Origin of the sequence: Nodosilinea sp. FACHB-131, from assembly GCF_014695395.1 — a bacterium.
GTDB lineage: Bacteria > Cyanobacteriota > Cyanobacteriia > Phormidesmidales > Phormidesmidaceae > Nodosilinea.
In genome coordinates this window covers 57,482-113,567 of sequence record NZ_JACJOF010000033.1, presented here as the reverse complement: position 1 = coordinate 113,567, position 56,086 = coordinate 57,482, and the positions used below count along the sequence as shown (strand labels likewise).

Below are 56,086 nucleotides of genomic sequence, written 5' to 3'. Positions count from 1 at the left end.
ACTGGCGGCCAGCTGCCAATCAGCCTTAGACTGGGCCGACTGACCAATGGCGACAGCGCTAGTAGCCCGATTCACCGCCTCTCGAAAAGAATCTGGGGTCGGGGAGGGTGGCACCGGAGCCGACTCGGCAGCGATCGGTAAAACGACTGGCTCAGGGGCGATCGCCGCCTGAGAGGTTCCCATGGCCTCCTCGTGGGGAATGCCTGGCACTATCGTACTTGCCAACAGGTCGCAGCCCGCTAAACTCAGGGCTATCGTTGCCAGCACAAACCGATTAGCGATCGCCCAGGCTCTTTCCATAGCTGCTCCAGTCGCTCAAGTGCTTAGTCTCAAAACATAAGATGCCCCATTCACATCCTGTGACCGTCACGGTTGATCTGTGTTTGCACCAAAGCGGATCGAGAACCGCACCAGATTGGGCAGCTGGAGAACGATTTAGTCAGTGATGTAATAGCTGAAAGTTGGCCTTTGGCCTTAGGATAATAGCGATTCTTAGCGCTGAACAAATCGCCATGGTTTTCCCTGATGCCCCTCCCGCAGTGCTTGTATTGGCCGATGGCTCGGTGTTTCGAGGCTGGTCGTTTGGGGCACCGGGCACCGTGATGGGAGAGGTGGTCTTCAACACCGGCATGACGGGATATCAAGAAGTCATGACCGACCCCAGCTACTGTGGCCAGATTGTCACGTTTACCTACCCCGAGCTGGGCAATACCGGCGTTAACCCCGACGATGAGGAGTCGAGTCGGCCCCACATTAGGGGTGCGATCGCCCGCAACATCTGCGAAATTCCCAGCAATTGGCGCTCCACCCAGTCGCTGCCCAACTATCTCAAGACCCACAAGATTCCCGGCATTTTTGGCATCGATACCCGCGCCCTCACCCGCAAACTGCGCACGGCAGGGGCCATGAATGGGGCCATTTCTACCGCTGTGCTCGACCCCCAGGAGCTACTGCGCCAGCTGCAAGACGCGCCTTCGATGGCCGGCCTTAATCTGGTCGATCAGGTCACCACCGAGCAAATCTATGAGTGGACTGAGGTTACCGACGATGCCTGGGCCTTTGGCCCCACTGCTCCGACCCCAGGCGAAGGCGCTCCGCTAACCGTAGTTGCCGTTGATTTTGGCGTAAAGCGCAACATTCTGCGCCGCCTAGCTAGCTATGGCTGTCGGGTAATTGTGGTGCCTGCCAGCGCTACTCCAGAGCAAATTATGAGCTATCAGCCCGACGGTATCTTCCTGTCCAATGGCCCCGGCGACCCGGCGGCAGTGACCAAGGCCCCAGAGCTGGTGCAGGCGCTTTTGAACCACTCGCTGCCCACCTTCGGCATCTGCATGGGCCACCAGATCCTGGGGCTCTCGCTGGGGGCATCCACGTTTAAGCTGCGGTTTGGCCATCGCGGGTTAAACCAACCCTGCGGCTTAGAACGTCAGGTGGAGATCACCAGTCAAAATCACGGCTTTGCCCTCGACGCGGCCTCAATTCCTGAAGACACAGTTACAGTGACCCACCTCAACCTCAACGATCAGACCGTAGCCGGGCTCGCCCACAAAACTCTGCCCCTATTCTCAGTGCAATATCACCCTGAGGCCAGCCCTGGTCCCCACGATGCCGACTACCTCTTCGCCAAGTTTGTTGATTCCATGCGCACCCATCGCCAGCAACAGTTAGCCGTCTGATGGTAATGGGTGCCCACTTGAGGGGGTTCCCAATCAGGCTGGCAAAGTTTAGCCAAACCGCTATATGCTATCTGTCTACAGTGGGGCAGTAACCCTGACTCAAGTCAGACTCAGGTTATGAGCTTTGCGGTCCGTCGGTTGGGGTACGGTTTCACCCCTTGCGGTCAGCAGTATCCTGGCCTATATTTAACGTCGAATTGGAGCACGAGGAGGTTTCCCATCGCTGAATCTCTAACCCTGACTGTAAGCTTACGAGGCACCCGCGATGTCAGGGGAACCTATCAACTTTTTCGCCTCACGGGCTTGTTAGACGCTTTCTCAGAACCTGCTTTTCGCAAGGTAATGACCAAGTACGTCGAAGCGGGACCGAACAATATCATTTTGGATTTGGCAACTATCGACTTTGTCGATAGCTCTGGTCTTGGTGCCCTGGTGCAGCTGGTTAAAAAGGCGACCACCGAAGGTGGCACTGTGCAGGTGGTAACAAACCCTCGCGTTACCCAAACTGTGAAGCTGGTGCGGCTAGAGAAGTTTCTGTCGCTACAGCCCTCAGTGGAAGATGCGATCGCCCATCTCGAAAACCCGCCCAGTGAATAGCTCTAGGTCTCTATTGGCCTAGTCAGAGGTAGCTGTGGCAGACCTATCCCCCGAGCCTTCGGCCAGCCTGCTGTGGCTGCTGCAGTTTAGTGACCACAGTCCTGCTGGGTCCCTTACCCTAGAGCAGGTCAATGCCCTATCCCCCGTAGCCCTTGCCTACATTGGCGATGCGGTCTATGAACTATTTGTGCGGGGGAGTTTTTTGCTGCCCCCCAAACGTATTCAGGCCTTTCATCAGCAGGTCGTCAACCAGGTTCGAGCTGAGCAGCAGGCCCATCAGGTACAGCAGCTCTTGCCGCTGCTCACGGCGGCTGAACAAGACCTATTGCGCCGAGGACGCAATGCCTCATCTCGTGGTCCCCGACGGGTTGATAGCCAGATTTATCAGCAGTCCACCGCGTTTGAGGCTCTGATTGGTTATCTGTATTTAACCGATCAGAGCCGTCTCGCAGAGCTGCTCAGCACCCTAGAGCTGTCAGTTGCCCCCTCTAGCTCCCAGGCTTCCTCAGAGAACCCGCTTGTTTGAGAGTGGTTTGATCTATGGCTGTTGCTCCATCTGCCAGGCGGCGCGTACCAGGCGAATATCTTCGTAGCTAAAGGTGGGGCCAAGGCGATCGCGCATTTCCGTCAGCGACCCATGCTCCATTTCTGCCAGCACATCAACAATAGCCCGCTGGCGATCGGCGCTGACCAACTGATCGACATCCACCGTCTCACCCTGGCGAATCAGCTGTTCTAGATGACTGGCGACGGTGGTGGCTTTAAGACCACGCCGGGCGGCAACCTCCTCGACAGATAGTCCCTGGCGGTGAAGCTCCAGCGTTTGGCGGTGAGTATCGCCCACGGTTTGACGGCGTTCTCGGGCCGGCCGCAAGCGGCCCCGCGCGGCTCCGGGGTCGGACTCTAGCCCGTAGTCGGCGCAAAACTGACGAATGGCATCGGTAAACACCTCACCATATTGGACCAGTTTGCGGCTACCCACCCCCGAGACCTGGCCAAAGGCCTCCATGGTCTGAGGCCGAGTCTGGGCCATTTGCCGCAGGGCTGACTCTGGAAAGACGACGTAGGGGGGCACACTCTGCTGATCGGCTAGCTTTTTGCGCAGGGCTTTGAGCACCGTTAAAAGCTGGCCCACCTCAGGGGTATCCTCAAGCGTGGACGCTTCGGCAGGGCCAGGGGTAAAGTCCTTCGGTACTGCTACCTCTACAGAAATTTGCTTGCGCAAGACCTGCCAACTGGCAGCATTGAGTTTGAGCACCGGGTAGCCGTCGGTGGTTTCATCGACTAAGCGCTGGTGGAGGAGCGATCGCCCCAGCAACCGCCACTCCTCTACCGATCGATCCTTGCCAATACCGTGGGTTGAGAGCTGATCGTGGCGCAGATCCAGAATTTTCTGCTTCTTTGAACCGCGCAGCACGTCAATGATGTGGGCCATGCCAAACCGCTCCTGGCAGCGGGCCACACAGGAGAGAAACTTTTGCGCTTCAACAGTCCAGTCCTCTACTGGCGGCGGGTTAGTACAGTTATCGCACTGATGACACAGTCCATCTAAGTGTTCGCTTAGGGTTTCACCAAAATAGCTGAGCTGCACCCGGCGGCGACATACCGTGGTTTCGGCATAGTCCACCATTTGTCTAAGCTGTTGGCGAGCAATGCGCTGCTCGGCTTCATCGGGCTTTTGGCTAATCAAATAGTCCGCCGTGGCTACATCACCGTAGGCCAGGTACAGCGTGCAGTGAGCCGGTTCGCCGTCGCGCCCCGCCCGTCCGCTCTCTTGGTAATAGCCCTCAATGTTGCGGGGAATATCGTAGTGAATAACAAACCGCACGTCGGGCTTGTTAATACCCATACCGAAGGCCACCGTGGCCACCATCAGGCGCACATCGTCGCGAATAAACCGAGTCTGGTTCTCCCGTCGCACCTCGTCTGCTAGGCCGGCATGGTAGGGCAGCACCGACTCCCCATCCTCCCTGAGTCGCTGGGCCAGCTCATCGACCCGCTTGCGGCTAAGGCAGTAAATGATTCCAGACCCTTGGTGCTGTTTGACCTGCTGCCTCAGCTCCTGATAGCCGTCGCGGTTTTTGGGGCGCACCTCGTAAAACAGGTTGGGTCGGTTAAAGCTTGATACCTGCACCAGCGGGTCGCGCAGCCGCAGCTGCTGGGCAATATCGACCCGCACCCGCTCAGTTGCCGTGGCGGTCAGCCCCATCACGCCAATTTGGGGAAACTTCTCCCGCAGCACCGACATCTGCCGGTACTCGGGGCGAAAGTCATGCCCCCACTCCGACACGCAGTGGGCTTCATCGATGGCAAAGCCGCTCACCCCCACGGTCTGGATCAACTGCCCCAGCAGCCCAAAAAAGCCCGGACTCATCAACCGCTCGGGCGACACGTACAACAGCTTAATTTTGCCTGCCAGCAAGTCGGCTTCTCGCTGGCGAATGGTGGCGAAGTCGAGGGAACTGTTCAGGCAGGTGGCAGCCACGCCGTTATCGGTCAGGCTATCGACCTGGTCCTGCATCAGGGCAATCAGCGGCGAGATTACCACCATCACCCCTATCTTGAGCAGGGCAGGTAGCTGGTAGCACAACGACTTTCCGCCCCCAGTGGGCATGATTACCAGAGCATCCTGGTTCTTGAGCACCGCCTCAATTACCGATCGCTGCCCTGGGCGAAACTGGTCGTAGCCAAAATGATGTTTTAGGGCCGTTTCCAACGAAGGAAACGCCGCTGTGGGTGATGCAACCCCAACCATAGCCAACGCTCAGAGAATGATCTTCGTGCGTTCAAGTGTACTCTTTTGAGAGAATGAGATGGTCCTGGTAGGCCAAAATTAATCGGCTGCCTTAACTTGGGCATAGCTGGCGTAGGCCTCTTTGTAACGGCCCAGTCGATGCAAGGCGACACCTTGGTATAGCCACCCCTGGGGATGATCCGGGGCGATCGCCAAAATGCGCTCAGCTACGCCCAAAGCCTGCTGAGTCTGCCCCAAATGAATCAAGCACACCGCTTGATAAACCAGAGCCGCTACCTGGTCAGGAGCAAGAATGGCAGCCTCTTCAAAGCATCGCAGGGCGCGATCGTAGGCCCCAGCATCGGCTAGCCTTTCTCCCTCCCCGTACCACTGCTGAAAGACGCCATCCTGAGACGAGAATGGTGTTGCTACTTGGGAGCTTAGGATAGAAGGTATACCCTGGGCGGCAGTAGATTTCATAGTCAGTGGAGACACAGATACAGAACAACCACAGCATTCCCTACTCTCAGCGGCATAGCCCACTGTGAGAACCGATTTCCAGCCATAACCATAGCGACAACTGCGGGAACCTTTAACCCTGCAAATCGCCTCTGCCTGGTCACTCTAACGAGCATATCGGCCTGCCCAAGGAGAATTCTCTGGCTGTCGTATAAGTTTACGTCCCTGCTCAAAGGGCGATTCTCTCGCTAGGGTAATCGTAACTGCCCTAGCCAAAACCCTATCTCTACTCAGGTTTAGAACCACGGGCACACCGAGTTGGTTGGGCAACAGAGGTTAAGGAACATTGTTGCATGTAAAGCAATGTTACAAAAATGACGTCATAACAGTATGCTGGCTTGACAGCCTAGGGCAGCCCGCTTAAGGTGACTACATACCCGGGTCACACCTATTTAGAAAAGCGCTATGGAAGAGCAGAAAGCTACTAAGGTCACGCTGTATTTACCCCCCGACCTGCACCGTCAGTTAAAGATTCGCTCTGCTGTCGAGGGCGAAGCGATGTCTTCCATTGCTAAGCGCGCCATTGATTTTTACCTGGCCCACGGTGACATAGTTGCTGAGAGCCTAGAGTCTTCCTTCGGTCAGACCCATCGTATTCACAGCTGTCCGAGCTGTGCATCCCCTGTGGTGCTGCGTGAAGGTGAGCTGGTTGAGATTGCTAGCGTTGGCGCGGCTCAGGGTGGTTCTCTAGGTGATGCCATTGTGCCTGAGGTTGTTGCCAATCCCGGTTCCCGCGAGGAAGGAGAGCTGGTTGTTTGCTAGGTACAGATTTGGCTGCTCTGGTTGTAGTTAGCTAGACAGCAGTTTCACTGCCCCACACACCTGAGAAGGGATATGGTCATGCGAGAGGATTTGAATGTACTGGTACAAGCCCAATATCCTCTGATCTATTTGGTCACCTTCGAGGAAGAACGGGCTGAGCAAACCATCGCCGCCGTGGCGCGTCATCTTGCTAGGGATCCTGAGATTAAGGCTCCTATGCGAGTCTTTACCTGGACGATGACCCGAGGCATGGTTGAGGTTGGCTCCCAAGGAACTGGTACCCAAAACAACAACACGGTTTCCCCTGAGGCGGCGGTGGAATGGGTTATTCGGCAGCGAGAACCCGGCATTTTCATCTTCAAAGACCTACACCCCTTCAAAGATTCCCCAGCGGTAACTCGCTGTCTGCGTGACTCCATCGTTGCGCTCAAGGGCACTCGCAAAACTATCGTGCTCATGTCGCCGGTACAGGAAATCCCCATTGAGCTTGAGAAAGAGGTTGTTCTGCTCGACTTCCCGCTGCCCGATATGGCAGAACTCGACGAAGTGCTCTCCACGGAGATGAACCGTGCTCGCGGCAACAGCATCTCTACCGAAGAGCGGGAGAAGCTGCTGAAGGCCGCCTTAGGCCTTACCCGCGATGAGGCTGAGAAAGTCTACCGCAAGGCGCGGGTGATGGCTAAGCGTCTCACCGCCGAAGAGGTTGACATCGTTCTCTCTGAGAAGAAGCAGCTGATTCGTCGCAACGGCATTCTCGAGTTTATGGATGTGGATGAGACCCTAGACTCCGTAGGCGGTCTCGAAGAACTCAAGCACTGGCTTCAGCAGCGCTCTGATGCCTTTACCGAGCGGGCGCGGGAGTACGGCCTGCCCCAACCCAAGGGCATGCTGATCTTGGGGGTGCCAGGCTGTGGCAAGTCGCTAATCGCTAAAACTACCTCTCGGCTTTGGGGCCTGCCTCTGCTGCGCCTCGATCTGGGTCGAGTGTACGACGGCTCTACGGTGGGCCGCTCTGAGGCCAACCTGCGCAACGCTCTGCGCACCGCCGAATCAATTTCTCCTGCCATTTTATTTATCGATGAAATTGATAAAGCCTTTGGTGGAGCTGGCGGCTCCTCCGACTCTGACGGTGGCACCTCAAGCCGAATCTTTGGCACCTTCCTCACTTGGATGCAGGAGAAGACGTCCCCAGTGTTTGTTATGGCCACGGCCAACCGAGTTGAGAAGCTGCCCAGTGAGTTTCTGCGCAAGGGCCGGTTCGACGAGATCTTCTTTGTTGACTTGCCCAATGCAGAAGAGCGTAAGGATATTTTTCAAATCCATCTGCAAAAGCGCCGTCGCGACATTGAGCGCTTTGACTTAGACCAGTTGACTAAGGTCTGCGATGGATTTTCTGGGGCTGAAATCGAGCAGGGGCTGATTTCGGCCATGTATGAAGCATTTGCCCAAGGACGTGAGTTCACTCAGCTCGACATTATTGCGGCCATTCGCGCTACGATGCCGCTGTCGAAGACCATGAGTGAGCAGGTGACTGCCCTGCGGGACTGGGCCCGCCAGCGGGCACGTCCGGCGGCAGCCTCCGTCGCTGAATATCAGCGGATGGAGTTTTAAAGGCTTTCCTCCCGGCGGTATCCGGGGGAAGGGCTAGCGTTTGCTAGCAGTTGGTATCCAGATAGCCCGTGGCTAACTGGTTTTGTCTCTCTCAAACCTCGTTGTCTCTCTCAATTTTCCCTACAGGAGGAAACACCATGTCTCACTTCAGCACCCTTCGCACGAAAGTGACCGATGCTGAGATTCTCAAGCAGTCGCTGTCTGACTTGGGTATTGCCACTAAGACCGAAGCTGATGTTCGCGGTTACAACGGCCAGCGTGTGCGCGCCGACCTTGTTGCCGTTCTGGATGGTGAGTACGATCTGGGTTGGTCTCGGAATGCCGATGGCTCCTTTGATCTGATCGCTGACCTCTGGGGTGTGGCCAAAAAGCACAACCAGACTGAGTTGATCAACTCCATCAACCAAAAGTACGCAGTCAACAAGACCCTGGCTGAAGTTAAGCGTCCTGGTCTGCAGAACGCCAACGTCAAGCTGGTGCTTCAGTAAGTCTGCATCGCGTTCCTGAAGTGGGCTGGTCAGCTTGTGCTGACCAGCCCATTTTTTGTGTCTATGGTCGGTAGTGTTCTGCTACCGGGCAGATTACACTAACGGAGTGATCAGATCCTCGGACTGGGCGATCGCCCCTGATCTATCTCTACCTCCCCAGTATCGGGGTTCTGTGGTCTAGCCTGGTATGTCGCCCATCCGCCCCGCCGATCTGTCGGCCTTGCATCAGCTATTGATTGCCTGTGGTGACTATGCCAGCCAGCAGCCCAAGCATTCGTTTCAGGTGTTTGAAAAAGGCGTGGACGACTATGTCACTACGGTCGATCAGCTGCTAGATCAAAAACTGCTAGCGGGTATGCAGGCGATCTTTCCAGACGACAGCATTATCACTGAAGAAAACCGGGCCACGGTACAGCAGTTTTGGCAGGGCGATGGTCAGGGGCTGACTCTTAACGGCCATCGCACCCTGTGGTTCGTGGATCCCATTGACGGCACTGACGAATTTATTCAAGGCGGAGACCACTACGCTGTCATGGTGGGGCAAGTCGTGGATGGCGTACCCCAAGCGGGCTGGATCTATGCGCCGGTGTCAAGGCATTTGGTGTGGGGCGGTCCTGGCTGGGGCTTGTTTGAGCAGACGGACGGTGGCGCATCTCAGCCCCTGACGCCCCGAGAGCCTGTTTTTGACCCAACCAATGCTTGGTCTATGGTAATTGGCGACAAGGATGAGCGTCGGTTTGGCGCAGCGATCGCCCGCCGTTTTCCCACAGTTCAATTTCTCTCTTTGGGCAGCTTTGGCCTGAAGGTGCTGGCGGTAATTACTGGCCAAGCGGGCCTATATATTTACCTCAACGGTCGCGTCAAGCTGTGGGATACCACAGGTCCCCTGGCCTTAGCCGCGGCGGCCGGGCTAGTCTGCTGCGATCTGGCTGGGCAGCCGATTCGATTTACGGAGCCCGATATAGCTCCCCAGACCCTAGCTCATCACCAGCCCATTGTAGTGGGTTGGCCCAGCTATGTAGAGGCACTGCGATCGCCCCTGAGTGACGTTGTCAGTGCGATCGGACTGCCCAGGTAGTGTCGCTATTTCGGTCGATTTACAATTCTGGGTACCATGGACAAATATAGGCCAATCGTGGTCTTGCCTAGCTAGTCCTGAGCCGTCACCCTTTAATCATGCCTTTTATGCAAGCTGATACGCTGAGCGAACAATACCCGCTGTTTCAAGGGGCGAGCCCCGAAACCGTAGAGTGGTTGCTGTCTGTAGCCACCCGCCATGACTATCCAGCCGACCGAGCTGTAGTCATGGAAGATGCCTGGGGCAATGCCGTTTACTTTATAGAAGCCGGCTGGGTCAAGGTTCGCCGCCACGTTGAAGATAGTTCTATTACGCTGGCGGTGCTGGGCCGAGGCGACTTCTTTGGAGAAATGGCCATCCTAGATGAGTCACCCCGCTCTACCGATGTCGTCGCCATGACCGCTGTCAGGCTGATGAGCATCTCAGCGCAGCGATTTCTTCAAACCCTGTTTAAAGACCCCCAGCTACACCATCGGCTGCTGCAAATTATGGTGCAGCGGTTGCGTCAGACCAACTTGCGCTTCCAGCTACGTCATCAGCCCCCTGCAGTTAAACTAGCTGCCACCATAACGGCGATCCAAGCCGCCTACGGTGAGCCAGTAGAGGACGGTGTTGACCTGTTCAACATTCCCCGCAAAGACCTTGCCGACTTGGCCGACATCACCCATGAAGAAGCCAACAAAATTATGGCCAAGCTAGTCGAAAAAGGCTGGATTGTTGAAGACAATGCCCGCTCTGTGCTGCACCTCAAGAACACTCGCCAGCTGACCCATTTGGCAGGCCGGATGTAGCAAATTGCCTTTTGTCTACCTGAATTTGTAGAGATTGCTAAAGTTAACCAACCCCTCCAAATCCCCGTGGTAGGTTGTCATCATCAGCTGCCCGACGTAGTTCACTACCCCGGAGATTGCTATGCCTATTCAACCTCCCCTGCCCCCGTCCATCAGCCCCAGCCAGATGACTCTGCTGCGCATTGCGTCGACCATGGCTTGGAGCGACGGCCACTTGGCCGACGAAGAAGTGGGTGTCATGCTCGATCAGTTCAGCCGTCTATTTGCCAGCGATGCTGGTCAACAGGCTGCGCTGCGGGATGAGTTGCGCGACTACTTAATGCAAAACCTGCCGCTTGAAGAACTGGTGCCCAAGCTTACTCGCCCTGCTGAGCGAGAGCTGGTGCTTAAATTAGGCCGCCAGGTGATTAGTGCTAGTGCCCGTACTCCCGGTGAGGAGCTGATCAACCAACAGGAAGCAGATGCCTACAACCGTTTGGTGTCGTTGCTTGACCTGCCCGATGATGTCGTACAGCGCATCGAGCAGGACAGCAGTTCCTTGGATACAGACCATGACAGCCTAATTGATCAGCTTGCTGCCGAGTTAAAGAGCTTTGTTCAGGGCTCCTAAGGTTACCTGAATGAAGGCGCACTAAGGTCTAGCATCCGTTGGATAGGCTTCAGTGCTTGGCGCTGAAGCTCTGGATCTAAAACGATCTCGGGCTGGCGATACTTCATCGCCAGATAGAGCTTTTCTAAGGTGTTAAGGCGCATGTGTGGGCATTCATTGCAGGCGCAGGATGCTGTGGGTGGTGCCGGAATAAAAACCTTGCCTGGGGTCTGTTTCTCCATTTGGTGAATGATGCCTGGTTCTGTCACCACAATAAACTCAGCCTTGGGGCTCTGCTGGGCGTACTTGAGCAAGGCCGTCGTTGACCCAACAAAATGGGCATGGCGCAGCACCGCCGCTTCACACTCGGGGTGGGCGATTACCTCAGCCTGGGGATGATTCATCTGAAGCTGTACCAGCTTTTTCTCGGAAAACGTTTCGTGCACCATGCAGCTACCCTGCCACAGCACCATGTCACGGCCGGTCTGCTGCATCACGTAGCGGCCCAGATTTTGGTCGGGGGCAAAAATAATCTTTTGCTCAGGCGGCAGCTGCTGCACAATGCTGACCGCATTGGAGCTAGTGCAAATAATGTCGCTCATGGCCTTGATGGCGGCCGTGCAGTTGATGTATGAAATCACCAAGTGGTTGGGGTGTGCAGCCTTGAATGCCGCGAAGGCGTCGGGAGGGCAACTGTCAGCCAAAGAGCAGCCTGCGTTGAGGTCGGGCAGCAAGACTTGCTTATCGGGGTTTAGAATCTTGGCTGTTTCAGCCATGAAATGTACCCCCGCAAATACAATCACATCGGCGCGGGTGTCTGCTGCCTGGCGCGACAACCCCAGGGAATCGCCAATGTAGTCGGCTACATCTTGAATGTCAGACTCTTGATAATAGTGCGCTAAAACAACAGCATTTAGCTCTTGTTTGAGAGCGTTAATGGCGTTGACCAAATCGTGGGTTGGGGAAGCGACAACGGGCGAGAGAGTTGTAAACACAGGGTTGGCAGGGCCGCATGAAAGGATTTCTGAATTATAGTCTAATTCACCAAAATTAGCCACGGCCGGTTTTGGCTACCCACTTGGGCTGCCGTACGGGGGTTGAACTTGGGACTATAGAGAAGTCAATTTCGTTAAGCCGCGGTCGCCTAATCCAACTTTTGTTGAATTAAACCTCCCGTGCTCCAAGGCGATCGCCATCAAGCTTCCGGCATAGCCCGTCTACCCTTTGTTGGAATTAGCGTTATAGCTATCTAAGCTGTCTTAGATTAGGGAGGAAGAGGCTAGGGGTGCGCTTATCCGAGGACTGTGGCCGTTAGACTCAGCGGAGGCACGCTCAACGTTGAATCGATAGCCTACATTGCGCACTGTTTGAATAATGTTAGGCTGCCTCGGGTCAACCTCAATCTTTTTACGCAGAGAGAGAATATGGGTATCAACGGTTCTGGGATTGTCGATCGCATCGGGCCAGGCACGTCGCAGTAAATCCGTACGGCTCAAGGGAGCCCCAGCCGCTTGGGTCAGCACGTATAGCAGGCTAAACTCCTGAGGTGTTAGATCGATATAGTCGCCTCGAAAATTGACTCGCCGCTGCACTAGGTCAATGTTCAAGTCGCCGTAGGTAAGAGATGCCGGTGCGCTCATTAGCCGTACGCGCCGGGTTAGCGCCTCGACTCGAGCCAAGAACTCCTGCATGCCGAAGGGCTTAGTCATGTAGTCGTCGGCTCCGGCCCGCAGTCCGGTCACGATATCGGTTTCTGTGTTGCAGGCCGAGAGGATCATGATCAGAGGCTGTCCCTGGCTGTGCAACCACTTACACAGCTCCACACCGTCCCCATCCGGGAGTTGCGAGTCTAAAATGACTAGGTCTGGCTGTCGGCTCTGAAAAAGGTCGCGAGTGCGGACAACATCTGCTGACTGAAAAACCCTGTAGCCAGCTTGCTGAAGATGCCAGCCCAGGAGCGATCGCAAATGGGGGTTGCCCTCAATAATCTGTACCGATACAGCGCCCACTGGGTTTCGTTATAAACGGCAAATTTTATTCGCTAAACATAGCAAAGGCCCCTGGGTGTTTTTGTAGCTAGAGTTACCCAACTCTGACCTAGGGTGTGCGGTGGGATCGCGGGCTCATCGTACAAAACGTTATTAATAGCGGAATAGTTGGCAATTTTTAGGGCAATAATTTGCATAACTTAATTATAGTTTTGCTTTCGCAACGAGAAGGCTTTGGCATGCCTTTAGACAGACTAAAAAAAACGGAAGATTGAAATAAATCCAGGTTTCCAAAATGGCATGAAAACCCTAGTCTATAGCCCAAAAAAAGCGGCTTTATGGTGGCAAACGCTGTTTTTGCTCTAGGTAAGATAGAAGGCAATTGCGTCGTTTTCAGCCATGACCTTAACTCGTGACTATATCCTTGTGCTCGACCCAGAGTGTGATCACCATGACGACGCTCATCCTTTAGAGACTGACCTGCAGTACCCCGTGTATGTCGCCAGTTCTACCGAGCAAGCGGTTACCCGTGTCAACCAGGGGGCACCCTGTCTCGTTATTTTAGTTGGCAATGACTTTCACGATTGGTCACTGCCGTTAGTCAATCAATTGCGCCAGCATGGGCAGGCTCCTGACATGACTATCGTGGCTCTAACGGACTCGACCAGCCCGCAATGGGACTACAGCGAAGACACTCCAGGACTAGATGGATTGCTGGTGCAGCCACTCAGCATGGACATTTTGCGATCGCTAGTGGAGTCTGCCTTTGCCCGCACTATATGTCAGTAAAGCAAGTTGCCATAACCCAAGCCGCACCCCTACATCTGCCTAGGCACCAGCATTCCCTAGACCAACTGGGTATGCTGAAACTAGGTCAAGAGAGAGCTTCAATGCTGCCAAAGGTTTTGCCCGAAGATCGAGTTCAGGTATTTAAGTTTTGGTTTAACGGCGCCCTGCAGGACGGCACCCATCACTATAACGAACTGTATTATCGGGCCTTAACTGTCGAAGCCGACAAGCGTACAAGGCTATATCACCTAGCCTGCAAATTTTCAGAGCAGCGAGCTGGGGCATTGGTGTCTATTGCCGAGGACCAGTGCAGTCTATGGATTAGTTTGCGCAGCCAGAAAATGGCTGCTCAATTGCTTCAGCAGCGAGTGGCCGGTCTACCGCGTCCTCACATCTAAAGATTCCGACTGTTTATCCAGGGTCTGTTGCAAACCAAGTCGGCACGCCTTGATCAATTACCCCTTTTACAGCGAACGTGTCAGTGTCAAACAGGGTTATGTTGGCCTGGTAGCCCGCAGACAACATCCCCAAACAGTGGTCGACTCCGATGGCTCGGGCCGGATATAGGGTCGCCATCCGCAGGGCTTCTGCTAGGGGAATGCCCACTCGCCGCACGCAGTTCTCTATAGCAGTCATCAATGTTAGCGCTGCCCCCCCAAGAGTGCCGTCGGCAGAGACGCACTTGCCGTCTCGATAAAACACTTCCTGGCCACCAATGACAAAGGATTCTAGCGTGGTGCCCACTGGGGGTGTGGCGTCGGTAACGAGCACCAGATGGTCTTGCTTCACCCGATGTGCCAGGCTGACAGAACTGTAGTGAACGTGGTGCCCATCCACAATGACGCCGGCATAGACATCGGCCTGGCTCAACACCGCCCCCACCAGCCCAGGACTACGCCCTTGCCATCCAGACATAGCGTTAAACAGGTGCGTGACCATGCCAACTCCAGCCTCAAAGCCAACCAATGCCTCTTCAAAGCTAGCCTCAGAGTGTCCAGCAGAGACCAAAATGCCTGCTTCCGCCAGCTGCCGAATATAGTCTGGGGAGACGACTTCAGGGGCCAACGTGACCAGCTTGACTACCTCTGGTCCAGCCTGGGCTATGCGATCGATCATGGCCCGGTCGGCAGAACGAATCAAGGCTTGGCTGTGAATTCCTCCTCGCTTGGAGTTGAGATAGGGGCCTTCTAAATGAAGACCTAAGACTTGATATGGCTGCTGCTGACGATAATCGGCCACTAAAGCCATGGCCTCGTCCATCGCCTGGTCGGCAGTTGTAATTAACGTGGGCAAAAAACTCGTAGTGCCGCTCTGGAGGTTGGTGCGGTGCATGGTTTTAAGGGTGTCGGCGGTGATGGCGTCATTGAACATCACGCCGCCGCAGCCATTGAGCTGTAGATCAATAAAGCCGGGGGCTACCGTCCAGCCCTGACCGTCGAGACAAGGCAAGTCTGACGGAAGTTGAGCCTCAGGTACAAGGTCTAAAATACGGCTGCCGTCTATAACCACCGCGTAGTTTTGCAGCACTCTACGGCCGGTGTAGAGGGTACAGTGGTTGAGGGCATAGCGAGGATAAATGGTTCCTGTGGCGGGCCTAGAACTATCGGTGCTAGGCTCAGTCGTAAACCTAGAGGACATGGCGATGCTTCGTCCCTTTCATGTGGCGTTTCCAGTGTACGACCTGAACAGCACGCGTCACTTCTATGAAACCGTGCTGGGCTGCTCGGTGGGGCGCACGTCATCGACCTGGATTGACTTTAATCTGTTTGGTCACCAGATCACGGCTCATCAAGCTGAACCCCAATCCATCGTGTCTACTAATGCTGTGGATGGTCACAACGTACCGGTTAGCCACTGGGGCGTCATTCTCACTCCAGCTGAATGGCACGCCTTGGCCGATCGCCTGCGCCAGGCCCAGGTGGAGTTTTTAATTGAGCCCTACCAGCGGTTTGCGGGTGAGGTCGGAGAGCAGTTCACGCTGTTTATTACTGACCCCAGCGGTAACGCCTTAGAATTTAAAGCCTTTGCCCAAGACGAAAGCATTTTTGCTCCGGCGGAGGTGTCTTAAGGGGAATATTGCAGCTAGTACCGCTACGCGGAGTTCAAAAGGCAAAATTCAAAGTGAAAAATCCTTAGAGTACAGATATTTCAAGCATTCTGAACAGTAGGATCATTTCTGCTAGCGCTCCCAGGGTTGCCCTCGATAGATGCCCTCGATTTTCTCGTCGGGTAGCGGTGGTGGGGTCTCGGGTTGGTTAGCGCGATAGCGAATGCCTCGGTAGATTAGCTCCTCGCCTTCAAACTCTTGGGCTGAGGAACTCTCTTTGCTATTCACGTTGGCCTGCTTTAGCTGGGATAAAGCCGAATTTTTCTGGATATCAACGTTGGTTGGCACTATGGCACTGCCAACCTCCGTGACCGACTCGCTGGCCCAAATCTGCCGCTGCAATCCATACAGGGCGACTAAGAGTCCAAACAGCAGCAGTTGCCAAGGAGCCTCTACTAATCCCACGATCACTAGCACGATCGCTGAGACAATACCGACTGCGGTTGCCAATAGCGTAATGAAGGTCATAAATTCCCCTTCGCAAAAGGTTAAACCGTTAGGTGATCCTTACAGTACTGGAAGTAATTGGGCTTGTCACCTGACCTAGGTTAAGGCTACCGCATAAAAAAACAAGGCCTCGTAACACCTGTTACGAGGCCTCAACGCTATTAAAAGCTATACCCCCAGGGGATTCGAAACCGCTGACCCTGGCTCTGTAAGCCATGAACCGCAAGGATTTCAGGTTAGTCAATTGCGAATGTGCCTAGAGTTTAGCCTAAATAGTGCTGGTGATACCCCCGCCAATGAGCCAAAATTCGAGTAGTAATTCCGGCTCATTTCTAGGTAACGAACCCATGACCGCATTCGTACCGGCTAACTTGCCCACCAGTGTAAACACGTTAGAAAAACTGGCCGTCTGGGCCCTCGGGGCTTTGTACCAGCTCCATAAAAATGACCGTTATCAAGAGTCAGACTCTGCCCCTGTGATCCCTGTGATCACAGCCCAAGACGGCTTGGCTGCGGACAAGAAGGAGCACATTATTTTTAGGCCCTCCTTCGAGCTCTCCGACGACTGGCGCTCTCAACCTACAAAACTCTGGGAAGAAGTTCAGGAATTCCCGGGCAACACTCCTATTCCAGCCTCATTTTTGCCCTAGAGAACTATCCTCATGAGCCTAGGTCAGCCGGTCAACTGGAGCTCGCCGACCCAATCCCCCGCAGCTCAGCCAGAATTGTTTCGCTATCAGGGGGAAGGCTACGTCCGTATGGGCGATGGCCAAATTCTGACGAGCGACAACTACTTATCGCGACAGTCAGCCCTGAACCAACAGGCCTATATTGACGCGGCCAATAGATACGATCCTTCCGAACCGACCCAGGCTGCTGCAAGGGGAATGGAAGCTAAACCCTACCGCTCTCCTACTACCAATCAGCCTGTTAGTCGGGACCAATTTTTCCGAGAGCATAGCCGCCTCAACTACCAGGCGAGCGCTAACTATGACTCTGCAATGCGATCTCGGCTCGCCAACGCAGGGACGGCCTGGGATACCCCTCTACCCAGGGGCGTCACGGTCGACATGATTCCTACTGGGGGTGGAACGTTTGCCCCAGCTCCTAGTGGTGGGGCGTTGGCACCGCTGCGATCGGCAGCTGATCGAAGAGCTGGGTTTACTCCGCTGCCGCGATCAGCAGCCGTCACAGGTGAACCCCTTCGGAGACCGCTAAACCTAGGGATTAAGCCGCCTACTCAGCCTTTGCTCAATGGGCCAGCCGTGACGCAGGCCGCTGGGGGCGGTTTGCTCTATGGCGGCGCGGCATCGGCGGCGGCTTTTGTCGGGGGCGCTGGCTTCTTCGAGGGTGCTGGTGCTGGTATCGGCGGACTCTTGGGCGGCCTTGGCGGCGGCCTGGTTGGCGGTGCAGCTGGCGGTGCAGCTGGTGGTGCCGTTGGCACTATCCCCGCTCCGATTGTAGGCACCGTTAGCGGCGCGGCAGTGGGTGGATACGTCGGCGGAGCTTTCGGAGCCGGGATAGGCGGCGGCCTGGGCTCCTCTCTGGGAAGCAAACTAGGCCGTGCGATCGACGACTTGATTCCAGATTTCTTCGGAGGCCCCAAGGGATATCCCAATGAACTGCCAGCCGAGGCCATGGACGCGGGCGCGATCGTGGATCCCGGTGTGCCCCCACCCTTTACCGGGGGGCAGTCCCCAGGGGTTTTTTACAATGTCACGGCTTCAGCCCGCAGCGCTGACCCAAGCTGTAATGAGATACCTAGCTCAATCGAGGCAAACGGAGTAAGAGGGCCGGTCAACTTTAGGTCTACCCATAATCCGACCTTCAGCCAGCCGCAGGGCGGTCTCTGCCCAGGGTTCAGCTACAACGAATATTATCTAAGCACTGGAGACGGAGAGGTCCTCTTTGCTGGCTCAGGGCGTGGAATAAGAGTTTCCGGTATTTCGGTATCGCGGGCAGACGGCCAACCTGATACCGGAGGTAACCCGTCAAATGTAGATGTAGTGCGCGCTCCCAATCCAGCTAGGCAAGCCTCACCGGGGGCCACACCTCGCACCCTGCCGCCACCGGTATCCCAACCCACGCCAACTGATACCCCATGGCCAGGCACTGAACCCCAGGTTACGCCCGACACCACTCCCCTAACACCTCCGGCCCCAGTTCCCAACTTCAACCCCACCCCAACGCCGGACCCAGCACCTACCACTACACCGGGCACCACCTCGGAGCCGCCCGACCTCGAATCCCCTCGCGAGACTCCGCCAAATCTAGGAGATGACCCATTAACTCCGCCAACAAAAGACCCGCTAGCCCCGCTGGATAAAGCGGCCCCCACGGCGGGGCCAAAGTCGCCCCTATCGGCCCTAAATAACCCGTTTGCCCCCCTGGCCGTGGTGATTCCGATTGTCTTAATCGACGGGCTACGGCAAAAGATAAACACTCCCAGCGGCGACCTAACCGATCGCTCGAAACCCAATCCCAATATTCAGGTAGTCAAGCCGCCACCAACGCCAGTAGTTAATGTCCCAAATCCCCCAACCTGCATCTATGAACGGCAGCGGATAATGGACATCCAAAACAAAGCAACCGATGTGCAGGAGAAAGCCTCGAACCCGGTAAGCGGGTTCCCTGGCCTATACGGCATCGGCATCGAATCGCGGGTAAAACTTGGGAATGTTGACCAGTTCATGCGGAAGGCGTGGGAAACCACACGGATCCAAAAGGCTATTAACGCCCTTACTCTGGTCACCACCCTGCACAATGCCTATTACCTATCTCGAGACGTAGGCTCAACTCTAGGGGAAATGATCAGCCTGCTGCTGGACACCGTTGGCATCGATGACGAAGCGGGAAATCCCCTCGACATAAACGCCATGGTGGGCAAAAAAGTTAAAGACGTCATTAATGCGGCTCTAGGCGAGAAATTGGCCACCAACATCGGCAACTCCCTCACCAAAGCCAGCCGTATCTACCAGAGCGCCAGCAACGTCATCTGGTCAATTCGAAACATCACCGACTCCACCACTGACCTGCTCGAAATCACCGCAAACAACACCGGAAAAATCGGCAACTCTCTCCGAGAGAGTAAGGTAGTCGATGCGCTGACCATGCCCCGATTTAGCGAAAACCACAGAGCTGGTGACGCGACCCGCCGCAAAACGCAGCGAATACTCGACGGCATAGAACAGGTAGACGACACCGTGGGCACCCTTTATGCCGCTGTCGCCACTGTTCGAGATGTGCAAGAGGAAGTGACAGCAGCTGGGCAGGCTAAAAACAAGCTGATTGAGGAAATCGGCACTTTGGCCCCCCGCACTGACGTGCCAGAGAATGAACCCATCAAGGCCGCTGCTGCAGAGGCCGACGAAGCCTCCCAGGCCCCCAATGCTGACCCTCTAGACCTCGAACCTGCAAATGGCACTCCCTGATAATTTCAGCCCGACTGAACACCTTCAAGACACGGTGAAGCGCTGGTATAACCGCGAAGTGCTGAACCATTTCGCAGACCTGGGGCCAGAGGATGATTTAACTATTCCTCGAAACTCATTGCGAGTGGCCTGCCGTCACGAGGACAGAGATAGCCTACCCATGACCTTGCTCAGGGTAATGCTATTTGAAATCACCGCACGGCATGCGTCAGCATTGCACCCGGCCATATTCGGCATTCCCATCACCGATTACGAGTCTGAAATTGTCTACAAACCTCAAATCAAACTTTTCTTTTCTGAACCCAGTGATGATGTTGTAGACGGGTTTTCTCCAGTAAAGGGAGAAATAACGTTCAGAATTTTCAACGAAACCACAAATACTATGACAATGGCTAGGGCGCAACAGCTAGCCCAAAGAGTTCGCTCTGTCTTTGCCACCCCTCCTTATGTTTGGAAAAAAGGCACAGATAAAATCGTTTATCAGGATAAAGAAAAAGGTTATGACCTGCGCGTTTTATGTCGAACAGAAGCAGACGGGCGAGCCTTAGTTGAGAACGTTCTAGACATTCAAAACGATACTCCCGACTGGAGTAACCTAAACATTGTTGAGCCTGTCAATGCAGCCACCCGGTTTCCCTACAACCCTGGCACCAAGGTCATCATGGGCCGCACGGTACGGAAGCCACGCAAGCGCCCCCGTGTTAATGTGCGCTTTCGCTACGCAACTCTTTCCGTCCATGGGTTACCTTCCCCAATCAACCTAGTAGATCTAACAGGTGTGAGACGCGACCCGATTGTTTGAACTAAGTAAATACTCGGAGAAATTTAACTGCAAAAGTATACTTATCGAAGGCTAAAAAGGGCCTTAAACGAGGCTAGAACTGTGGCGTACAGCTCACTACTATTCAGAGGCATTGCCTTATGGCCCGTCGCGTTCCCAGCTACATTCTTGCCGATCGCGCTGCAAAAGCTAAGAAGCGAGAGGACTATTACGCTAACCGTGGTTCAGACCCAAGCACCCAAAACACCACTGTTGTAGACCTCCCCCGCATCAACGTAGGCTATCGCTCACTGATGATTCAGACTGGAGCCACACCAGGCCCCGCTCAAGTGCAGCTCCTAGCGTCTCAAACTGCTGTCAACTTCTTCGAGGGTCTGTCTGAAAACGCTGTGCCGGGAGCCGGTGCCGTGCGGTTGGGTCTTGAGTACGTCGATCTCGACGAGTTTCTGCCGGTGACCAACTTTCAGGCCACTAAAATCAAGGCCGTTCTGGGCGGCACCAAGCGAGCTACCTATACCCCTTGGGGCACCCGAGTCACGAGATATACAAAGACCGCAGATGGCGCGGCCCGCAACAGCTACACGGCCCCCCTGAGCGAGAAAACCGGGGCGATCACACTGGAAGACCTGCGCACTTCAGCCGCGCTCATTAAGACTGCTGTGGCTGCTGCCCTAGGGACCAATGGGCGTCTCTGGATTGAGCCCGAGCGTGAGAACTACGTCATCTAATTAGCTCCCGCCGCTCACCACCCAAGAGGCTAGCCACAGCGGTAGCCTCTTGGTCACCCTCTCCCCCTCCTACTGCCATGCCTGAAATTCTCATCCCCAGGGGCAACATCAGCGACATGCTGGCCACGCCCTACGTTCACGACCCACGGCTGCCCGAGCACATTCAGAGCGTGCTAATGGATGGCATGTGCCTGCGGGCGGTGGCGCTTGCTGAGTACCTGAAGGGCAACATCACCTATGACGACTATCTAAGCGCCCTCGACCAGACCGGCGTGGATGCGATCGACTTCCACGAGGGTCTGGAGAACCACCAATGCTGCCTCTAGGCAAAAGCCTTGATATTGGCATTGCCGGGAACTGGCAGTTTGAGTGGGCTGCCGTCCAGATTCCCACCGAAGAGGACAAAGCCATCTATCGCCTTAACCGTCGGTGGATTCAGCCCTTCGACATCCCCGTGCTAATCGACTCCCAAGTGATCGCCATCAAATGCAGCATGGCCAGGGCTCCGGTTACCTGGTCAAGCGCGGGCACCCTGCTCCGGTTGGTCGATTTTCCTAAAGATGAGTTGACCATTGAAGACGACTTTCCCGGCATCCCCACAGCGGTTTTAGATAAGCGATACATTCGCCTAAATTCTGACTTTGAAATTCTCATTTTCAATCAGTCAAGCGACACTTTAAAACTGTCGTTTATCCCTAAGCCCTGGTTAACCAGCCTTGGCATTGTGGTCTATTCCTACTCCGGCCTAATTGGGGATGACGTGACAGACAAGATAGACGCTATCAGGGTTAAGCTCGAAGCCATCGACGCCAAAATAGGATAACTATGGCAACAGAGGTCAGGACGGTTCAAATTATCAAGACATTCAGAACCGGAATGCCGTATTTGACTGACCTCTATCAGCCGGGTACGATTCCAACCTTTGGATTTAGTGGCGGGCGGTGGGCAGGGAAGATTATTCAGCTTCAAATCCTGACCAACTCTCTCGCTATGAATGGCATTAATCTGTCGGTCGAGGATGAGAATGGGACAGAGTATGGGCTGCTGGACAATGTGAGAATCCGAAAGCAGGAAAGCCCAGTAGACCTGATGCCATTACTAGGCTATGAAACGGGTTTTTACATGAGTGCTGACCATGTTTTGAAGGCTACGGTGGTTTATCCCGAAAACTTTCAGGACAGCTACTTCATCACCATTATGGGTTTTGCCGTCGAGACCAAAGATGATGAGTCCATCTCTGATTTAGTCATTGACGGGGGGCTGTATGACGGAGCGTGAAATACGGCTTAGACGCACTTTAGGGAGTGGCCCACCGGCTGATTTGGCCTTTGGCGAAGCGGCTTATAGCGAGGAGGATGAGACGATCTACGTAGGGCGGGCCAATGAAGAGGACCCACCCGCCGCCTTTAAGGGCCAGCTCAACTCTGAAACGGTAAGTCAAGCAGACTTAGACCTCAAGGCCCCGCTGATCGTAACCCAGGGCACTGCTGCCTACGGGGCAACGGTCAATTTGAATATGGCAACGCTGGCAGGCACTCACCAAACCATCTCTCTAACCGGCAATATCGCCTTCACCTCAAGCAATCGCGGCACTGGCCGGCAAGTAGTGATTCGGTTGCTGTGTGACGCCACACAACGAACGTTGAGCTTTCCTGCTGACTGGCGATTTTTGGGGTCGAAGCCTGCGAATATCGCAGCGTTAAAGGTCGGGGTTTTGTCCCTGACCTTTTTTGGCGAGAACGATTCAGATGGCATAGCGGCGTGGGGGGTTGAATCGTGAGAACTCTAACCCTATTCGATCCTGCTTTTGTTAACCGTCCTGGCTTTGACCCCGATGCTGAGGCCTGGTTCGCGCAGGTTGAGGCGGCGGGGTCAGTGTTCGCAGAGGGGGCTAAGGCGGCGTACAGCAAGTTTTTTGTCCAGCTCAAAAGTGACGGGAATCTCGCCCCTTTTAGTAATGGAATGCTGCTAGCCTTTGCTGGGTTTAGCGGCCTAGGCGGTTGTTTCAGGCCGATTACATCTCGTGGTAACGCATTGCCTACAAACGTGGGTTTTGTGGCGGGGCAGAAAGTTGCCGCAGGCTTGCAGGGTAACGGTTCGGCCTATATCAACTGCAATGTAGGGTTTCTCGCAGGGCAGCAAAACAACCAGTCAGCCTTTGTTTGGCACTCAGATATTTACGCTTCGCCAGGGGTTTATCTTGGCACGGGGTTTGGGGACGACGGCTCTACGCAACTGGGCGACAACACCCTATTCGCAAACGGGCCATTTTTCAGGTGTAGTTCAAGCGGAGCTATCTCGATTGGTGGGCCTAGGACAGAGTTTGACATTGCACTTTGCCAGAGGACACAAGCATCTGAATTCTCTTACCTATCAGGGAGTAGATCTGGCAATGCTGCTGTTGTTTCTCAAGCACCGCTACTGCTAGATGTGTTTATGTTCACCCGAAATAGTGGTGGCAGTCCAACAAACCCAACTGACAGACGACTATCGTTGGGTGGGTTTGGTGATGCGCTACCAAACCCCGGGGCTTATAGAACCACCTGCAATACCCTCATGACTGAGCTAGGGGTGACACCATGACCCCCGACCAACTTGCCTTAAAGGAACTGCTCGACTCTGCCCCTTTAGCCTGGGTGCAGCTCAACCCAAACCAGCGATCGCTGCTGCGCAAAACCCTTCGCCCTGATGGCGAGTTCACCCCTGAACAGCGGGAACTCCTGCAAGATCGGTATCTCCCCATCACCACCGAGCAGCTAGCCCAGGCCCAGAGGCTGCTACTGCCCAGACGTACCCAGGTCAATGCCCGGGCCGATGCTGATGGGGCGATGTGGCTACCGGCTGACCTGTTGACCGATTGCATGGAGGTCAGCGATACCTACCATGCGATCGTGGGCCTCCTTGCCCAGCTGCCAATCACCCTAAAGCCCGCTGATGACTTTCCTGCTCCGTCACCCCTGGACATCTGAATCATGCCTATTGAGGTTTGGCTACCGCTGTTTTTAACCGTGCTCTCAGCGGTGGTCTACTCGGCCCGCTCGCTAGCCATCCAAGGCGCACGCGCGGTTGAGTTGCTGACTCAGCTCAAAGAGAAGGTGAGCATCTGCCAGGTGGGCATTGAAGCGTTGAGAATGGTCGATACCGACGTCGATCGCCGCTTAGCCGAGATGGAGCAGAAGGTAGAAGACCTAGAGCACTACCTAGAGCTGGCCAGCGCCGGAAAGTACCCGCATCCTTACACTCCACGTGGGCATGGAAAACGAGCTGCATAACGATGAACCCGTCAAACGCCCACAACAGCGAGAATATTAAGGCTGCTGCGTGGGCAAGGCTGGAGATTGAGAACGCGATCAAGTTGCTCAAAGCTAACCATGCTTATTTGACAGAGGGCCAAATTAAGGAGATTAAGCGGGTGATCTACAGTTCTCCGATGCCTGAAGAATAGGACAGAGTTTTGTACAAAACTTACTACCCACAGGGAAGACTCAGGAGTAAGCGGGAATATTGTTAATTGCCAAGTGCAAACTAGGGAGCGTCTTATGAGCGTTGAGTGGATGAGTGCTGCTCTGATGGCGCAGTTGTTACTATCATCTGCGGTACACGATCACATGTATACCAGGGGGGAGCGAAGGACTACTTTCTTTAAGTGGACAGGCTCCAATTTTTCACCATTGCTGAATATGGCTGAATTGATCCGTAAGGGTGACGCTAAAACCAAGGCCAAACAAAAGCGTTAAACCCCATCCATTCAGCCGACAGAAAATCCACCACCTGGTAACGGCCATACCATGGGCGCATATGGGCCGCAATCCCCACTGGAATCACAGGGCAAAACTGTAATGAATCCCAGCGCAATGCCGAGGAAAAAGAGTAAACACATCGCTAATATCAGAGAGGGAATTAGTATAGCGGCCCAAACCAAAGCCTTTTCGAAATCCATATCTAAATCCCTTTTATAAATGTTTCGATGGGGGTGTTCGGAGGCGTACGGCGAGGCGTTCGGTGGTGCGTACGCTCCGAACGCTCCGAACGGGGTTGCCGAACGGCCCCGAACGCCCATTCTATAAGGCCCCGAACGGTTCCGTACGCTTACTCCCGTTCGGTCGGGATAGAGTTAGGGGGTAGGCTATAGCCTGGGTTCTCTTCATCCGTTCGGTGCAGGTCTCCCCGTTCGGTCAGCCTCTCCAAAATTTTGGCGAAGAGGTCTTTATCGACAGAGCGAAGCGGGCGGCGCTTCGCTCTAATTTCGTGGGCTTTCAGTGGCTCCGATGCCCCGGCCAACACCTCAAAAATAATCCCCTCGATCGCCTCTAGATTTAGCTTCTCTTCTTCGCTTGGTTCGAGGACTTTGGTAACGGTTTTGGCATTTTCTAAGGGACATTTTTGCAGGGGCTTTAAATCCCCTTTGAACTCGGGCAAGACATCGTGATAGATGTCCTCATCCTCTCCTATCCACAGCTGCAAATAGCGGCTGGGGTGGCTAAGAATATCCTCCCGTTGCTCAGTGGTGAGCCGGAGTCCGCCCATCTTTTCAATCACAGATAGGGCTAACCGTCGTTTACTTTTCAGAGGCAGAACCATCCTGAAATTTTGCTGCAACAGGTCCAGGTCAATGCCCAACGGTCGGGCGTTTTTGGTCTGAGCTAGCAGTACCCCATAGGCAGCAATTGCTGCCCCCTGAGTCGCAATTTCAACCTGTAACCCAGCAAGGGAAGCGGCCAGGCCTTTCACCTTTGAGCGCTTGGCGTAGGTCTGAATTTGGATCGCTTCATCGAAGACAAACCACTCAGGTTCTGTGTCAGTGCCTTCGGCGTGAGCCGATAATTTTGCCCCCCAGTGAGAGAGCAACCATTGCAGCTGCCTACCCTTCTCCTCCGGCTTGCCCCAGAGAACGTAGCCATCCCAGTGGACCGGCACCTGGTCGGTAGCCTTGGTGCTGAGGTAGTTGACTCGAGCATGGCCGTCGAGCAGACAGCGAAGGGCGTTGCTTTTGCCCTCCCGGCTACCCGCCAGCAGCAGGAAGTGGGGGCAGTCTGGGTCTAGTTTGATAGGGGCAAGGGGCACCGGGGCAGCATCGGCCGAGGGGCTAGGGGTTGTTGCCTCCGAGGGCTTTGGGGGCAGTTGTGGCCGTGCCTTGGGTTTGCCCAGCAGGCCCAGCGACTTGGCCAACGTTTCGGCATCGTCTGAGAGGCGCAGGTCGCGGGCGATCGCCTGGGTTAGCTCGGCCTGCACCTGCTCGGCTCCCACGTCGGCTTGATATTTGCGCAACTGCTTCTTGTCGAGCAAATGAGCGATCAGGCCCTCACTGACGGCCTCGATTTGGTCGCTGTTGCGTTCGTTGGCATCCCAGGCCAGGTAGAGACCATAGCCCAGAGCTGCAATACCAGTAAGGGGGTTTAGTAAGCTCCCAAGCACTAACCCACCAGCTAAGCCGCCCCCAATATAGAGTTTGGGGTTGTGCATCCCTTCGGCGGCATCTTCGGCGGTATCAATCCAGAGGGGGTGGAGTTTGGTTAAGTTGCTCATAGTTTCACCAAAAAGTAATGGGGGCATCGTTGCCCCCGTTTGCCGTGTTTTCTAGCCGTGGGCTCGCTTCATGTAGTGCCATTGCAGGCCCAAAAACAGGATGAAGCGCACCATGAGTTCAAAGCAGAACAGCATGGTAACGATCAGCCCCACACTGCCCCAGTTGATGAGGCCCCATTGGCCGGTAAAGATGACAAACACCAGCTGGGCAAAGCCGCCATCGACGGGGGGGAAGACGGTTAGGCAAATGAAGGTGTCGACGATGTAGGCGACCAGGCTGGCCCGATTGGCAGACCGAATGCTGAGCAGGGGAAAGCGGTTGTACCACTCCTTCAGTCGCACGAGGGCGGGATCGTCGTCCTCATTCACATGCAGTTGTTCGGCGGAATCGGCCTCAAGAGCAATCAGGCGCATCAACTTGCGGTCGTGCTTCAGCAGAATCGGGTAGGCCTCTGCGGTCTGAATGAAAGCCCACAGCACCACCCCAACGGGGATTGAGATCAGGGCCAGAGCACGATTACCAAAGAAGCCCACCAGGCCTTGCAGGTCAAAGATGTTGATGAGGGCCAGGGATACCGCGCGGCAATAGGGCAGCATGTTGGCAGCTGCCACGATGCAGGCCACGCAGATAGCGAGCCAGTAGAGAAACTGGCGGGCTGTCTTAGCCCCTGATTTGGGTGAGCGAGAGGTTTTTTTAGTGGAATAGGTGGTCATGAGTTTGAGTCTATAAAGGTGTGCTGGACTTAATTTGAGGGCATGTAGTAGGCAGCGCCCTGGTATTGGCTCATTCGCCAGTCAACTAGGGTCTTATCGCCCGTAAAGGCCATCTTTTGGGTGACCCCTGGGGTGGTAGGGTCGCTGTCATCGTCGGTAATAACACCGGTGTTACCGTGGGCATCGCAGACCATAGAACCCACGGGGATGGGTTGATTAGAAGCGCTGTCTATAACTGGGAGGTTGAGCACGAGGGAGACATAGCGCTGCTGGTCGACGCTCACCACTGGAATGCAGCCGGTCTCATAGCGGGCGATCGCCACCTCGTTTTTTTGCGCCTGCTCTTGCTGGCTCAGGGTGAGCTCGGTCATGTCATCGCCGATGCGACTGGCCTCGGCGCGGGCGGTGGTGACCTTTGAGGCGAAGTCGCCAAGGTTGCTAATGCTGGGTATCGCGGTGCCAATGATGGCTAGGGCAAATGCCCCGTGAATCGGTTTCATGATGTTGGGATGTCCTCTTAAAACGACAAAAAGCGCCCCCCAAGAGAGATGGGGGCGCGAACTCAGCAACGGTTATCGAAGCCGCTTGCGAACGTGGCCAGCACGGTCTAGGGTGCGGACAGCTTTGATATAGGCGTCGTTGCAGCTAATGCCTGGGTTGAGCCGAAGAATGTAGCGTGTTAGGCGCTCGACATCGGCCTGGCTATAGGCGAGTTGGTAATCGGTGGTGGGGTTAGGCATGACTTACGCAGCCTCCCCAATGCGTGGGCCTAAATCATCTTCGATGTGCCACTGGCCAGACAGAGCCACCCGGTAGTACCAGGCGTTTTGGTCGGGGTCGAAGTGGCGCACCTTGATGCTGGTGGGGATGGTAGATCCGTGGAAAAGGAGCCAGACATCAGCTCCTAACTCATATTTAGGCGGTGGGATTGATATGAACGCAGTCATAATAAAAGTGCCCTTCGTGGGTAATCCCAGGGGTTTCAGTGCCAACTCAGGCCCCTGGGGTTTACAAGTTTTACTCAATCAATCAGCCCTGACCTGCTCGACCTAACTTATCGGGCAGGTCATTTAATGTGACACCGTGCGGCTCTAGTGCCGTCAGCAAACTTTTAAAACCAGCAGCGGTGAACGATGGCTCGCTTAGCCCTTGCTCCCAGCGGCTAACCGTCGAGGGGTAAACCCCCAAGAGGTTAGCGAACTGAAGCTGACTCATGCCAAGCAATAGGCGTATCTGCTTCACGGGAGGATCACCTTCCGAATCAAACAACTTCTCTTTAAGCATTGCATATCACTACGCAATATGCAACCATAATTGCTATGCATATTGCATACCTCAGTAAACGACATCTGGGTTGCATCGCAAAATGCAACCCAGATTACCTACTCTCTCATCCCCTTAGGACTGGAGATACCGAGCAAATGCCCATAGATCTACTGCAACCATTCAGGCCCGTCTTGGGGGCCGAATCATTTGATGGAGGGGGGCGCGAAGTCGTGGGGTGGACCGACTGCCCCCGGGGGCGCGCCCTTCTCGCTTGGCTGCCCCTGCTAGTCGATCGCAACATTCACGGCTGCGTGTCCTACAGCACCAACCCCGAGCCGTGGCCAGGCTTCTGGTGGGCCACCAGAAACGCCGAAATATCACACCTCAATAGCCCTTGGTGGTGGCAGGTCTACCCAAAAGCCCCCCCAAGAGACCTTTGGGAGCCGCAGGACCTTTGGGATGTGCTGTACGAAGCAGGAGTGTTCTAGATGTTCACCACAATTTGGTTAGAGACCAAAAACGGGGAGTTTGTACACAGGGCCGACATTCTCAAATTCCTGCCAGGCCAAGAGCCGGTGGTGGTTCTCTGGGGCGATCGCTGCTTTGTGCAGCAGCAAGTGAAGTCGGTCTATCGGGAAGTTTCTTTCTACCCACTGAGAGACCGACCACAGCCAGAAATTGAAGGGGGTGCTGCATGACTTACCCCGACGGCTCCGATCTCGTTAAGCGGCTGGTCCGCTTAGAGAACCAAGTAGAGGCCCTGCGACGGGTTGAGCTAGAGCTCTGCCAAGAGCTGGTCAGTCTCTTTCACTGCGGCCAAGTTACAGAGATATCTGCGCAGCGCATCCTGCGCCACCTCGAAGCCTTGAAAACGTTGAAGCCCAAGTGAAAAAACAGAAGGGCCGGAACCCCCCTTAGAGTACCGGCCCTTTTTCTCGTCGTGGTGGAACCGCCAGAACCACCAACCCAACTGTATCTAAGCAACAACGACATGCCTTCAATCAAATCTAACTCAAGAGAGGCTTCACGAACTGTTCACTGCCCCCTGTGCGATCGCGACCACTATTGCTTTTTAGTGGGCGACCCCATAGAGAAAGTGATCTGCCAGTGGACCGACCCCAACCACCCGCCCGAGGGGTGGAACTACGCCGGCGAAAGCAAAGACCGGCGGCCCATGTTCAACACCGCCAAAAAGCGCCACAAGTCGCGGCGATTCCCCGACCTGGTGACCTTGCCCCAGACCGAGCTAGCAGACCCAGCACCCGAGTGGCAGACCGTAGAGCCAGTCGGCCAACTCAGTGTGGGGGATATTGTACGAAATTCCGCCGATGGCCAGTTCTACCAGGTGAAAGCCCGCAAAGGCCGCAAAGCTGGGGGAGAGCAACGGCTATTCCTCACTCTTTCCCCACCAGGTCAGAACAGCCCAGTCGTCGAGGCCTTAGAGAGCGAATGCAGCCTGGCTACCAATGACCCAGAGACCGGGGCCACTTTTAGCGAGATTCGCTACCTCTACCCAGACCCCGTAAAGAAAACCGAGTTTGCCATGGTAGTGCGTCGCCAGTGGACCGATCGCCGCCAGTGGCTAGAGGACTGCCGCAAAACCAAAGAGGTGCGGCCCTACCACTGGCAGAGCAGCGGCGAGACCGGCGAATGGGTCAAAGGCCGGGGTGAGCGACCGTGGCCCCTCTACCGGGAAGACGAAGCCAAAGAGGCCATCCTTAACGGTGGGGTGGTGTTTGCCGTTGGGGGCGAGCAGGCCGTAGAAGTCTATCGAGACCTGGGGCAGGTGGCTACCACCTGCGCCGGCGGCGAGACCCACTGGGAAACCATTGCCGCCAGATTAGAGGATTGTTTTGCGGCGGCCACCCGCAACGGCCTAAAGCCAGTTCTCGCCATCCACCCCGACTTCGACCTGGCCGGGGATAGCCACTTTGGTCAGCAGCTCCTGAAGGAATGTGGCGATCGCGATATTCCGGCGATCGCCATGAATCCCCAAGACATCTGGGGCCAAATTCCCCATGGGGGTGACATCAAAGACATCGTGGAGGGCTCCGGCCTCGCCGCCGGCGGTGTGATTAAAGCCCTAGAGCACGCCATCGACGAGGCGATCGACCGGCAGGGCAAGGAAGAGAAGCTCATTCTGCAGCGCCGCCGGTGGAACGCCCCAGACGCCCATTTTGGCGAGCTAGGTTACTGGAAAGAGTCCGAAAGCGGCCACATACAGGGCTTTACACCCCTCACCAACTTTGATTTTCAAGTAGAGAAAGAGGTGGCCAGCCCAGAGGGTGGGGGCTTTGTGCTTCAGCTCAAGCGGGCCGGTGAGCACCAGCAGTTCAGAGTCTTCCTGCCCTCGATGGACTTTACCAGCGTGCAGACCTTCGAGAACACGCTCAAAAAGGCCCTCGGCGGGGCGCTGATCTGCCGGCTTACCACCAACCAAATGAAGTCGCTGCTAAGAGTGCGCCTGCATGAGTACGCCCACAACCGAGGCGGCAAGGTCTATAAGCTCTGCCAGCGCGTGGGCCAACAGCCCGATGGGTACTGGGTTTTTCCGCGGTTGCAGCTCACCCCCAAGGGCGAGGCCACCGACGAAAACAAATCGCTTTGGATATGGAACACCGGCTTAACAGGAGATGAGAGTACCTTGCCTAAACCCGCGATCGCACCGCCGCAGCCCAACGCGCTTCGCCAGCTGGTGGAAGCGATGGAAGTTTTCTTTGGCCCCAAGAACATCTACCCGGCGCTGCTCACCCTGGGCTATGGGGCCGCGTCGGTGCACTACCAAGAGATTATCGAGACCGAAGGGGCCTTCCCCATCCTCAACCCCTTTGGCGACGCCGGCAGCGGCAAAACCACGGCGGGGCAATGTGCTCTGTCGCTGGTAGGGATGCACACCGAAGCCGCTGGCGGCCTCATGCGCGAAGTTTCGGTGTCAGCCGCCTATGAGCGGCTCAAAATTGCCGGGTCACTCATCCACTGCCTAGATGACCCAGCCCGCACCCCCGAGCTCGACGAATTTCTGAAGGGCCTCTACAACGGCAAGGCCCGCCTGGTGCGAGGGCAAAACGGAGCATCGTTCAACATGCAGCGGCCCCACAGCCCGCTGATGGTGACTTCAAACTTCGCCTGTGGCGAGACCAACGCCGCCACCATGAGCCGGATGCTGTTGCTCTGGTTTGACAACAAAAGCCCTGGCCAATTCGATACCTACCACCAGCTCGCCGCTGCCTGGGACAAAGCCAGCGGCTGTTTGCCCGACCTGATTAAGCTGGGCTACCCCAAGCCGGCGATCGCCGTCATCGAAGCTGACCTGGTGAAGAGTCTGCCCCTGGCCCACAACCGCATTGCCCGCTCATTGGCGCTGATCGTGGCCTATACCGAGGCAATTTGCCAGCTGGCCGAGGTGGGCAACCGCCTCAACATTCGCCAGTACGCCGTCGAGACCGTTTGCGCCATGGCTAACGACTCCGAAAACAGCGGCGATAGCCTGCGCGACTTTGTAGAGAAGCTGTTCATTTTGCGCAGCCAGGCCAAAGCAGGCGAGTGGAATATGCGCTTTATCTGCAAGCACAACAGCAGCGAGATCAAGTCTTTGGCGCTCAACCTGCCCACCATCTGGAACACTCTCGACGGGGCCTTTAAACTCCCCTACAACCTGAGCATCATCAAGCACCTGCTGCAAGGGCACCAGTCCAACATGACAGCACAGCAAAAATTCCACATGGATGAGGATGTGAGCCGGGCTTTTCAGCGGGGGGCAACTCAAGATCCAAAGTGGCAGACAAAGCGGTGCGTTGAAATACCTATCGACGTGATTCGGAAATATGTTGAGGCTGAAGAAAACGTGTCAACTGAGTCAACTGACCCTGCGATCGCACCTGAAAGCCCTGCCAGTACTGAAGATTCCCAGTTGACATCTATATGTCAACTGAATGTCAACCGAGATAGTAATAGTCAACTGAACGGAGAGGGGGGTGATCAGTTGACAGAAAACCGGTTGTCAACCGAAGCCCCAGTTGACAGCACTTTGTCAACCGAGCAAACCCATGCCCCGCAAGGGTTTGAACCCTCTTCAGAGGCTCAGTTGACACAGTTGACAGAGAAATGTGTGCGCACCCACACGCCGGAACCACCCCTCTATGATTCAGGCGGTTGCCATAGATTAACGCCGGGTACTCGCTGCAAAGTTCTGATCGGTCAGTTCACCGGCTCCCTGGTGGAGGTCGTCGACGACAGGGGTGACGAAGTAGAAGTTCACCGCAGCGGCTGGGCGATCAGCCGCGAATACTCCCGAGATGAACTGGAGGTGCTGAGCCATGAGTAACAATCCCGAGTCCCTGTTTTCTTCATATGTCGCCGCTGCTGACGAGAGCATTGGGGCCATGATGATCGATGTCATCGACACCGCCAGGGGCCTAAAGCACGGCGCGGCGGCAAATCAGCTAGAAGTCTCTGACGATGCTTTGCTAAATGCTGCTGTGGCGATCGTCCTTTCCGCCAGAGGGGAGGTGAGCAGCGATGCCAATGGATAGAAGCCGCTACGCCAAAAATTGGAACGAAATAGCGCTCAAAGTAAAAAGCGACGCTGGTTGGAAGTGTCAGGAGTGTGGCAGGCCCTGCCGAATGACGAATGAAACCCTATTCGCTTTCATCACTCGAATGGAAGACGAAGACTGGCCAGAGCTGGACTGGGTAAACCACACCGCCGCCAGCACCATCTGCGAACATCCCACTCGATTTGTGCTCACCGTGGCTCACCTCAACCAAGACCCCAGCGATAACGCCCCCTGCAATCTGCGGGCACTCTGCGCCCCCTGCCACCTGCGCCACGATGCCCCCTATCGGGCCGCCAACAGCCAGGCCAAGCGTGAGCGAGCTGGACAACTAACCTTGCTGGGAGGTGCGATCGATGTCAATTCTTGACCCCTGCAAAGAATGCGGCTGTGGCCGCATCGAGTGGATGGATCGCTACTGCCAGGAATGCTGGGAAGCGCTCTGCGCCCGTGAATGGTGGCTGATGATTGAGCAGCTCGACGAAACGGAGGTGAGCAGCGATGGCTGAAAAGACTTGTTCGCTCAGAAAGGGTGACTACGTTTGCTCCCGGCGAGATCAAAGCGAAATTGGTGTTGTTGATCGCGTGAAGCGAACCCGCGTCCCCCATTCCACCGACTTGGTGGTTGATTGGCTCACGCACTCCGGTAGCAGTCACGAGTTTTCATCGGGGCTAGAAAGGCTAGAGCCCTCTGATCCGCGAGTGGTGGCGCTAACCAAATCTACAAAATCGAAGGCAGGCCGCCCTGCCAAGTGGAGCGGCCCTACCACTCCGATCCGCGTGCCCCAGCACCTAGCCGAGCATCTGCTAGCGATCGCCCGCGAACTCGACAGCCCAGAGTCAGCGAATAACGTACAAAACCCCAGCGGCCTGCCCATCTGTAAGCCCGCCGCCGATGCGGCCACCATTGCCCAGGGCCTGGCCGAAGGGTGGATCTCTCACAAGCTCCCTGAGTACCCCCTAAAAATGCTCACCAGCGAGAGCCCCGCTGGCACCTATCGCCTATTCCTAGGCCCGCCCCCCGATCTGCCCCCGCAGGTTGAGGCATCCATAGAGGAATACTGCGATCGCGTTTTCGATGGTCTCACCGAAACCGATTGGGTCTACCTGCTCACCCGCCTAGTAGAAGAATGGGGGGAAAGAGTGGATGCCTAAGAAACCCCGCGTATGGCTCTCTACTGCCGAAGCCGCCGCCGAGCTAGGCTGTGGCCCCAAATACCTCAGAGAGAACCGCGACACCATCTTTAAGAAAGGCACCCATTACCGAGTGCTCAACCCCAACGCCTGGCGGCCCACCTACCGTTGGCACCTCAAGAAAATTCAGAAGTTGATGGAGGCGTAACCCTGTATGCATGAGTGCCCCGACTGCGGAATGGCTTGCGACTGTGACGGCGAAGATGTTTATGCAGTCGCTCAGCCCTACTTAGATTGCGAGTGTGACTGTGAGGGCTTCGACGATGACGAAGAACTCAACTCACCCTATGGCTTTAACGATTGGGAATACGATCTTCAGTTTGGTTTGTGGTGGCTTCACCACCAGGCGGCTTTGGCCGATCAGCCCGCTCCACCAGCAGGCGATACACGCTCTCAATCTGCTGAGAGCTGATCCACCGCTGGTAGGTGCGCGTGTGCACATCGACGCTGTGGCCCATCTGCCGAGCTGACAGCTCCACCGGCCAGCCAAACAGCAACGTGCGAATCGCCCAGGCGTGGCGAAGGTCATAGGGCACAAAGGCCATACGGGGGCTGAGATACTTCGAGACCGAGTGCCCAATCTTCTGGTTACTGCGATCGAGGTCAACCGGCGGAAACACCGGGTAGTTCAGCCCCCATTCTTCTGCCCATTCGGGATAGCAGGGCCACACCTCCCTAGCCCCCGTTTTGGTAGTCTCGCGCACCTTCACCCGTGGGAAGCTCGACAAATCGACGTGGAACACCTCATGGTTCCGCAAGCCGTAAGTAGCCATCATGCCGTAAACCCATCGCCATCCTGGGTTCTGCAAGTTGTGCCTAACCTCTGCGATCGCCACATCGGTGGGCAGGTCGCGGGGCGTTACCTTTGTTGGGCTGTAGTTCCCCCGGTAGGGGCTAGCGTCAAACTCAACCCCAGCAAATTTTGCTAAAGCCCCAGCCGCCACACAGCAGCGCACCCTCGATCGGCTGTTTGGCGTGGTGCTCTCCACCAGCTGGCGCAGCAGCTCGACTGTTATCACCGCCGCCGGCGGCAGTTTTCGCAGGGGTTTCCAATAGTCACCCTCCCACGTGTCGAGGGTGCCGCCGGCAGCGATGTACTGCACTTGCAAAGCGGCGATCGCCTCATCACAAAGCCATTCAGCCGCCCGTGGGGCCGAGTGTCCCCACCTGGCCCAATCAAATTCGCGGGCCGCTAACTGGGCACCTAACAGCCGTGCTTCTTTCTCTGCTCGCCTGAGACCATCAGGGTTAGCCGGTAGCCCCAGGCTCACCCGCTGCTGTGATGCTTCTGACTGTGAGCTGCCCGGTTTTGGGGGCAAGGTAGCCCGCAGGCGCAATTTATCCCCGTGCTGCTCGACGGTGACCCCTACTTTGCTGGCCTTAAGCCGACCGTTGACCTGTCGAAGCTTGCCGGTTATTTCCACGTGACTAAAATGTGGCCTAAAAAAAGAGGGGCGTTTAAGGTTGATTAGGGTTAATCAGGGTTGATATACATTTCGCAATGGTATCTAAAAAGCAAGCCCCGTAGGCTCTTGGGCGCTACAGGGCTGATGTCATCGTGATAGTAGAACTATACCCCCAGGGGAATTCGAATCCCCGTCGCCTCCGTGAAAGGGAGGTGTCCTAGGCCTCTAGACGATGGGGGCCTATTTTTTCAACACTCCCCAGTATAGATAACAGGTGTACCCTTGTCAAACTGGTTTATGTTGCTGTGGCCAACGGTGGTGACCAACTGAATATTACTATAACTGCCTATGAGCACTTTTAATCACGCAGTTAATGGTTTTTTTGTTGGCTAGCAGGCTTGCGGCTGTACATGGCGCGATCGGCATTGGCCCAAGCCCACCGCAGCCCCTGGCTGGGGTGGCGGCCCGCAATTCCTACCGAGGCGTGAAGCTGGCTTTCGCTTAGAGCCTGCTCGAGTTGGTGTTTGATCAACTCTCCCTCGACTAGAGGGCACTCCACACAGAGTATGGCAAATCCATCGCCACCAATGCGGGCAACGGTATCCTGTTTGCGGGTTATTTGCCTAAGTAGGTCCCCAGTGCGCCGCAAAATCTGATCTCCGGCGGCTTGGCCCTGGCTGTCGTTGATTGCCTTGAGATCATCGATGTCAATGACAATGATGCTGGCAGGGTAGCCATAGATGGCACAGCGTTCTTCTTCGCTGTCTAAGAGCTGATCCCAGCCGCGACGGTTGTAGAGTCCGGTCAGGCCATCGGTTAACGCTTCTGTTTGCAGATGTTCGGCTAATCGCGCCTGCTCTGCAGATTTTATATCGGCGTGGAGAATACGGCTGAGCAGCTGGGCCAAAAGCTCAATTAAGGGCAGCTCCTGTTGAATAACCTGGGGCTGAGGCAGCGGGTCAATAGCACAAAGGGTGCCAAATAAGGTGCCGTCTTCCTTTAGAAGGGGTACGCCCACGTAGGCCCCAATTTTGACTTGTTGCCCAATGGGAGCTTCGGCGTAGGCCACCACCGTTTCAGACGTGGGGGCAATGCGAGGACCCTCTCCTTTGACCATGCGAGAGCAGAAGGAGTCAGACCAGCGAAAAACATCTCCGGCTTTGACACCGTAGCCTGTGTCGTTAGCCTGTAAGACAATCCAGTCTTCACCCTCGGTGCGCGTTACCATCCACAGATCAAATCCAAGCCGATCGTGAAGATGGGTCAAAACGGCTAGGGCTGCGGTATTGAAATCAAGCAGCTGATTGGTATCAATAGTAGGTATAAATGTCATTGATGACGCGTTTAAAGTAAATTCTTAAAGCTCTATTCTTTATAAGAATATTGCCCATTGTTCTGATTAGCTAGCAAAAACAGAGTCTGCTGGGCAAGCCCACTTAAGCACAGAAATGAGTGGCTGAAGTGATGAACACAGGTATTTTACGGACTGAAATGCTTAATTAGGAAAAATTGAGACTACTTGTGAACGCCAATTTAGTTTTGAGAAAAGGGTGTAGAAGCTGTTGTCAAAGATGGGGCGATCGCTAGCAAAGTTTTTCTGCCTCATGGTTAAAAACAATGGCTTAAGCTCAAGATAGGTAGATTAGATTAAAGAACTATTACTCTTGTGATTCATGTTTTGATGATACGTAATGATTTGTTGCGATCGTTGAATTTTAGGGCTGCTACATCTTGTATCAAGCCTTCCTAATCTAACTGATAAGGGCTATGAAGATTGTGTTGTGCTAACAATACAAAAGCAGGCTCAAAAATTGAGCCTGCTTTTGTACGAGGTTCATTTAGCCAAGGCCAATTAGCGTTTAGCTGTTGGTTGACACTAAGTTGTTACGGACCTTAGACGGACACGGCAACTTCCACGACGATGTCATTAAAGTCATTGTCGCCACCGCCAAACAGATCCTCGAACCCAATCGCACCATCGATAACGCGGATGTGCTCAACCCCGTCGGCATTGGCGCTGCCAAAAGCAAAGTACACCTCGTTAGATTTGAAGCTGTCCAAATTGCCGTTGGCGATTAGGAAGGGGGCGTAGAGGCTACCTCCGGCTACCGTCGACTCAAAGACCGACGTAGTTAGGTTGGCGGTGGTCAGCGCCACATCGTCTGCGCGGTTTGCTAAGGCAGCCTCGGTATACCCTGACTGACCTGGCGCTACGTCGGCAATGCTGTCGCCGTTGAGGTCAATGCCGCCGTTGCGATCGGCTATGCGGTAGAAGCCCACGAAGTTGTCGAAGGCCGCCTCTCGATTGACGGTGAAGGTGGTGGCTACTTCACCAGTCAAATCCCGCAGATCTAGGAAGAGCTCAGACAGGCCGTCATTGTCAGGCGCGAGAGCCTCAAGGGCGCTGGCATCGAATACGGTAGTGCTGCCGCTCACTTCGTTGGCCACCACTACCAAAGGATTTCCGCTAGGGCTATCGGCAGCCGGGATAAATACCAGCCCTTCAGCCCCTAAATCGCCAGCGGTACCATCTTCAGCATTGCCTTCAAAATCGCGATTGTTTACGAAATCCACAAAGAACGCTTCGGTGGGGTTAGTGATGTCGTAGGTCATTACACCGCCAAACCGCTCTAGGCCAATGAAGGCATAGGTTCGCCCGTTGACTTCACCGACGGTCACGCCTTCTGGCTCAGGGCCTTTGGCGTCGCTGCGGCTGTCGAAGGAGCCATTCTCGCTGTTGTCAGAATTAAATTCGGCGGGGAACAACTCAGCGATAGTCTGCTCAAACTCTGCGCCGCTGTCGTAGACCAGATTGCCTTGGGTATCCCAAATTGAAAAAGAGCGCCCGCCCAGGGCATAAAGCTCTTCGTAGAGCCCGTCGCCATTGGCATCACCCAGGGTAGTGGTAACGGTAAGGCGGCCCAGGATTTCGTCAGCTTGAATCTCAGCAGCATTGGGAAACGCGACTGGATCTAGCTTCAAGTCACTCACTCGGGCTTCTTCGGCAAAGGTGTCGTACTCGCGAGCGTCGCCTTCGTTAGCAGTGACAATATAGGTTGCGCCGCCGGCTTCGTAGAGCGAGATTGCATCGGGCAGATATAGGCCAAAGAGGTTGGGGTAGGTGGTGATGTTGATGGCATCGTCGCGATCGCTGGCATCCAGCGGCACCACTGAGTGATCCTTATACCCCAGCGGCAAAATGTCGGTGACAGCCCCCGAGGCAATGTCTACTACGGCTAGGGCGTTATTCTCTTGCAGGGCCACATAGGCGGTGCGCGAGTCGCCGGTCACCGCGATGTATTCTGGCTCAACATCCTGGGCCACGGTGGCGTTGGGGCCAAAGATCCGCACCCCATCGGCCACCAGCGCATCGCGCTGGTCATTAAAGGTAGTGAAGTCGGCGGTGGTGACATTGGCCTGGGTGAGGTTTTCTACGCCTCCTGAGAGGTCAATAATGCTGATCGAACCTTCGGGGTCAATGCTGTAGTCAGCATTGGGTTCTCCCTCATTGGCCACCAGTACCTTGGTGCCGTCGGGGGTAAAGGTCAGCATGTCGGGCAGAGCGCCCACGGTAACGGCATTCAAGAAGTTACCGTCAATGTCAAAGAACACGACGCTGCCGGGGTCGGTTTTTTCTTCGCTTTCAATGGCTACAGCTACGATGCCGTTGCTAATGGCCACGCTGTTAGCCCCTGCCCCGTAGGCCGAGGGATCGATATTAAATAGTTTGGTAGGGTTGCTGGGGTCGCTGATATCCAGTACTTCTACGGTGGGAACGTTGGCATTGACCACAAACAGCCGCTGGGTTGCCGGGTCGTGAACCACAATCTCAGCGGCGCTGGCGTCAAAAACGCCCGTGCTGTAGGTACCGACGGGCACCAGCAAAGAGGTCGGATTGGTGGGATCGGTCGGTTCAGTGGGATCGGTGGGATTAACGCTGTCAATCACCGCATCGCTACGGAAGGCTAGGTTTTGGATGCGGCTGTCCAACTCGCGCCCTGTTTCAGCTGCGGTAAAAGGAGTATCGGCGCCAAAGTTGTCGAACAGATACTCCGCTAGAGCATCCTGCTCACTGAAATCGGGGGCGAAGGTAGCATTCCCCGTTGCAGGAGCCGTTTCATCTACCAAGTCAATGCGGTTGGTCGCTTCACCTGTGGGAAAGGGATAGCCATCGCCCCCGTCAGCCAGGAAGCTCAGGGTCACCATGCGGAAGGTGCGGCTAGGGTCGCCCACAATCTCGCCATTTTGCACTACCACGTCGATGTCAGTACCATCTTCAGCCTCGATCGCCAGGGACTGCACGCGGTTGCCGGGTTCACCATTGACGTCAAAGCTAAAGGAAAAACCACCAATTTGAGGAAACTGGCCAGGGGTAGCGCTATCGTCTGCCAGGCTGGCAGACACACCGTGCTCAATCAGGGCCAGCAGTTCTTCAGCCGTTACCGTAACGAGTGAGAGCGCATTGTTAAACGATAGGGCGTTGGCCACATCGTTTTGAGAAATACCACCCGCCGGTTTTACTCCAGGAATTTCTTCATTGGGCAGCAACTCGGCTTCACCCGTGCCGCCCGCAGGCACCAGCGTTTGGCCAATGTTATTGCGAATGCCGCCGCCGTTTTTGAGGGAAATGACTGCCGTCGGGTCAACTTCCTTAGCGATCGCCAAGTTGGCGTCGGCGGTGAGATTGCCTAGGTTAGTTTCCTGGGTGCGTACCGCGCCCCGGTTGCCGTTGAGGAATACTTCGCTGACGCCAAACACGTTGCTCTCGGTGGCAATTATTGCCTCGCGCAGGGCAGCGGTGATGGCTGCGATCGCCGGATCCGCCAGTCCTTCACCACCTACGGCCGCAATACCTTCATCATCGGTGGCGTAGGCTCCGCTGATCGTTGGGTCGTAGCTCTCGGGCAGGAGCACGCCATTCTCGTCGAAGTCAATCACCAGGCGGCCGACATACTTATAGTTGCCGTCGGTGTTGACCACGGCGACGGGGTTGCCGTCAGCACCGGTTTGAATAATTGGATAAATGCCCTGGTTAGTATCGCCGGCGCGGGCGCGATCGTTCTCGTCAAAGAGGCGAGTGTTAGAGCCGCCGGCAACGATAATATCGACGTTTGATAGTCGCTGGGCCAGCTCTTGCTCGATGGCAATCTGCTGCATGTGGGCCAGCAGCACTACTTTGTCAATGTCGGGGTTAGCAGCCAGCAAAGCATCGACATCGGCCTGAATTTCAGCAGCCAGGGCATCGAGCTGCTCCGAGGTGGGGCTGCTGTCAAAGGGCTGAGGCAGCACTGTGACAGTTCCAGGATTAGAGATGCGCACGTTGACGTTGCTGATGGTGGGAGTTGTGGCCCCCACTACGCCAATTCTCTCGCCGTTGACCTCAATGACCGTAGAGGCCGCAATGCCTTTAGGCTGGGGAGCAGCGGCATCGGGTATGACTAAATTGGCTAGGTTGGTGTCGGTGCTGAAGTCAAGGTTGCTGCTTAGGTAGGGAAACGCTGTTCCAGCAAATAATTCGTCGATTTCTGTAGTTGGATCGTCTTCGCCACCGCCAATCAGATCGGCCACCAAAGCAGTACCCTGGTCAAACTCGTGGTTGCCAAAGGCGATCGCTTGGAAACCTAGGGCGTTTTGAATTAAGATATCGCCGCGACCAGCACCGCCAAACGCACCGGCGCTGGCATTGAAAAATACGCCTGGAATGTACGCATCCCCAGACGACAAAATCAGCGTATTGGCAAAGCCTGCTATGCCATCACCATCAAGATCCTGATTTTTTAGGGCATTTAATACGGCTGAAAACCGAGGGGCATCGTCAAGAGCGCTAATGTTGCCCTCCTGGTCAGCGGCGTGGAAGAGTTGGAGCGTGAAGTCAGCCATGGATAACACTTGGGGGTCACATCGGGTAGCCAATGCTACGGAGTTATCTTCGGCCATTACTCATGGCAGCACTTAATGGCAGGGCTAACTGTCCGGTAAGTTTTGATTAAAAATTGCTTAACGGTGGGCTTTTCAAGCGCCCTCGGCTGAATTCCATAAGAAGGTACCCTCCAAAGATGAAAAGTTAATGACCCAGGCTTAAAGCTAAGGCCTAGTATCGGGCCACACTTTAGAATGGCTTCAGCCGGAACACCCGATAACGCTAATGCCCTAGCGGCACCAAACACTTTAGAGAAATTTCCTATGACAACTGATCTAAAAACAATCTTGGTTACAGGAGGCGCTGGCTATATTGGCAGCCATACCGTCATGGCGCTCCAACAGGCCGGCTATAGAGTGCTGATTCTAGACAACCTGGTCTATGGTCATCGGGACTTGGTGGAGACGGCCTTAAAGGCTGAGCTAATTGTCGGCAGTACTCTGGACAAGGCACTGCTTAAAGATGTCTTTAGCCGCTATGACATTAGTGCAGTTATGCATTTCTCGGCCTACGCCTACGTAGGCGAGTCGGTAAGTGACCCTAGCAAATACTACGAAAACAACGTAGTTGGTACTCTATCGCTGCTCGATGCCATGGTGGAAGCGGGCGTCAAAACATTCGTGTTCTCGTCTACCTGCGCTACCTACGGTGTACCTCAGGAGATGCCAATCACTGAGACCCATCCCCAAAACCCTATCAATCCCTACGGCATGACTAAGCTGATGGTGGAGCGGATTTTGACCGACTACGATAAGGCCTACGATTTCAAGTCAGTACGGTTTCGCTACTTCAACGCCGCTGGTGCTCATCCCAACGGTCTGCTGGGCGAAGACCACAATCCTGAAACCCACCTGATTCCCCTGGTGCTGCAAACGGCATTGGGCAAGCGACCGTCGATCAGCGTTTTTGGTACCGACTACCCCACTCCCGATGGCACTTGCGTGCGCGATTATATTCACGTCTGCGATCTAGCCGACGCCCACATTCTGGGGTTGGAGTATCTGTTGAAGGGTGGTGAGAGCGCCGTCTTTAACCTTGGCAACGGCAGCGGTTTCTCGGTGCGAGAGGTGATCGACGCGGCAGTGCGGATCACTGGCAAGTCTATTCCGGTGGTCGAGGTGGAACGTCGCCCTGGCGATCCACCGGCGCTGGTCGGCAGCAGCGATCGCGCCCGCAGCATCTTGGGCTGGAACCCCCAGTACGTAGACATTGACACTATCCTGGCCCACGCCTGGGCCTGGCACCAAAAGCGCCACGGCTAAGGAAATCTCTGCCCCGGTGGCTGCGCGAAGTCGTTCACGCAGTATCGCCAGAGGCGCAAGCTACCGGGTGCACAAAAAAGGCCCGTCACAGTTTTGACGGGCCTAGAATCGTGAATGTAGGTTTTACTGACTTAGTTGAGGGAGTTAGCCCCAGCAACTACTTCCAGAATCTCCTGGGTGATGGCGGCCTGACGAGCTTTGTTATAGGTCAGGTTCAGAGTTTTGGCCAACTCCTTAGCGTTGTCGCTGGCGTTGTTCATGGCGGTCATCCGGGCCGCTAGTTCGCTAGCAGCAGACTCTTGCAGCGCTCGCAGAATTTGGTTGTTCAAGTACAGTGGCAGCAGAGCATCCAGAATTTGCACCGGATCTTGCTCGAAGATCATGTCCTGAGGAAACTCTGTTGGAGTTGGCCCTGCCATCCTCTCCCGCTCTACTTGAAAGACACCGCCTTTGGTGGTGAGCCGGAAAATCTCGTCGTCAGGTACCTCTAGCCCTTGGGGGTCAAGAGGCAACAGGGTCTGAATGACCGGGCGAGAACTAACTAGCGACACAAACCGGGTGTAAACCAGTTCAACCCGATCGACTTCGTCGGACAGAAATAGCGACAGCAGCTCATCAGCAATAGTTGAGGCTTCGGACGCGATGGGAATTTGCTCTAGCCCAGTAAAGCTGGCTTCGATAGGCTGATCGCGGCGCTTAAAGTACTGGCTGGCCTTGCGTCCCACCAGAATAAAGCGGTAGTTCAAGCCCTCAGCGGCTAGCTCCTGGGCGCGGATTTCCGCCTTGCGAATGACGTTGGTGTTGTAGCCGCCGCAGAGGCCGCGATCGCCGGAGATCACCAGCAGCGCTACGGTCTTTACCTCACGCTGCTTCAGCAGCGGCAGGTCGGCCTCTTCAAATCTGAGGCGGCTTTGCAGGCCGTAGAGCACCTGGGCCAGGCGATCGGCGAAGGGGCGGGTAGCAATCACCTGCTCCTGGGCACGGCGCACCTTAGCGGCTGCCACTAGGCGCATAGCCTCAGTGATCTTACGGGTATTTTTTACAGACTTAATGCGGTCTCGAATCGCTTTTAAGTTAGGCATAGTGGATCCCTAAGGGGTCGTCGAGAACCGGGGCATTGGCTCATGCAACACCCCGGCTAGAACAGGAGGTTAGACTGCCGCCAAAAAGGCTTGCTTGGTTTCAGCGATCGCTTCTTTGAGCAGGGTCTCGCTCTCGTCGCCAAGCTTCTTCTCGCTGCGAATCAGCTCCGCAAACCTGGGCTTGTTGTTGCGGATATAGTCACGCAGAGACTTCGAGAAGGCCACCACCTGCTCCACAGGCACCTCATCCATAAAGCCGTTAATACCGGCGTAGATAATCGCCACTTGCTCTTCCACCGGTAGGGGCGAGTACTGGGGCTGCTTCAGCAGTTCCCGCAGGCGCTGACCGCGTGCTAGCTGCTTTTGGGTAGCGGCATCTAAGTCAGAGGCAAACTGAGAGAAGGCCTGAAGTTCGTCGAACTGAGCCAGCTCCAGCTTCACCTTACCGGCTACCTGCTTCATGGCCTTGATCTGGGCCGCAGACCCTACCCGAGACACCGAAATACCGGCGTTGATTGCAGGGCGCAGACCTGAGTTAAACAGGTCAGAGGACAGGAAGATCTGACCGTCGGTAATCGAAATTACGTTGGTGGGAATGTAAGCTGATACGTCACCCGCTTGGGTCTCAATCACAGGTAGGGCGGTCATGCTGCCCTCACCCAGCTCGGGGCTGAGCTTAGCGGCCCGCTCTAGTAGGCGAGAGTGCAGGTAGAACACGTCGCCAGGGTAGGCTTCACGACCGGGCGGACGGCGCAGCAGCAGCGACATCTGGCGGTAGGCTTGGGCCTGCTTGGTCAAGTCATCGTAAATGATCAGAGTAGCTTTGCCCTTGTACATGAAGTACTCGGCTAGGCTGGCGCCAGTGTAGGGAGCCAGATACTGAAGCGGGGCGGGGTCGTTGGCGCTGGCGGTGACCACAATGGTGTAGTCAAGGGCACCGCGATCGCGCAGCACATCTACAATCTGAGCCACAGAAGAGGCCTTCTGACCGATCGCCACGTAGACGCAGACCACGTCCTCAGACTTCTGGTTGAGGATGGTGTCGATGGCGATCGCAGTCTTGCCAGTCTGACGGTCACCAATGATCAGCTCGCGCTGGCCCCGGCCGATGGGAATCATCGCGTCAATGGCGGTGATTCCGGTCTGCATCGGCTCATACACCGACTTCCGGGCAATGATGCCGGGAGCTGGAGACTCAATCAGGCGGGTTTCGGTGGTTTGGACATCGCCCTTGCCGTCAATGGGACGTCCCAAAGCATCTACCACGCGGCCCAGCATGGCCTCACCGACCGGAACCGACGCAATTTTGCCGGTAGCGGTAACAGCACTACCCTCGCGGATATTGACGCCGTCGCCCATGAGCACCGCGCCCACGTTGTCTTCTTCCAAGTTGAGAGCGATACCTACGGTACCGTCTTCAAACTCCAGCAGCTCGCCAGACATGGCGTTCTCGAGGCCGTAGATGCGGGCGATACCGTCGCCCACCTGCAGCACTGTACCCACATTGGAGACCTTGACCTCCTGGTTGTACTGCTCGATCTGCTGCTTAATAATGCTGCTAATTTCGTCAGGTCTGATACTAACCATAGGACTTGCTCTGGATAAACCTACATAAACACGAGACGTCAGAGAAACTGCCCAACCAGGGGGCAGGCTGTCGCTAAGCGGTTGTCGCTAGCTGCATGCCAATGCGGCGTAGCTGACCCCGCAGGCTGGCGTCAATCACCTGAGAGCCGACCTTGATGATCAATCCGCCAATTAGAGAGGGATCAACGGTTACGGATAGCTCAACACTGTTGGCACCGGTCATGGCCTTCACGCGATCGCGGATGGCATTCTGCTGATCGTCAGACAGCTCGACCGCCGCTGTAACATCGGCCAAGACCGTGTTGTTCCGCTCCCGCAGCAGGGCTTGGTACTGCTGAAGAATGGGCTTCAAGAACGCCACGCGGCTGCGGTCAACCAGCAGCAGCAAAAAACTCAGCAGAAAGCCGCTCACCTTGCCTTCTGCAACCTGGCGCAATACGCCCTTCTTGGCCTCGGCAGACATTAACGGGCTCATTAAAAAGCCGGTTAGCTCTTTGGAGCTGTCCAGCACCTCCAGCAGGTCAGCCACCTCGACACCCACCTGGTCAACCGCGTTGTTGTCGGCGGCAACCGACATCAGCGCCTTAGCGTAGGGGGCCGCAATTTCAGAATTCAGCGTTGTGTCGTTCATAGCTATTCTCCTTGGAGCAGGGCAATGCTGGAATCGACCAGTCGCCGCTGCAAGTCGTCATTTAACTGACCGGGTAGAGCGGCTTCACTGCGCTCAATGGCCAAGGCTGCAATCCGCTGCTGTAGCTCTCGCATCACCCGCGCCTCTTGGGAGGTTAGATCCTGGGCGGCGGTAGCCCGCATCCGCTCTACGTCAGTTTGAGACTGAGCCAAAATGGCCTCGCGAGTGCGCTCCGCCGTGGTCTGAGCCTCGGTCAAAATTTTCTTGGCTTCTGCCTGAGCCTGAGCCAGCTTTTGCTGCTGCTCTGCCAAAGCGGCGGCGGCTTCCTTCTTACGCTGCTCGGCCTCTGTGATTGCTGTAGTAATAGCCGATTGGCGAGTTGATAGGGTCTTCCCTAAAAACTTGCCGCCAAAGTAATACAGCACGCCAATAATAATGACCAGATTAATCAGGTTGGTTTCTAGGATATTGAAATCCACACCAAACCCACCTTCTTCCGCCGCTAATAACCAACCAATAGTCATATCCCTACTTTCCGTCAACGACGCGGGCAATTCCAGGGGTTAAATCACCCTGTCATCACCGATAGCTTAGGCCGCCAAAGAACCCAGCAGCTTGTCCAAAATCTGTTGGCTCAGCCCATCTACCTGTTGCTCCAGGGTAGCCATGGCCTGATTCTTCTGCTCATCTAGTTCCCGCTGCACCTGCTCTCGCTGGGCTTGAGCCTCTTGCTGAGCCGTAGCAACGGTTTGAGCCGCAATCTTTTGCGCTTCTTCCTGGGCTTCGGCAATCACCGTTTGGGCCTGCCGGCGGGTTTCGGCCAGTTCTTGCTGATACTGTTTGGCAATTTGCTCGGCTTTGGCCAAACGCTCTGCCGCATCAACTTGATTGGAACTAATGTAACCGTCGCGCTCGTCTAAGACTTTGCCCAAGGGCTTATAAAACAATACGTTGAGCGCTACCGCTAGCAGCACAAACTGTACGGCCATCAGCGGCAGAGTAGCATCCAGGTCAAAAAGACCACCGCCTTCCTCAACTGCCTCAGCGGTTTCAACCGCCAGTAACCAAACAAAATTCATCATTGTGGATATGCCCTTTCACTCGGCCCAGGGCCAGCACTACAAGGTGACATCGCGAATTTGAACTTCGACAGGCAGGGAAAAGTATTGAACCTTACCCTGCCCAGCGTTTCGAATTTACGAGAAGGGGTTGGCAAACAGCAGCACCAGAGCTACCACTAGACCGTAGATGGTCAGTGCTTCCATGAATGCCAAGCTCAGCAGCAGGGTGCCGCGAATCTTGCCTTCAGCCTCGGGTTGGCGAGCAATACCTTCTACCGCTTGACCAGCTGCATTACCTTGACCAATACCAGGGCCGATAGCTGCCAGACCAACGGCTAGAGCAGCTGCAATTACGGAAGCGGCAGCGATAATAGGATCCATGTCTTTACCTCGATTTGGAGAATCAACAACTCGTTAAACAGGTCGTAGACAACGCTCGATAGGCGTTTCTTATACTGCGGCCCTAAGACCACGTCGGCTGGCAGCACCTGCCCTACCAGCCAATATCAAACTGAATGCCCCCAAGAGGAAATCATTGAGGGTCATCCATGCTCTTCACCACCATGCCCCTCGATCGCCTCGCCGATGTAGGCCGCTGCCAGGGTTGCAAAGATCAGCGCCTGAATGGCACTGGTAAACAAACCCAAGACCATCACTGGTAGCGGTACGAAGAGAGGCACCAGCAGGACCAGCACAGCGACCACCAGCTCATCGGCCAGGATGTTTCCAAACAGACGGAAACTTAGGGAGAGGGGCTTGGTGAAATCTTCCAAAATGTTGATGGGCAGCAGAATGGGAGTGGGTTCGATGTACTTGGCAAAGTACCCCAGCCCGCGATTGCTAAACCCAGCATAAAAGTAAGCTAAGGACGTCAACAGCGCCAGGGCGACGGTGGTGTTGATGTCGTTAGTTGGAGCGGCCAACTCACCTGACGGCAGATGAATTAACTTCCAGGGAATCAGCGCCCCCGACCAGTTAGAGACAAAGATAAACAGGAACAGAGTGCCCACAAAGGGAACCCAGGGCCGGTACTCTTTTTCACCGATCTGGTTTTTGGCTAGGTCGCGGATAAACTCCAGAGCGTACTCCATAAAGTTCTGGAGGCCGGAAGGTACCCGCTGAATGTTGCGGGTGGCCAAAAATGAAACCAACAGCAGAGCGCCGATCACAAACCAGGAGGTCAAAAAGACCTGGCCGTGAAGTTTTAGGCCACCGAGCTGCCAGTACAAATGCTGGCCAACCTCTAGCTTTGCCAGGACTAAGGGATGAATCATTAGCATATTGAGCGCCATCTCTTAAATCGACTTCTCCTTAAGACCTGCCAGGAAAAAGCATGCTATGCTTGGGAACCACCGATCTAGGTTAACCAGACGCCTGGGAAGACCCTGATGATGATTTTGGCAGCACCGCAGTCCAGAGGGTGTAAGCAATTAACGCCCCCTTGTAGGTCAAGAACCCGAGAAAAACGGGAACGACTTCAAGCTGCTGCCACTCAGTAGCCACTAAAACCAGACCAACCACAAGGGCCAGTCGGCCGCTGCCTAGCCTTGAGCTTCCGCGCCCAATGTTGGCCACGCTTTTTGCCAACATCCTCAAGTAAACCACACCGCCGCACGCTCCTATTAAATAATTCAGAGCAATTGGTAGAGAGTAGGCTAACCAGACGCTAAAAAAGATCACGCCAGTAAATGCCAGGGTGGTCAGCAGCAGATTTTGCTGAAGCTGGTAGTACTCTTCCATCGCTGTCGTTGAAGCCGGAGGGAGACTTTGACCGTCGGTTTGACCGGGGTCTACCTCTGCCTCGACCTGATCGACAGGGTCAGTGGGTTCGGAGGGCAATGGGGCCACAAAAGCGCCTAATCCTTAGCCGTTAAAGGGTTTTGCCTGCCTGAACAGGCCGCATATGATCATATCACGGCAATAATACTTAATAGACACTTCTCAAAAGTAAATCCGTGGTCTTCGGCTTATCTGATCAAGTCTGCTGGGATGGCTCTAGTAAAATCAGCTGCCTCTGCTGCATTTGCCGTACTGCTTCAAGACTTGCCCCGCTTTGGGATAGAAGATCGGCGACGCTGGCTTGAGGAGACGGTTTTTGACCATCGCAGGCCTGCAAAAACTCAAATTCCTGTGGCTCTAAAGAAACGATTTGGTAGTTGTGGTCGAAAATGCTTTGGCTGGGCCAGCCTTCCATGCAGGGATTGCGGGTGGGAATGGCGGACAGCAGAGCAGCGTCCTCGTCCCAGCTGAATTGTGGGTAGGGAGGACGCGCTAGGAACCACTCGAAGTGAGTGATCTCAGGATCTAGTAGTTCTACTAGGCGATACTGATCTTTCTCCGGCAGCTGTTTGGCGCGATCGAGCAGCGCTGGGTCTGATGCCAGCAGGCGATCGAGCTGCCACACCTGAGGGTTAGAAAAGCCAATGAATTCTAGGCCTGAGGCGTCGATGAGCTCAAAGAGGCTATCCAGGGTGTAATCAATTTCCTGCGGGTGGACGTACATGTCAGCAAAGCATTCGTCGCGGTGGTTTTCCATGGCCCAGCGATCGCGCTCTCGTTGCTTGAGCCGATTTCCCTCGGGTAGGCTGGCGAAGATCTGTCGCCCCACCTGTACGCCGTCGCGGTAGTCGCCGCGCTGGCTGCCTTGAACCAGGGCGATCGCCCGCTGCATGAGCGAGATTTCTGTCCGACCTATAGCGGCGTACACAAATAGATGGATAAAGCCACCGGGGGCCAGCTTGGTAGCTAGAGCCTGTAGCCCTTTTAGCGGGTCGGGCATATGGTGGATGACGCCAACACAGTTAATCCAGTCGAACTCGCCTTCGATTTGATCGACGTCGTAGATGCTGAGCTGGCGAAACTGAACATTGGTGGCACCTGATCGGCGACAGCGCTCTGTGGCAGTGGCGATCGCCTTCTCGCTTAAGTCAATCCCCAGCACCTCAGCCTTTGGGTTGAGGTGACTAATATATTCAGTACTCACCCCGGTGCCGCAGCCGGCATCCAGTACCCGTACAGATTCTTTGGCAGGGACTGCCCCTGTACAAAAGCTGTGTACTGTGGGCCAGTACCATCGCCAGTTGTAGCCTGGCGGCGCCTCGTCGAGAATTGGCTCAGGTGGAAAGGGATAAGTATTGTAGAGGCGAGCTACCGCATCGCTAACGGTTTGGGTTTTTGTTGGGTTGTCCATAGCTAATCTGTCAGCTCAAGTTATCTATTAATAAAAACAGTTGCCGCGTTCAACCCAATAGCAAGGCTGATTCAATCAAACTTGCATCCACAGATCAAGCTGTGTCCTACACCTTTAGCGCTACAGCCTGTTGCGGAGTCAAACCTTCAACAAAAGCGGATTGAAAGCCTTGGGGCCTCCAGCTTTATCACGAAACGTTACAAAACTTATCTGCCTTCTCAGGGTGCAGTGACCATCATCTATGATGACCAAAGGCATTTAGCTGGCTGGATGTTACACAGTTTTTAATAATCTGTGTTGCTGTCCTGAAACGGTTTAATCTGATTCCAGGTTCAGCAAACAGCCCGCCATCCATAGATACCGCATTCAGTGCCCTGCTTGAATGCGGAGCAGGTGAGGTTAACAACGCTTTACCTTCAAGTGGGTTCAGTGATTTTACGCTGGTTCAGGGAGTCCTGAGCGTTGCCTAGTCCTACGCCCTTCGACCCGATTGATAGATTCTTTTTTGATGCCGTCATTGTCCGCATAGGGAGCCTTTGAAAACGCATGAGTGTTAAAGCAAGTGGTGGAAGTGCACCGGCGCGGCCCCAGCTCTACCAAACTCTGCCGGTGGCCACGATTTCCCAGGCCGAGCAGCAAGACCGCTACATGGGCCGGGGAGAGCTAGATGAGCTATCAGGCTTTTTTGGTTCTGGTCTTAAGCGGGTTCAGATTGCCGAAACCTTGACCCGTTACTCCGAATTGATTGTCTCCCAGGCGGCCAACCGCATCTTTACCGGAGGGTCTCCTCTGGCCTACCTGGAGCGAGTCGATAGCGAATCACCCGTTGAAAAAACTCGGGCTGGCACCGTTTTAGACGAAACAGAAGCTTCTCGGCTGGGTACCTCGACCTTTATCGAGAGCAGCAGTGGTGGGCTGTTTCAAAACCTGTTCAACTCTACCCCCACGGGACCTGTGCCCGCCGGGTTTCGTCCCATTAGTGTGTCTCGCTATGGCCCCAGCAACATGCAGAAGTCTCTGCGTGATATGAGCTGGTTTCTGCGCTACGTGACCTACGCCATTGTGGCGGGCGACCCCAACATTATTGCGGTCAACGTACGTGGCCTCCGCGAAATTATCGAAAATGCCTGTTCTTCGGCGGCAACGATTGTCGCTATTCAAACCATGAAGGCAGGGTCTTTACGCTACCTAAATGGCGATCCTGAAGCTCAAGCTATTGTCGAGCAGTATTTTGGAGTGCTGCTGAGCGAGTTTAAAGCACCTACCCCGTCAAACAAGGTGCGACAGCGCTCTTCTAGCGATCTGCAAGGTCTACAGCTACCTCAGATCTATTTCAACGCTGCTGAGCGTCGGCCCAAGTACGCCATGAAGCCAGGGCTATCGGCGGGCGAAAAGAACGATGTCGTGAAGGCTGCGTACCGTCAGATCTTCGAGCGCGATATCACTCGGGCTTACTCGCTGTCGGTCTCTGATCTGGAGTCGAAGGTAAAGAACGGCGAAATCTCCATGAAGGAGTTCGTGCGTCGCCTGGCTAAGTCGCCTCTGTATCGTAAGAATTTCTACGACCCCTACATCAACAGCCGCGCCCTTGAACTGGCTTTCCGCCATATCCTTGGCCGCGCACCTAGCTCCCGCGAAGAAGTGCGCGACTACTTCTCCATTGTGTCTAGCGGTGGTCTGGCAGCTCTAATTGACGCTCTAGTCGACTCTAAAGAGTACTCTGACTACTTTGGGGAAGAGACAGTACCCTACCTGCGCGGTCTGGGGCAAGAAGCCCAAGAGTGCCGCAACTGGGGTCCTCAGTTTGACCTGTTTAACTACAGCGCTCCCTTTCGCAAAAAGCCGCAGTTCATTACGCTATTTGCGGCCTACGAGCAGCCTCTGCCCGATCAGCACCCCTACGGTTCTGGTAACGATCCGCTGGAGATCCAGTTTGGGGCGATCTTCCCGAAAGAGACTCGCGATGTTAGCGCCACTCCGGCCTTCTTTAACAAAGATACCCGCCGCATTTTGATTCACCGTGGCCCCGGCATCAACAATCAGTTGAGCAATCCTGCGGCTCGGCCTGAAAACCCTGGTTCTCTCGGGGCTAAGGTGTTCAAGCTGGATCAAGTTCCCAGAACCGGTAACACCCAGAACAGCGTACGCTACTCCGAAAGCTCGACTCAGGCGATTATCAGCGCGGCTTACCGTCAGGTGTTTGGCCGTGAGGTGTACTCGGGCCAGCGCTCTAAGGTCGCTGAGATCAAGCTGGAAAACGGCGAAATCTCGATGAAGGAGTTCATTCGGGCGATCGCCAAATCTGAGGCGTTCCGCAAGACCTATTGGTCATCGCTGTACGTGATGAAGGCAGTGGAGTACATTCACCGTCGCCTGCTGGGTCGCCCCACCTATGGCCGTAAGGAAACCAACGCCTACTTCGACATCTGCGCCAAGAAAGGCTTCTATGCTCTGGTTGACTCGATTATCGAGAGCCAGGAATATGCCGAGGCCTTTGGAGAAGATACTGTACCCTATGAGCGCTATGTGACTCCCAAGGGTCTGGCTCTACGCAGCATGCGAGCTGGTTCTCTGGCCGAGAAAGGTATGGTACCTGTGGCCGATACCAGCATTCCTCGCTTTGTGGAACTGGGTACAGTCACTGAGGACCGTGCCATTCCTGAGGTGCAGCGCCGTCTAAACCAAGGTGTGAACCGCCAGCGTCAGCAGACCAAGGTGTTCAAGCTCACCTCTCTGGCCGATAAGCCTAACCTCAAGCTGGTTACCGCTGCTGCCTACCGGCAAATCTTCGAGCGAGACATTGCTCCATATATTGTTAAGAGCGAGTTCACCGCTCTGGAGAGCAAGCTGGGCAACGGCGAAATCAGCATGAAGGAGTTCATTGAGGGGTTAGGCACCTCAACTCTATATATCAAAGAGTTCTACGCGCCCTATCCCAATACCCAAGTGATTGAGTTTGGTACCAAGCACTTCTTGGGTCGTGCCCCGCAGGATCAGGCAGAAATTCGCAAGTACAACCAGGTGTTGGCTAGCGAGGGCATTCGTGGGTTTATTCGCTCGATGCTCAACACTCCTGAGTATGCCGAAAGCTTTGGGGAAGATACCGTGCCCTATCGCCGCTATCCCACTCTGCCTGCGGCCAACTTCCCCAATACGGAGAAGCTGTACAACCGGCTTACCAAGCAAAATCGCGATCTCATCGTGCCTAGTTTTGCTAGTGCCCAAAACACTGTCAATGTGGCTGATATGCCCTTGATGGCTGATGCGGTAGCCTCCCAAGCTGCCAATGCTGCGGAGCTGGCCGCAACGGTAGGTCGTTCCTCCGTGGAGGCTGACGTAGTTGTCGTTGCTCCGACGACGCGGCTCTATCGTCTACAGCCCGGGGCTAGCCCTGAGCAGGTAGATCAGGTGCTCACCGCTGTTTACCGTCAGGTGATGGTGCTGCCTGAGGGAGAGATCCCAACTGATTGGCGATTGACTGAGGCTGAGGCGTTGGTGAAGAGCGATCGCATTACCCTGCGAGAGTTCATTCGTCAGCTAATTCAAACTCCTGCCTATCAGTCCCGATTCGTCGCTGCATACCCAGCACCTAAGCTCGTGACCATTATGGGCCGTCAATTGCTAGGGCGGAACTTAGAGGATGCCACCGAGTACAGTGCTATTGCAGCCCAACAGGGCGCTATGGCTGTTGCCGAAGCCATGCTCAGCTCGGCTGAGTACCTGCGCTACTTTGGTGAGCAAGGGGTACCCTACCGTCGCGTCTAAGCCGTGATCAACAGATGGGTGTGGTCTAAATCATCCCCATCTGTTGACCTCACAACCTGCTAATTAGCATTTTTTGGCAAAGATATTGTCTCGCCAATAGCCTTTATTAGCTCTGTTACGAAATATTAAAACCGGATGCTAAATTGCACCCGGTTTATAGTTTTTTGAGGATTTAAGGTTTTCCTTAAGCCTCTACAGTGGCTTTGCTGTCTGGCCTTGGAGAAACTGAGGGAAACTGTTACAAAATATTTCGCGGCTTTGAAGAAGGCTTACGCAATACCGGACAATTAATCGGGAAGGCTGCCAGAACTGAGGTTCTTTAATAGAGTTGGCTCTGGCTCCGCACCCTTAAATGCCAGTTTCATACATCTGGTCATACTTTTCGGAGGAATCCATCAATGAGTATTGTCACGAAGTCAATCGTGAATGCCGATGCTGAGGCCCGTTACCTTAGCCCCGGTGAGCTAGATCGCATCAAGGGCTTTGTCACCTCCGGTGAGCGTCGCCTGCGGATCGCTCAGGTGCTAACCGAATCCCGCGAGCGCATCGTTAAGGAAGCTGGTAATCAGCTGTTCCAAAAGCGTCCTGACGTTGTTTCTCCCGGTGGCAACGCCTACGGCGAAGAGATGACCGCTACTTGCCTGCGCGACATGGATTACTACCTGCGTCTCATCACCTACGGTGTGGTCGCTGGTGATGTTACCCCCATCGAAGAAATCGGTCTGGTGGGTGTGCGTGAAATGTACAACTCCCTGGGCACCCCCATTCCTGCTGTGGCTGAGTCCGTGCGCTCCATGAAGGCTGTCGCAACCGGTCTGCTGTCCAGCGAAGATGCTGCTGAAGCCGCATCCTACTTCGACTATGTTGTCGGCGCCATGCAGTAGTCGCAGCTGCGCTACTCCGTCGATTCGTTGTTGAGATTACGTCAGTTCTAAGGAAGCTTCACCAATGCAAGACGCAATTACCTCTGTTATCAACTCTTCCGACGTGCAGGGCAAGTACCTGGACGGTTCCGCCCTCGACAAGCTAAAGGCTTACTTCCAAACCGGTGAGCTGCGCGTTCGTGCCGCTAGCACCATCAGCGCCAATGCTGCTGAAATCGTGAAAGAAGCCGTGGCTAAGTCCCTGCTGTACTCCGATATCACCCGTCCCGGCGGCAACATGTATACCACCCGTCGCTATGCAGCTTGCATCCGCGACCTTGACTACTACCTGCGCTACGCCACCTACGCCATGCTGGCTGGGGACCCCTCCATCCTGGATGAGCGTGTGCTCAATGGCCTCAAGGAGACCTACAACTCCCTGGGTGTACCCATCGGCGCCACCGTTAACTCCATCCAAGCCATGAAAGAAGTGACCGCTAGCCTAGTGGGTGCTGATGCTGGTAAGGAAATGGGCGTTTACTTCGACTACATCTCCTCTGGCTTGAGCTAGTCTCTAGGCTCATCCATTGCGCTTTGGCCGCAGGCCAGAGCGAACCTAGGCCAGAGTCAGGGGCGAGTGTTGAGGACACTAGGTTGTGCTGTATTGTCTTCCTGCTGTCCATAGCATTGGCTTTCGACTCTGGCTTTTCAGCGTTCATACCAAGTCCAGCTTGGAAGCTGTGTTTTCCTAACGGTAAAACTTCATTTTTGGACTTGGCTTTGGTTTACATCTGTCCAGTGATATAGCAGGAGAGTTTTCGGCCATGCGCATGTTTAAGATCACCGCTTGCGTTCCCAGTCAAACCAGGATTCGTACCCAGCGGGAGCTGCAAAATACGTTCTTTACCAAGCTGGTACCCTACGAGAACTGGTTCAAAGAGCAGCAGCGC

60 protein-coding genes and 1 tRNA gene (2 of these 61 cut by a window edge) are annotated in these 56,086 nt (G+C 55.1%); 36 read left to right on the top strand and 25 right to left on the bottom strand.

Features of this window, described 5'->3' with window-relative positions; translation table 11 throughout:
* Positions 1-300, bottom strand: partial view of a retropepsin-like aspartic protease gene (locus tag H6F75_RS22550; RefSeq protein ID WP_242020290.1) — the 5' end (the start) only. 549 nt of this gene lie to the left of the window's left edge; the window shows 300 of its 849 coding nt (coding positions 1-300); it begins with the start codon at positions 298-300; its stop codon lies beyond the left edge, outside the window.
* A gap of 212 nt (positions 301-512) precedes the next feature.
* Between H6F75_RS22550 and carA the strand changes: the two genes are divergently transcribed.
* The 3 genes from carA (at position 513) to H6F75_RS22535 (ending at position 2,799) form a co-directional block, all read left to right on the top strand.
* Positions 513-1,676 carry a glutamine-hydrolyzing carbamoyl-phosphate synthase small subunit gene (gene carA, locus H6F75_RS22545; protein ID WP_190754721.1) on the top strand — a complete coding sequence of 388 codons (1,164 nt, stop codon included), beginning with the start codon at positions 513-515 and terminating at the stop codon, positions 1,674-1,676.
* A 219-nt stretch (positions 1,677-1,895) separates the two neighbouring features.
* Positions 1,896-2,273, top strand: coding sequence for an STAS domain-containing protein (locus H6F75_RS28585; RefSeq protein ID WP_073606624.1), 378 nt, complete (start codon positions 1,896-1,898; stop codon positions 2,271-2,273).
* Positions 2,274-2,307: 34 nt separating this feature from the next.
* Positions 2,308-2,799 (top strand): ribonuclease III domain-containing protein, encoded by a 492-nt coding sequence (locus tag H6F75_RS22535; RefSeq protein ID WP_190754715.1) that lies wholly within the window; start codon positions 2,308-2,310, stop codon positions 2,797-2,799.
* A gap of 12 nt (positions 2,800-2,811) precedes the next feature.
* On the opposite strand, the gene recQ is transcribed toward H6F75_RS22535, so the two are convergent.
* Together recQ and H6F75_RS22525 are read right to left on the bottom strand one after the other, a co-directional pair.
* Positions 2,812-5,028: a DNA helicase RecQ gene (gene recQ, locus H6F75_RS22530; protein WP_190754713.1), complete on the bottom strand. Its 2,217-nt coding sequence runs from the start codon at positions 5,026-5,028 to the stop codon at positions 2,812-2,814.
* Between the two features lie 78 nt (positions 5,029-5,106).
* Positions 5,107-5,487 carry a tetratricopeptide repeat protein gene (locus tag H6F75_RS22525; RefSeq protein ID WP_190754710.1) on the bottom strand — a complete coding sequence of 127 codons (381 nt, stop codon included), beginning with the start codon at positions 5,485-5,487 and terminating at the stop codon, positions 5,107-5,109.
* A gap of 444 nt (positions 5,488-5,931) precedes the next feature.
* Here H6F75_RS22525 and H6F75_RS22520 point away from each other — a divergent pair, with 444 nt between their 5' ends.
* The 6 genes from H6F75_RS22520 (at position 5,932) to H6F75_RS22495 (ending at position 10,866) form a co-directional block, all read left to right on the top strand.
* Positions 5,932-6,288: a hypothetical protein gene (locus H6F75_RS22520; protein WP_190754708.1), complete on the top strand. Its 357-nt coding sequence runs from the start codon at positions 5,932-5,934 to the stop codon at positions 6,286-6,288.
* Positions 6,289-6,366: 78 nt separating this feature from the next.
* Positions 6,367-7,899, top strand: coding sequence for an AAA family ATPase (locus H6F75_RS22515; protein WP_190754706.1), 1,533 nt, complete (start codon positions 6,367-6,369; stop codon positions 7,897-7,899).
* 137 nt (positions 7,900-8,036) lie between these two features.
* On the top strand, positions 8,037-8,387 hold the full coding sequence (locus H6F75_RS22510; RefSeq protein WP_073606628.1) for a DUF1257 domain-containing protein: 351 nt from the start codon (positions 8,037-8,039) through the stop codon (positions 8,385-8,387).
* A gap of 187 nt (positions 8,388-8,574) precedes the next feature.
* Positions 8,575-9,465: an inositol monophosphatase family protein gene (locus H6F75_RS22505; RefSeq protein WP_190754704.1), complete on the top strand. Its 891-nt coding sequence runs from the start codon at positions 8,575-8,577 to the stop codon at positions 9,463-9,465.
* A gap of 107 nt (positions 9,466-9,572) precedes the next feature.
* Positions 9,573-10,256 (top strand): Crp/Fnr family transcriptional regulator, encoded by a 684-nt coding sequence (locus tag H6F75_RS22500; protein ID WP_190754869.1) that lies wholly within the window; start codon positions 9,573-9,575, stop codon positions 10,254-10,256.
* Positions 10,257-10,377: 121 nt separating this feature from the next.
* On the top strand, positions 10,378-10,866 hold the full coding sequence (locus tag H6F75_RS22495) for a TerB family tellurite resistance protein (RefSeq protein ID WP_190754702.1): 489 nt from the start codon (positions 10,378-10,380) through the stop codon (positions 10,864-10,866).
* Between the two features lie 2 nt (positions 10,867-10,868).
* On the opposite strand, the gene nadA is transcribed toward H6F75_RS22495, so the two are convergent.
* Both nadA and H6F75_RS22485 read right to left on the bottom strand, forming a co-directional pair.
* Positions 10,869-11,840, bottom strand: coding sequence for a quinolinate synthase NadA (nadA, locus tag H6F75_RS22490; protein ID WP_190754700.1), 972 nt, complete (start codon positions 11,838-11,840; stop codon positions 10,869-10,871).
* A gap of 264 nt (positions 11,841-12,104) precedes the next feature.
* Positions 12,105-12,854 (bottom strand): response regulator, encoded by a 750-nt coding sequence (locus H6F75_RS22485; protein ID WP_190754699.1) that lies wholly within the window; start codon positions 12,852-12,854, stop codon positions 12,105-12,107.
* Between the two features lie 378 nt (positions 12,855-13,232).
* Here H6F75_RS22485 and H6F75_RS22480 point away from each other — a divergent pair, with 378 nt between their 5' ends.
* Positions 13,233-13,622 (top strand): hypothetical protein, encoded by a 390-nt coding sequence (locus tag H6F75_RS22480; RefSeq protein ID WP_190754698.1) that lies wholly within the window; start codon positions 13,233-13,235, stop codon positions 13,620-13,622.
* Positions 13,623-13,723: 101 nt separating this feature from the next.
* On the top strand, positions 13,724-14,020 hold the full coding sequence (locus H6F75_RS22475) for a hypothetical protein (protein ID WP_190754696.1): 297 nt from the start codon (positions 13,724-13,726) through the stop codon (positions 14,018-14,020).
* A gap of 13 nt (positions 14,021-14,033) precedes the next feature.
* Here the strand turns inward: H6F75_RS22475 and nagA are convergent, their stop codons facing one another.
* On the bottom strand, positions 14,034-15,260 hold the full coding sequence (nagA, locus tag H6F75_RS22470) for an N-acetylglucosamine-6-phosphate deacetylase (RefSeq protein ID WP_190754694.1): 1,227 nt from the start codon (positions 15,258-15,260) through the stop codon (positions 14,034-14,036).
* Here nagA and H6F75_RS22465 point away from each other — a divergent pair.
* The gene (locus H6F75_RS22465) at positions 15,259-15,690 is read left to right on the top strand and encodes a VOC family protein (RefSeq protein WP_190754692.1); all 432 of its coding nucleotides are present in this window, start codon (positions 15,259-15,261) and stop codon (positions 15,688-15,690) included. The two genes, nagA and H6F75_RS22465, sit on opposite strands and share 2 nt — an antisense overlap.
* Before the next feature lie 111 nt (positions 15,691-15,801).
* Here H6F75_RS22465 and H6F75_RS22460 read toward each other — a convergent pair whose 3' ends face one another.
* Positions 15,802-16,197 (bottom strand): DUF4278 domain-containing protein, encoded by a 396-nt coding sequence (locus tag H6F75_RS22460; RefSeq protein WP_190754690.1) that lies wholly within the window; start codon positions 16,195-16,197, stop codon positions 15,802-15,804.
* Between the two features lie 326 nt (positions 16,198-16,523).
* Between H6F75_RS22460 and H6F75_RS22455 the strand changes: the two genes are divergently transcribed.
* From H6F75_RS22455 to H6F75_RS22410, 10 genes are all read left to right on the top strand, one after another.
* Complete coding sequence (locus H6F75_RS22455; protein ID WP_190754688.1) at positions 16,524-16,826, top strand: hypothetical protein; 303 nt, start codon at positions 16,524-16,526, stop codon at positions 16,824-16,826.
* 12 nt (positions 16,827-16,838) lie between these two features.
* On the top strand, positions 16,839-19,607 hold the full coding sequence (locus H6F75_RS22450; protein WP_190754686.1) for a hypothetical protein: 2,769 nt from the start codon (positions 16,839-16,841) through the stop codon (positions 19,605-19,607).
* Positions 19,594-20,409, top strand: coding sequence for a hypothetical protein (locus H6F75_RS22445; protein ID WP_190754684.1), 816 nt, complete (start codon positions 19,594-19,596; stop codon positions 20,407-20,409). Before H6F75_RS22450 ends, H6F75_RS22445 begins: the two co-directional genes overlap by 14 nt.
* A 119-nt stretch (positions 20,410-20,528) precedes the next feature.
* Entirely contained in the window at positions 20,529-21,116 is a 588-nt protein-coding gene (locus H6F75_RS22440; protein ID WP_190754682.1) for a hypothetical protein, read from the top strand.
* Between the two features lie 77 nt (positions 21,117-21,193).
* Entirely contained in the window at positions 21,194-21,442 is a 249-nt protein-coding gene (locus H6F75_RS22435) for a hypothetical protein (protein ID WP_190754680.1), read from the top strand.
* Positions 21,430-21,939 (top strand): hypothetical protein, encoded by a 510-nt coding sequence (locus tag H6F75_RS22430; protein WP_190754678.1) that lies wholly within the window; start codon positions 21,430-21,432, stop codon positions 21,937-21,939. The genes H6F75_RS22435 and H6F75_RS22430 overlap by 13 nt, the downstream gene beginning before the upstream one ends.
* Before the next feature lie 2 nt (positions 21,940-21,941).
* Entirely contained in the window at positions 21,942-22,394 is a 453-nt protein-coding gene (locus H6F75_RS22425) for a hypothetical protein (protein WP_190754676.1), read from the top strand.
* Positions 22,381-22,896 (top strand): hypothetical protein, encoded by a 516-nt coding sequence (locus H6F75_RS22420; protein WP_190754674.1) that lies wholly within the window; start codon positions 22,381-22,383, stop codon positions 22,894-22,896. Before H6F75_RS22425 ends, H6F75_RS22420 begins: the two co-directional genes overlap by 14 nt.
* Before the next feature lie 799 nt (positions 22,897-23,695).
* Entirely contained in the window at positions 23,696-24,085 is a 390-nt protein-coding gene (locus H6F75_RS22415; protein ID WP_190754672.1) for a hypothetical protein, read from the top strand.
* Between the two features lie 3 nt (positions 24,086-24,088).
* Positions 24,089-24,388, top strand: coding sequence for a hypothetical protein (locus H6F75_RS22410; protein ID WP_190754670.1), 300 nt, complete (start codon positions 24,089-24,091; stop codon positions 24,386-24,388).
* An 817-nt stretch (positions 24,389-25,205) separates the two neighbouring features.
* Here the strand turns inward: H6F75_RS22410 and H6F75_RS22400 are convergent.
* The 5 genes from H6F75_RS22400 to H6F75_RS22380 form a co-directional block, all read right to left on the bottom strand.
* On the bottom strand, positions 25,206-26,642 hold the full coding sequence (locus tag H6F75_RS22400; protein ID WP_190754666.1) for a hypothetical protein: 1,437 nt from the start codon (positions 26,640-26,642) through the stop codon (positions 25,206-25,208).
* A gap of 51 nt (positions 26,643-26,693) precedes the next feature.
* Entirely contained in the window at positions 26,694-27,356 is a 663-nt protein-coding gene (locus H6F75_RS22395; RefSeq protein ID WP_190754664.1) for a hypothetical protein, read from the bottom strand.
* A gap of 29 nt (positions 27,357-27,385) precedes the next feature.
* The gene (locus H6F75_RS22390; protein ID WP_190754662.1) at positions 27,386-27,856 is read right to left on the bottom strand and encodes a hypothetical protein; all 471 of its coding nucleotides are present in this window, start codon (positions 27,854-27,856) and stop codon (positions 27,386-27,388) included.
* Between the two features lie 72 nt (positions 27,857-27,928).
* Entirely contained in the window at positions 27,929-28,096 is a 168-nt protein-coding gene (locus H6F75_RS22385; RefSeq protein WP_190754660.1) for a hypothetical protein, read from the bottom strand.
* 3 nt (positions 28,097-28,099) lie between these two features.
* A complete protein-coding gene (locus tag H6F75_RS22380; RefSeq protein WP_190754658.1) occupies positions 28,100-28,303 on the bottom strand; it encodes a PilZ domain-containing protein in 204 nt (67 codons plus the stop codon).
* Positions 28,304-28,777: 474 nt separating this feature from the next.
* Between H6F75_RS22380 and H6F75_RS22370 the strand changes: the two genes are divergently transcribed.
* The 9 genes from H6F75_RS22370 (at position 28,778) to H6F75_RS22330 (ending at position 34,517) form a co-directional block, all read left to right on the top strand.
* Entirely contained in the window at positions 28,778-29,110 is a 333-nt protein-coding gene (locus H6F75_RS22370) for a hypothetical protein (RefSeq protein ID WP_190754654.1), read from the top strand.
* Positions 29,111-29,320: a hypothetical protein gene (locus tag H6F75_RS22365; protein ID WP_190754652.1), complete on the top strand. Its 210-nt coding sequence runs from the start codon at positions 29,111-29,113 to the stop codon at positions 29,318-29,320.
* The gene (locus H6F75_RS22360; RefSeq protein ID WP_190754650.1) at positions 29,317-29,511 is read left to right on the top strand and encodes a hypothetical protein; all 195 of its coding nucleotides are present in this window, start codon (positions 29,317-29,319) and stop codon (positions 29,509-29,511) included. Before H6F75_RS22365 ends, H6F75_RS22360 begins: the two co-directional genes overlap by 4 nt.
* A 102-nt stretch (positions 29,512-29,613) precedes the next feature.
* Positions 29,614-32,946: a hypothetical protein gene (locus H6F75_RS22355; RefSeq protein ID WP_190754648.1), complete on the top strand. Its 3,333-nt coding sequence runs from the start codon at positions 29,614-29,616 to the stop codon at positions 32,944-32,946.
* A complete protein-coding gene (locus H6F75_RS22350) occupies positions 32,939-33,154 on the top strand; it encodes a hypothetical protein (RefSeq protein WP_190754645.1) in 216 nt (71 codons plus the stop codon). Before H6F75_RS22355 ends, H6F75_RS22350 begins: the two co-directional genes overlap by 8 nt.
* 91 nt (positions 33,155-33,245) lie before the next feature.
* The gene (locus H6F75_RS22345; protein WP_242020283.1) at positions 33,246-33,545 is read left to right on the top strand and encodes a hypothetical protein; all 300 of its coding nucleotides are present in this window, start codon (positions 33,246-33,248) and stop codon (positions 33,543-33,545) included.
* The gene (locus H6F75_RS22340; protein ID WP_190754643.1) at positions 33,532-33,684 is read left to right on the top strand and encodes a hypothetical protein; all 153 of its coding nucleotides are present in this window, start codon (positions 33,532-33,534) and stop codon (positions 33,682-33,684) included. Before H6F75_RS22345 ends, H6F75_RS22340 begins: the two co-directional genes overlap by 14 nt.
* Entirely contained in the window at positions 33,677-34,330 is a 654-nt protein-coding gene (locus H6F75_RS22335) for a hypothetical protein (protein ID WP_190754642.1), read from the top strand. The genes H6F75_RS22340 and H6F75_RS22335 overlap by 8 nt, the downstream gene beginning before the upstream one ends.
* On the top strand, positions 34,323-34,517 hold the full coding sequence (locus tag H6F75_RS22330) for a DNA-binding protein (protein WP_190754641.1): 195 nt from the start codon (positions 34,323-34,325) through the stop codon (positions 34,515-34,517). The genes H6F75_RS22335 and H6F75_RS22330 overlap by 8 nt, the downstream gene beginning before the upstream one ends.
* A gap of 145 nt (positions 34,518-34,662) precedes the next feature.
* Here the strand turns inward: H6F75_RS22330 and H6F75_RS22325 are convergent, their stop codons facing one another.
* The 4 genes from H6F75_RS22325 to H6F75_RS22310 form a co-directional block, all read right to left on the bottom strand.
* Complete coding sequence (locus H6F75_RS22325; RefSeq protein ID WP_190754640.1) at positions 34,663-35,793, bottom strand: site-specific integrase; 1,131 nt, start codon at positions 35,791-35,793, stop codon at positions 34,663-34,665.
* Positions 35,794-35,942: 149 nt separating this feature from the next.
* Positions 35,943-36,015 (bottom strand) — tRNA-Glu (locus tag H6F75_RS22320).
* A 130-nt stretch (positions 36,016-36,145) separates the two neighbouring features.
* Positions 36,146-37,108: a sensor domain-containing diguanylate cyclase gene (locus H6F75_RS22315; protein ID WP_190754639.1), complete on the bottom strand. Its 963-nt coding sequence runs from the start codon at positions 37,106-37,108 to the stop codon at positions 36,146-36,148.
* A gap of 560 nt (positions 37,109-37,668) precedes the next feature.
* The gene (locus tag H6F75_RS22310; RefSeq protein ID WP_347710696.1) at positions 37,669-41,664 is read right to left on the bottom strand and encodes a choice-of-anchor I family protein; all 3,996 of its coding nucleotides are present in this window, start codon (positions 41,662-41,664) and stop codon (positions 37,669-37,671) included.
* A 294-nt stretch (positions 41,665-41,958) separates the two neighbouring features.
* Between H6F75_RS22310 and galE the strand changes: the two genes are divergently transcribed.
* On the top strand, positions 41,959-42,957 hold the full coding sequence (gene galE / locus H6F75_RS22305) for a UDP-glucose 4-epimerase GalE (RefSeq protein WP_190754637.1): 999 nt from the start codon (positions 41,959-41,961) through the stop codon (positions 42,955-42,957).
* 131 nt (positions 42,958-43,088) lie between these two features.
* Here the strand turns inward: galE and H6F75_RS22300 are convergent, their stop codons facing one another.
* The 9 genes from H6F75_RS22300 to H6F75_RS22260 form a co-directional block, all read right to left on the bottom strand.
* Entirely contained in the window at positions 43,089-44,039 is a 951-nt protein-coding gene (locus H6F75_RS22300; protein ID WP_190754636.1) for a F0F1 ATP synthase subunit gamma, read from the bottom strand.
* Positions 44,040-44,108: 69 nt separating this feature from the next.
* Positions 44,109-45,626 (bottom strand): F0F1 ATP synthase subunit alpha, encoded by a 1,518-nt coding sequence (atpA, locus tag H6F75_RS22295; protein ID WP_190518078.1) that lies wholly within the window; start codon positions 45,624-45,626, stop codon positions 44,109-44,111.
* Between the two features lie 73 nt (positions 45,627-45,699).
* Positions 45,700-46,257: an ATP synthase F1 subunit delta gene (gene atpH / locus H6F75_RS22290; protein WP_190754635.1), complete on the bottom strand. Its 558-nt coding sequence runs from the start codon at positions 46,255-46,257 to the stop codon at positions 45,700-45,702.
* 2 nt (positions 46,258-46,259) lie between these two features.
* Positions 46,260-46,781 carry a F0F1 ATP synthase subunit B gene (locus tag H6F75_RS22285; RefSeq protein WP_190754634.1) on the bottom strand — a complete coding sequence of 174 codons (522 nt, stop codon included), beginning with the start codon at positions 46,779-46,781 and terminating at the stop codon, positions 46,260-46,262.
* A 66-nt stretch (positions 46,782-46,847) separates the two neighbouring features.
* A complete protein-coding gene (locus tag H6F75_RS22280) occupies positions 46,848-47,339 on the bottom strand; it encodes a F0F1 ATP synthase subunit B' (protein ID WP_190754633.1) in 492 nt (163 codons plus the stop codon).
* A gap of 114 nt (positions 47,340-47,453) precedes the next feature.
* Positions 47,454-47,699, bottom strand: a complete 246-nt coding sequence (atpE, locus tag H6F75_RS22275; RefSeq protein WP_190518068.1) for an ATP synthase F0 subunit C — start codon at positions 47,697-47,699, stop codon at positions 47,454-47,456.
* A 161-nt stretch (positions 47,700-47,860) separates the two neighbouring features.
* A complete protein-coding gene (gene atpB, locus H6F75_RS22270; RefSeq protein ID WP_190518066.1) occupies positions 47,861-48,610 on the bottom strand; it encodes a F0F1 ATP synthase subunit A in 750 nt (249 codons plus the stop codon).
* A 70-nt stretch (positions 48,611-48,680) separates the two neighbouring features.
* Positions 48,681-49,166: an ATP synthase subunit I gene (locus tag H6F75_RS22265; protein WP_347710692.1), complete on the bottom strand. Its 486-nt coding sequence runs from the start codon at positions 49,164-49,166 to the stop codon at positions 48,681-48,683.
* A 127-nt stretch (positions 49,167-49,293) separates the two neighbouring features.
* The gene (locus H6F75_RS22260; protein WP_190754632.1) at positions 49,294-50,508 is read right to left on the bottom strand and encodes a class I SAM-dependent methyltransferase; all 1,215 of its coding nucleotides are present in this window, start codon (positions 50,506-50,508) and stop codon (positions 49,294-49,296) included.
* A 546-nt stretch (positions 50,509-51,054) separates the two neighbouring features.
* On the opposite strand from H6F75_RS22260, the gene H6F75_RS22255 reads away from it, so the two are divergent.
* The 4 genes from H6F75_RS22255 to H6F75_RS22240 form a co-directional block, all read left to right on the top strand.
* A complete protein-coding gene (locus H6F75_RS22255; RefSeq protein ID WP_190754631.1) occupies positions 51,055-54,273 on the top strand; it encodes a phycobilisome rod-core linker polypeptide in 3,219 nt (1,072 codons plus the stop codon).
* 398 nt (positions 54,274-54,671) lie between these two features.
* On the top strand, positions 54,672-55,157 hold the full coding sequence (gene apcA, locus H6F75_RS22250) for an allophycocyanin subunit alpha (RefSeq protein ID WP_190754630.1): 486 nt from the start codon (positions 54,672-54,674) through the stop codon (positions 55,155-55,157).
* A gap of 64 nt (positions 55,158-55,221) precedes the next feature.
* The gene (gene apcB, locus H6F75_RS22245; protein ID WP_073606651.1) at positions 55,222-55,707 is read left to right on the top strand and encodes an allophycocyanin subunit beta; all 486 of its coding nucleotides are present in this window, start codon (positions 55,222-55,224) and stop codon (positions 55,705-55,707) included.
* 253 nt (positions 55,708-55,960) lie between these two features.
* Positions 55,961-56,086, top strand: the 5' portion of a protein-coding gene (locus H6F75_RS22240; protein ID WP_073606652.1) for a phycobilisome linker polypeptide. Its footprint extends 78 nt past the window's final position; the window shows 126 of its 204 coding nt (coding positions 1-126); the start codon lies at positions 55,961-55,963; the stop codon falls past the right edge of the window.

Coding starts and splice junctions, on each gene's coding strand:
- H6F75_RS22430 (WP_190754678.1), top strand. CDS start 21,430: ATGCTGCCTCTAGGCAAAAGCCTTGATATTGGCATTGCCGGGAACTGG.
- recQ (WP_190754713.1), bottom strand. CDS start 5,028: ATGGTTGGGGTTGCATCACCCACAGCGGCGTTTCCTTCGTTGGAAACG.
- H6F75_RS22330 (WP_190754641.1), top strand. CDS start 34,323: ATGCCTAAGAAACCCCGCGTATGGCTCTCTACTGCCGAAGCCGCCGCC.
- H6F75_RS22475 (WP_190754696.1), top strand. CDS start 13,724: ATGCTGCCAAAGGTTTTGCCCGAAGATCGAGTTCAGGTATTTAAGTTT.
- galE (WP_190754637.1), top strand. CDS start 41,959: ATGACAACTGATCTAAAAACAATCTTGGTTACAGGAGGCGCTGGCTAT.
- H6F75_RS22385 (WP_190754660.1), bottom strand. CDS start 28,096: ATGCCTAACCCCACCACCGATTACCAACTCGCCTATAGCCAGGCCGAT.
- H6F75_RS22335 (WP_190754642.1), top strand. CDS start 33,677: ATGGCTGAAAAGACTTGTTCGCTCAGAAAGGGTGACTACGTTTGCTCC.
- atpA (WP_190518078.1), bottom strand. CDS start 45,626: ATGGTTAGTATCAGACCTGACGAAATTAGCAGCATTATTAAGCAGCAG.
- H6F75_RS22425 (WP_190754676.1), top strand. CDS start 21,942: ATGGCAACAGAGGTCAGGACGGTTCAAATTATCAAGACATTCAGAACC.
- H6F75_RS22255 (WP_190754631.1), top strand. CDS start 51,055: ATGAGTGTTAAAGCAAGTGGTGGAAGTGCACCGGCGCGGCCCCAGCTC.
- H6F75_RS22260 (WP_190754632.1), bottom strand. CDS start 50,508: ATGGACAACCCAACAAAAACCCAAACCGTTAGCGATGCGGTAGCTCGC.
- H6F75_RS22460 (WP_190754690.1), bottom strand. CDS start 16,197: ATGACCTTCATTACGCTATTGGCAACCGCAGTCGGTATTGTCTCAGCG.
- H6F75_RS22420 (WP_190754674.1), top strand. CDS start 22,381: ATGACGGAGCGTGAAATACGGCTTAGACGCACTTTAGGGAGTGGCCCA.
- H6F75_RS22415 (WP_190754672.1), top strand. CDS start 23,696: ATGACCCCCGACCAACTTGCCTTAAAGGAACTGCTCGACTCTGCCCCT.
- H6F75_RS22450 (WP_190754686.1), top strand. CDS start 16,839: ATGAGCCTAGGTCAGCCGGTCAACTGGAGCTCGCCGACCCAATCCCCC.
- H6F75_RS22350 (WP_190754645.1), top strand. CDS start 32,939: ATGAGTAACAATCCCGAGTCCCTGTTTTCTTCATATGTCGCCGCTGCT.
- H6F75_RS22370 (WP_190754654.1), top strand. CDS start 28,778: ATGCCCATAGATCTACTGCAACCATTCAGGCCCGTCTTGGGGGCCGAA.
- H6F75_RS22345 (WP_242020283.1), top strand. CDS start 33,246: ATGACGAATGAAACCCTATTCGCTTTCATCACTCGAATGGAAGACGAA.
- apcB (WP_073606651.1), top strand. CDS start 55,222: ATGCAAGACGCAATTACCTCTGTTATCAACTCTTCCGACGTGCAGGGC.
- H6F75_RS22520 (WP_190754708.1), top strand. CDS start 5,932: ATGGAAGAGCAGAAAGCTACTAAGGTCACGCTGTATTTACCCCCCGAC.
- H6F75_RS22400 (WP_190754666.1), bottom strand. CDS start 26,642: ATGAGCAACTTAACCAAACTCCACCCCCTCTGGATTGATACCGCCGAA.
- H6F75_RS22515 (WP_190754706.1), top strand. CDS start 6,367: ATGCGAGAGGATTTGAATGTACTGGTACAAGCCCAATATCCTCTGATC.
- atpE (WP_190518068.1), bottom strand. CDS start 47,699: ATGGATCCTATTATCGCTGCCGCTTCCGTAATTGCAGCTGCTCTAGCC.
- H6F75_RS22480 (WP_190754698.1), top strand. CDS start 13,233: ATGACCTTAACTCGTGACTATATCCTTGTGCTCGACCCAGAGTGTGAT.
- H6F75_RS22315 (WP_190754639.1), bottom strand. CDS start 37,108: ATGACATTTATACCTACTATTGATACCAATCAGCTGCTTGATTTCAAT.
- carA (WP_190754721.1), top strand. CDS start 513: ATGGTTTTCCCTGATGCCCCTCCCGCAGTGCTTGTATTGGCCGATGGC.
- apcA (WP_190754630.1), top strand. CDS start 54,672: ATGAGTATTGTCACGAAGTCAATCGTGAATGCCGATGCTGAGGCCCGT.
- H6F75_RS22355 (WP_190754648.1), top strand. CDS start 29,614: ATGCCTTCAATCAAATCTAACTCAAGAGAGGCTTCACGAACTGTTCAC.
- H6F75_RS22505 (WP_190754704.1), top strand. CDS start 8,575: ATGTCGCCCATCCGCCCCGCCGATCTGTCGGCCTTGCATCAGCTATTG.
- nagA (WP_190754694.1), bottom strand. CDS start 15,260: ATGTCCTCTAGGTTTACGACTGAGCCTAGCACCGATAGTTCTAGGCCC.
- H6F75_RS22445 (WP_190754684.1), top strand. CDS start 19,594: ATGGCACTCCCTGATAATTTCAGCCCGACTGAACACCTTCAAGACACG.
- H6F75_RS22280 (WP_190754633.1), bottom strand. CDS start 47,339: ATGATGAATTTTGTTTGGTTACTGGCGGTTGAAACCGCTGAGGCAGTT.
- atpB (WP_190518066.1), bottom strand. CDS start 48,610: ATGGCGCTCAATATGCTAATGATTCATCCCTTAGTCCTGGCAAAGCTA.
- H6F75_RS22440 (WP_190754682.1), top strand. CDS start 20,529: ATGGCCCGTCGCGTTCCCAGCTACATTCTTGCCGATCGCGCTGCAAAA.
- atpH (WP_190754635.1), bottom strand. CDS start 46,257: ATGAACGACACAACGCTGAATTCTGAAATTGCGGCCCCCTACGCTAAG.
- H6F75_RS22380 (WP_190754658.1), bottom strand. CDS start 28,303: ATGACTGCGTTCATATCAATCCCACCGCCTAAATATGAGTTAGGAGCT.
- H6F75_RS22365 (WP_190754652.1), top strand. CDS start 29,111: ATGTTCACCACAATTTGGTTAGAGACCAAAAACGGGGAGTTTGTACAC.
- H6F75_RS22395 (WP_190754664.1), bottom strand. CDS start 27,356: ATGACCACCTATTCCACTAAAAAAACCTCTCGCTCACCCAAATCAGGG.
- H6F75_RS22500 (WP_190754869.1), top strand. CDS start 9,573: ATGCAAGCTGATACGCTGAGCGAACAATACCCGCTGTTTCAAGGGGCG.
- H6F75_RS22510 (WP_073606628.1), top strand. CDS start 8,037: ATGTCTCACTTCAGCACCCTTCGCACGAAAGTGACCGATGCTGAGATT.
- H6F75_RS22300 (WP_190754636.1), bottom strand. CDS start 44,039: ATGCCTAACTTAAAAGCGATTCGAGACCGCATTAAGTCTGTAAAAAAT.
- H6F75_RS22465 (WP_190754692.1), top strand. CDS start 15,259: ATGGCGATGCTTCGTCCCTTTCATGTGGCGTTTCCAGTGTACGACCTG.
- H6F75_RS22525 (WP_190754710.1), bottom strand. CDS start 5,487: ATGAAATCTACTGCCGCCCAGGGTATACCTTCTATCCTAAGCTCCCAA.
- H6F75_RS22495 (WP_190754702.1), top strand. CDS start 10,378: ATGCCTATTCAACCTCCCCTGCCCCCGTCCATCAGCCCCAGCCAGATG.
- H6F75_RS22285 (WP_190754634.1), bottom strand. CDS start 46,781: ATGACTATTGGTTGGTTATTAGCGGCGGAAGAAGGTGGGTTTGGTGTG.
- H6F75_RS22340 (WP_190754643.1), top strand. CDS start 33,532: ATGTCAATTCTTGACCCCTGCAAAGAATGCGGCTGTGGCCGCATCGAG.
- H6F75_RS22390 (WP_190754662.1), bottom strand. CDS start 27,856: ATGAAACCGATTCACGGGGCATTTGCCCTAGCCATCATTGGCACCGCG.
- H6F75_RS22435 (WP_190754680.1), top strand. CDS start 21,194: ATGCCTGAAATTCTCATCCCCAGGGGCAACATCAGCGACATGCTGGCC.
- H6F75_RS22455 (WP_190754688.1), top strand. CDS start 16,524: ATGACCGCATTCGTACCGGCTAACTTGCCCACCAGTGTAAACACGTTA.
- H6F75_RS22360 (WP_190754650.1), top strand. CDS start 29,317: ATGACTTACCCCGACGGCTCCGATCTCGTTAAGCGGCTGGTCCGCTTA.
- H6F75_RS22410 (WP_190754670.1), top strand. CDS start 24,089: ATGCCTATTGAGGTTTGGCTACCGCTGTTTTTAACCGTGCTCTCAGCG.